The organism is Chitinophagales bacterium (assembly GCA_017303415.1).
Classification (GTDB): domain Bacteria; phylum Bacteroidota; class Bacteroidia; order Chitinophagales; family Chitinophagaceae; genus SpSt-398.
On record JAFLBJ010000003.1, the window covers coordinates 115,343 to 173,013 of the forward strand.

Below are 57,671 nucleotides of genomic sequence, written 5' to 3' on the forward strand. Positions count from 1 at the left end.
GTATCAATTTCTCGCAGCGTGCGCTAAGAGGCAAAGAACGCAACGGCTATCTGAAAGTTGACAATCCAATTAATAGATGTCCGCAGCGATCGCTGCCTCCTGGCGCCCGCTGCGAGAAATAATAACCACCACCTTTAAAAAAACTGCCATGAATAATCATTTTAAAAAAAGCTGGGCCGAGCCATTTAAGATAAAAATGGTGGAGCTCCTTAAAATGACAACCCCTGCTCAACGTCGTAAAGCACTTCAGCAGGCGGGCTACAATACTTTCCTGTTACGCAGCGAGGATGTTTATATTGATCTGCTGACCGATAGTGGCACTTCCGCCATGAGCGATCAACAATGGGCAGGAATGATGCTCGGCGATGAAGCCTATGCCGGTAGCCGCAATTTCTATCACCTGGAAGAGGTGGTTAAAAATGTGTATGGCTATAAATACCTGGTGCCAACCCATCAGGGCCGCGGCGCAGAGAATATCCTGTCTAAAGTAATGATCCGGAAAGGTGATATCATTCCCGGTAATATGTACTTCACCACCACCCGGCTTCACCAGGAACTGGCCGGGGGAAAATTTGAAGACATCATCATTGATGAGGCGCATGATCCGGAGAATGAACATCCTTTCAAAGGAAATGTAGACCTTGAAAAACTGGATAAGCTGGTCAAAAAGTATGGCGCCAAGCGCATCCCCTATGTCAGCATTGCCACCAGTGTAAACATGGCCGGTGGTCAGCCCATCAGTATGAAAAACCTGAAAGAGCTAAGGGCTTATACCCGGAAACACGGTATCAAGGTCATCCACGACATGACCCGTGTGGCCGAAAATGCTCATTTCATCCAGCAAAGGGAAAAGGGTTATGAAAACAAATCCATTGCCCAGATCGTCCGAATGATCTGTGACCTGACCGATGGCGCCACAATGAGTGCCAAGAAAGATGCATTGGTCAATATCGGTGGCTTTCTTGCCGTAAATGACTGGGATGTATTTGAAGAAGCCCGCAACCTCGTGGTGGTTTATGAAGGATTGCACACCTATGGCGGACTTGCCGGACGGGATATGGAAGCCATGGCCATCGGGATCATGGAAAGTGTATCTGATGCTCATATCCATGCACGGGTGGGGCAAGTGATCTATCTCGGTGAAAAAATGATCAGCTATGGCGTGCCGATCGTCAAACCCATTGGTGGGCACGGGATCTTTGTCGATGCGAAAAAATTCCTGCCTCATATTCCTCAAGCCCAGTATCCCGCACAAACGCTGGCTGCAGCCATCTATCTCGATTCAGGGGTAAGGACCATGGAAAGAGGAGTGGTATCGGCCGGCCGCAAACCCAATGGTGAAAATTATTATCCCAAACTTGAACTGGTACGCTTTACCATTCCACGCCGCGTATACACACAGGCACATATGGATGTGATCGCGGAATCAACAGCCCGGGTATTTGATCAAAGAAATAAAATACATGGGCTGAAGATGGTGTATGAACCGAAGTACCTTCGGTTTTTCCAGGCCCGCTTCGAATCCTTATAACCCTTTGTGTCTCCTTTGTGTTCTTCGTGCCTCCTTTGTGTTCTTCGTGCCCTCCTACGCCAGTCTTGCGTAGGAGGACACGAAGAACACAAAGGAGGCACGAAGAACACGAAGAAATTCAATAAATAAGAGAGGCCCCTGGAAAGGGGCCCCACTATTCTTATACTTGTCTTGACTCTTGCCTTGATTATAACTGCTTCAATGCCTCAATGCGCTCCCAATGCAGTTTGATTCCTTCATTGGCCTGGTTCAGGAACTGACCCGCCATATCCGGATTGCTGCTCTTGATCGTCGCAAAGCGGTTCTCATGATAGAGGAACTCATCCAGCGGTACTGTTGGATTTTTGCAATCGAGTGAGAAGCGTTTTCCTTTTTCATTCAGCGGATTGTACCGGAATAGCGGCCAGTAACCCGAGTTCACGGCCAGTTTCTGCTGATCCAATCCATGGCACATATCATAACCATGCGCGATGCAATGGCTGTAAGCAATGATGATGGAAGAACCGGGGAAGGCTTCGGCCTCCAGGATGGTTTTGAGTGCATGAACATCATTGGCCCCCATAGCGATCTGGGCTACATAGGCATTGCCGTGGGCAATGGCCTGCATGGCCAGGTCTTTTTTACCAGTGGTCTTACCTTTTACGGCAAACTTGGCACTGGCCCCGATCGGGGAAGCTTTTGATTTCTGCCCACCGGTATTGCTGTACACTTCCGTATCCATCACAAGGATATTGATGTTCTCGCCGGTGCTCAGCACGTGGTCGAGACCTCCGAAACCAATATCATAGGCCCATCCATCTCCTCCAACGATCCATACTGATTTCTTTTCCAGGAATTCAGCGATCTGGTAGAGCCGGTATGACTCTTCTGTATTGATCGTGCGGAGGCGTTTCTTTAATTCATTGACATATTTGCGTTGTTCTATCAGTTCACCTTCGCTATTCTCCTCATTCTTCAGAATGGCATCTGCCAATTCGCTGCCTACTTCTTCCCGCATATGTTTCAGGATATGGAAGGCCATCTCGCGTTTTTTGTCAGTAGCCAGTTTGATACCTAAACCAAATTCGGCATTGTCTTCAAAGAGGGAGTTGGCCCAGGCTGGTCCATGTCCTTCATGATCGGTACTCCAGGGCGTGGTGGGCAGGTTACCTCCAAAGATGGACGAACATCCGGTGGCATTGGCCACGAGCATCCGGTCACCAAATAACTGTGTCAACAGTTTGAGGTAGGGTGTTTCACCACAACCACTACAAGCTCCGGAGAATTCAAACAGGGGTTCCAGCAGTTGCGAACCTTTTACCGTACCCTTGTTTACACGGGTGCGGTCAATATCCGGCAGGGAAAGGAAATAATCCCAGTTATTCTTTTCATGTTCTTTCAGCGGCTCTACATCCATCATATCAATGGCTTTGTGGCCAGGCTCTGTCTTGCTTTCAATCGGACAAACTTCGGTGCAGAGTTTACAACCGGTACAATCTTCCACGGCTACCTGAAGGGTATAGGCTTCCTTGTCTTTATAAAATTCCTTTCCAATGGGATCGGTATGTTTAAAGAATGCAGGGGCATCGGCCAGCCAGTCGCGATCATACACTTTAACACGAATGGCGGCATGGGGGCATACAAAATAGCACTTACCACATTGTGAGCAGAGGCTCGGATCCCAAACGGGAACCTGGTCGGCGATATTTCGTTTTTCCCATTTGGTGGTACCCGAAGGATAGGTACCATCGACGGGGAAGGCGCTGACCGGAAGATCGTCTCCCTCCCCGGCAATGATCTTACCCAGGACTTGCTGTACAAAATCAGGTGCCTCGACTGAGACCGGCGCTTCAATGGGGACCTCCCCGGTAATGTAGGCGCTGTAATCGATCCGATGCAGATTGTCGAGTGTCATATCAACAGCCTGGTAATTCTTCTCCACCACGGCCTCGCCTTTGCGGCTATAGGTCTTTTTAATGGCGGATTTGATGTATTGGATGGCCAGATCCCTGGTCATCACATTGGAAATGGCAAAGAAGCAGGTTTGAAGAACGGAGTTGATCCTCGACCCCATCCCCGCTTCACGGGCAACCTTAGAGGCATTTATCGAATAAAACTTGAGCTGCTTGTGGATGATCTCTTCCTGAATTTTCTTGGGAAGATGTTGCCATACCTCTGTGGCTTCATACGGCGCATTGAGCAGGAAGGTAGCTTCCTTCTCCGCATACTTCAGCACATCATATTTCTTGAGGTAATTGAAATGGTGACAGGCCACAAAATTGGCCGAATTGATCAGGTAAGTGGATTGGATGGGATGCTCACTAAAACGCAGGTGCGATACGGTCAATGATCCCGATTTTTTGGAATCATATACAAAGTACCCCTGTACATAGTCATCGGTTACTTCCCCTACGATCTTGATGGTATTCTTATTGGCACCTACGGTTCCGTCTGCACCCAGTCCATAGAATAAACCGCGGAAAAGGTGTTGGTCCTCCAGCGAGAATTCTTTATTCCAGGACAGGCTGGTATGTGTCACATCGTCTTCAATACCGATGGTAAACCCGTTCTTGGGTTGTTCTTTTTTCAATTCATCATAAACAGCAAGCACCATACCCGGATTGAATTCTTTGGAGGCAAGTCCATAACGGCCACCAACCACTTTAGGCATCGGGCCGTTCCAACCGGCATGGAATGCATTGATTACATCCATGAAAAGTGGCTCGCCAATGGCACCGGGTTCTTTACAACGATCCAGCACCGCGATCTTTTTCACACTGGTTGGCAGGGTTTGGATAAAATCAGCTACAGAGAATGGGCGGAAAAGATGAATATTCAGATAACCCACTTTTTCTCCCTTGGCATTCAGGTAATCGGTCACCTCATGCACAGGGCCTGTACCCGAACCCATGATGATGATCACGCGTTCCGCTTCGGGGTGTCCGTAATAATCAAACAGGTGATAGGTACGTCCGGTCAGTTGGGCAAATTCCTCCATGGCCTTTTTTACAAAACCAGGGGTTTCATTATAATATATATTGGAGGCCTCGCGGCTTTGAAAGAATACATCAGGGTTTTGGGCAGTACCGCGTACAATGGGATGTTCGGGGTTGAGCGCGCGTTTCCGGTGTTTGCTTACCGCTTCTTCATCGATCATTTGCCGGATCACATCATCGGGGATCACTTCCACCTGGTTCAGTTCATGTGAAGTGCGGAACCCGTCAAAAATATTCAGGAAAGGTACCCGGGCCTTAAGTGTGGCCGAGGTAGAAATCATGGCCATATCCATGGCCTGTTGTGGGTTGTTGCCAAAAAGCATGGCAAAGCCGGTGGCGCGGGTGGCCATCACATCACTGTGATCACCAAAAATGGATAGGGCATGCGTAGCCACCGTACGGGCGGCTATATGAAAAACAGCCGGGGTCAGTTCACCGGCGATCTTGTACATATTGGGGATCATCAGCAGCAATCCCTGCGAAGAGGTAAACGTGGAGGCAAGCGCACCGCCTTGCAAAGCCCCGTGAATGGCACCGGCGGCACCTGCTTCGCTTTGCATTTCAATGACTTTGGGTACCTCCCCATAGATATTGGTTTGGCCATTACTGCTCCATTCATCCGCCCATTCGCCCATCGAGGAGGATGGGGTAATGGGGTAAATAGCGCATACTTCGCTGGTTTTGTAGGCAATATAAGAGGCGGCCTCATTGCCATCCATGATGGCCTTGACTACTTCCTTTTGCCCTGGTTCTTGTTCCTGGTGGATCGGTTTGGTTATCGTTTCCATAACAAAGAAGATTTTGATGTGAAGAGGAGGCTAAAGTAGAAATATGCCGGGGGGGAGGGGGTGAGGAAGGTCAGTCAAATTGCTGATTTTTGGAGGAAACCGGGGAATAATAAGAAATAAGGAACAGAGAAATAAGAAATAAGGAAGTATGGAGGGTCCACTTCCTTATCTCTTATTTCTCTGTTCCTTATTTCTGATTTCCTCAGGAAATCGCCTGTAAAACAATCTGCTTTACCTGGTCCATGGCCACCCGTTCCTGCACCATGGTATCCCGGTGGCGGATGGTGACCGTTCCGTCTTCCTTGGTCTGTTGGTCAATGGTGACACAGAAAGGAGTGCCAAGCGCATCCATCCGACGGTAACGTTTACCGATCGTATCTTTTTCTTCGTAGAAAGTATAGAAGGAGGTCTTACATTCATCCATCAACTGCCGGGCGATCTCGGGCAATCCATCCTTTTTTACCAGGGGCAGGATCGCCAGTTTGATCGGGGCCAGTTTGGGGGGAAATTTCAGTACTACCCTTTCGTCTTTTTTCTCCTCTGTGCTCAGGTCTTCTTCGGTATAGGCCTGGCTCATTACGGCAAGGAACATCCGGTCAAGTCCGATGGAGGTCTCGATCACATAGGGAATATAATTACCAAATGGCTTTCCGGTGGCCGGATCCAGGTCATTATCAAAATACTGCATCTTCTTCTTGCTGTATTCCTGGTGTTGACGAAGGTCGAAATCGGTCCGGCTATGAATTCCCTCGAGTTCCTTGAAACCGATCGGAAATTCAAACTCAATATCACAGGCGGCATCCGCGTAGTGGGCCAGTTTTACATGGTCGTGAAAACGGTACTTATCTGCAGGAAACCCTAAGGAAAGATGCCAGTCAAGACGCGTCTGTTTCCATTTCTCGTACCATTCTTTCTGTGTGCCGGGACGGATAAAGAACTGCATCTCCATCTGCTCAAATTCACGCATCCGGAAAATGAACTGACGGGCTACGATCTCATTCCGGAAAGCCTTACCGATCTGAGCGATCCCGAATGGGATCTTCATCCGGCCTGATTTCTGGACATTCAGAAAATTCACAAAAATACCCTGGGCGGTTTCCGGGCGGAGGTAGACCTTATTGTCTTCTCCATCGGAGGAAACGGTTGACCCGAATTCGGTACTGAACATCAGGTTAAACTGACGGATATCGGTCCAGTTACAGGTGCCGCTCACCGCGCATTTGATCTTGTTAGTTTCGATCAGGGTCTTGAGTCCGGGAAAATCATCTTTCGCGATCAGGGCTTCCATCTCGGCGATCAGGCTATCACTCTTTGCCTCATCCCCGGCAGCCTTGAGTTCGGCGGCATAGCCTTCGATCAGGTGATCCACACGATAGCGTTTCTTGCTATCCTTGTTATCGATCATCGGGTCGTTGAAATTGTCAACGTGCCCGCTGGCCTTCCAGGTGGTGGGATGCATAAAGATGGCGGCATCGATACCTACAATATTATCATGCAGGCGGGTCATGCTGTTCCACCAATAGTCGCGGATATTCCGCTTCAATTCACTCCCCCACTGGCCATAGTCATACACGGCCTGAAGGCCATCATAGATCTCACTGCTGGGGAAGATGAACCCGTATTCTTTACAATGCGAGATGATCGCCTGAAAACGGCCATCCGGCTGGTTTTGTTTGTTCGCTTCGTTTGCCATAATAATAGTGCGCAAAAGTAAGAAATGCTCAGTGAAGCTTGGGGTTATTTTGATGACGGTCGGCGTCCCGTTGGTTCTTTTTGTCCAGGTTTTTTTGCATGGCCAGCTCCAGGTCGACCCCGGTCTGATTGGCCAGGCAAAGCAGCACCCAAAGCACATCAGCCATTTCCTCCGCCATCGGACTCTCATTTCCTTTCAGATGGGCGGGTTCCTTTCCCGGGCGATAGGATTGCTCCCCATATACCCTTGACATGTGTCGCGCCAGCTCGCCTACCTCTTCGGTGAGGATGGCCATATTGGTAAGCTCACTGAAATATTTTACCCCAACGGTTTGGATCCATTGGTCAACCTGTTTTTGTGCCTCCGACAAGGTCATAACAAAACTTTTTGATAAGACATGCAATTTAGCATGATTCTTGCCGTTTTGAGACTCCCTTACCCTTTGAGAACCAGTAATAACCAATTTCCAAACACCGATCTTATTATCCCATGATCCGCCTCTTGTTGACCTTTTTCGTGTTCACCACCTTTACGATGGCCGGTTTTTCACAAAAACCCAGTCCAAAAACCATTGCCGAAAACAGTGTTTCCCGGGCCAAAAAGCCATTTAAAATACTAACAAGTGGTCGGACCATCACGATCAAATCCACCAACAACCTCAAGAATATCATGATCTGGACCTCGCAAGGTAACCGCGTGGTGGAGCAAAAAGATATTCGCCAAACCCAGTTCACCTACAATGCCACCATCCGCGAGAATGTGTTTTTTATTCTGGTGGAGATGGAAAGTGGGGAGAGGTTTACTGAACGGGTGGGGATTTAGATGTCACGAATTTGAACGAATTGGCACGAATTTATAATTTATAAATTCGTGTTTATCTCTTTTTCTCCAGTTAAATACCCCGCAATAAACTGCCTGTCTGGTTTTACTCTTAGATAGAATTTGCCTTTCAATCCATTCTAAAAAATCCTATTCACTCAATCGACTAAATTTATCATTGACGCCTTTATTTGTCAAACCCTTAATTATGTAAAGGCATCCAATAACCGTTTGGGAATTGTAGTTAATTTTGGCGAAGCATCATTAACATACAAAAGGGTGGTAAATTAATGTTTGTAAAAGAACAAGTATAAAAGAGTTAAGATATGCGTGCGGTTATTCAACGAGTTAGGCCTGCCCAGGTTATGATTGAAGGAGAGGTATGTGGAAGGGTTGAAAATGGGCTGTTGGTTCTTTTAGGTATTGAGGACAATGATTCACAGGAGGATGTTACCTGGCTTAGCAGTAAAATTGTAAACCTTCGGGTATTTGATGATGCGCAGGGGGTAATGAACTTGTCTGTTAAAGAAACGGAGGGTGGAATCCTATTGGTCAGTCAGTTTACCTTACATGCTTCCACAAAAAAAGGAAATAGACCCTCATATATCCGGGCAAGCAAACCGGAAAAAGCTATCCCTCTCTACGAATCCATGATCCAGCAATTAAGTATTGATCTTGGTAAAAAAGTAGAAACGGGTAGCTTTGGAGCAGATATGAAGGTGGATCTGGTAAATGATGGCCCAGTTACCATCATTATCGACACCAAATTGAAAGAATAAAAATTCGTGAAATTTCGTGTCCATTCGTTCCAATTCGTGCTTATAACACCAAAAAATAAACCTCACACCCGAAATATCATTTCAGACCACCCGCTCGGGCGGTAAGGGCGGCCAAAATGTAAATAAGGTCGAAACAGCCGTCATTGGCAGCTTTTCCATTAGCGACTCGCAGGTCCTCAATGAAGATCAAAAAATAAAACTGCTGGAACGTTTAAGCCATCGCCTCACCAAGGATGGTTTGCTTCAGGTACGTTCACAAACCTATCGTACCCAGTTAGAAAACAAAGAAGAAGTGGTCCGCAAAATGCAGGTATTGATCGGCAACGCCTTGATAGAAAAGAAAAAGCGGAAAGCCACCAAACCCTCCAAGGCGGCAAAGGAAAAAAGACTGGAAGGAAAAAAGAAGGAAGCCCGGATCAAAGAAGGCCGGAAAAAATGGAAGCCCGGGGAATTTTGATTAATTTCAATTCAACTTTCCCCTTGCCAGACACATTTCCCATACGACGCATTATATTGGCAGCCGTACTCGTCATGCTCTCTTTTTCTTTCATTAAAAAAGAAGCCGGTCAGGCTGATACGGCAACGGTTAGTATTCAATTGACACATTCGTTTGGAGCTGAGGAATTAGGTTTTGAAAAAAAATATACGAACACAGCCGGCGAAGAGTTCACCCTTTCAAAGTTCAAATATTACCTCTCCAATTTTATCCTTATCGGCAGCCCGAATAAACCCGCAACAGGTGAAACATATTTTTTGATCGATGAAGAGAACCCGGAATCAAAAAAGTTGATTGCCCCTTTCGAACCCGGAACCTATAGCGGATTACGCTTTCTTTTGGGTGTAGACAGCCTCCGCAATGTAAGCGGGGCGCAGACCGGCGCACTTGATCCCCTGCATGGAATGTTCTGGACCTGGAACACCGGATATATCATGGCCAAAATAGAAGGCCATTCCCCGGTTTCCCGTATGCCTGGAAATTTCTTTGAATACCATATCGGCGGATTTAAAGGAGAAACAAATACACTCAAACAGATCGATCTGAAATTTCCACAAGCCATATCATTGAAAAAAAATCAGCAGCTGAAGATTCAGATACAAGCAGACCTGTCGAAATGGTTTAGCGGACCGGTTGACCTTTCCATAGCCGCCAAGCCCTCCATCACTTCTCCGGGGGCCAATGCCAAAAAAGTCGCGGATAATTATGCCGACATGTTCACTCTGGTAGATGTCAAAACGAATGAACCATGAAAAAGACAAAAAGCACGATCTCCATATTACTCCTGATCACTTTCGCCTTTGGCCTGATGGCCGATAGTTGCAAGAAAAAGGATGCATCAGCCTATAACCCAACACTGGAAACACTAAGTGTTCCGGAAGGATTCCCGGCAATGGCCTATGACTTTTCCCAAAACCCATTGACCAAAGAGGGTTTTGAACTGGGTAGAAAATTGTTTTACGATGGTCGTCTCTCCCGCGATGGGAATTTCCCTTGCGCCTCCTGTCACCAGCAGTTTGCCGCGTTTTCATCATTCGACCATTCCTTTAGTCATGGCTTTGATGACGGGTTTACCACCCGCAATGCGCCGGGTTTGTTCAACCTCGCCTGGCAAAAGGAATTTCACCTCGATGGAGGGATCAACCACCTCGATGTTCAGCCCCTTGCGCCTTTGACGGCTCCCAATGAAATGGCGGAAACCATTGAAAATATCATCCGGAAATTAAAAGCAGATCCCGACTATCCCCGTATGTTCAGGTCCGCCTTTGGCAATGATGAGATCAACAGCCAGCGTCTGTTGCGGGCCTTGTCCCAATTCATGGTATCGGTCGTCTCCTCCCAATCCAAATATGATCTGGTTAAAAAAGGCGAAACGAGTTTTACCCCCTATGAGGAAAGAGGGTACACCCTGTTCAAAGCAAACTGTGCTTCCTGCCATACCGAACCTTTGTTTACCGACCTGAGCTATAGAAATATCGGTTTACCAGGTATCCCCAACCTGTTGGATGCAGGAAGAATGCGGATCACCAACGACCCGGCCGATTCCATGAAATTTAAAGTTCCTTCCCTGAGAAATGTCGTGCTTACTCAACCGTATATGCACGATGGTCGCTTCGCGAGTATCGAAGCCTGTCTTCAACATTATACTTCGGGTGTGGTAAATGGACCAACTGTAGATCCATTGGTAAGTAACCGGCTCGCCCTAAACCGCGCAGAGATCGTTGATCTCGTCGCATTCCTGCGCACGTTGACGGATACTGTTATGACAAAGAATCCGCGATTCGCGGATCCTGAGAGTAAGCCTATTTTTAGCCCCGACCCGGAGCAACACAACTAAGGATCAGTTCTTGCGCTTTCCGCGCATTGCCTCAAGCACCTGCTTCTGGTTCTCAATATCCTTGGCCTGGCTTTCCTGATCTTTCTTATTCTCTTCAATATCGTTCTCGAGCTTCTTCAATTTCTTTTGAAGGTCATCTCCGTCAGACTCGAGTTTGCGAAGTTTCTTTTCGGCCTTCTCTACCTCTTCTTCCTGCGCTTTGATCTCTACTTCCAAATTGTACGCTTCCATATAGGGCGCCATATCATTAAGAAAGAGTTTAGCCTGGGTCTTGACATCACTGTCCAACAGCGACATCATGTTGGCATCGGCCTTATTGATCATCATAAATACCACAGTCTCATCTTTCTCCCGGCGGCTTTTGCGTTCCACCCGGAAAACATAATCCATACTCTCTCCACTGATACTGCTGATGATAGCGCCTTTGTACACCCGAAAACCTTTGGATTCTTTGGTCTTATATCCCATTTTCTCCAATTTCTCCACCAAAGCTGCTTCTACAACGGAGGGGGGGTAAGGGAAATCAATGGCAAAGGTCTCCTGTTGCTTTTTCAGGTATTCTACCTTGGATTCATACGCTTGCTGGGAAAATGTGATCGTCGCAATTCCCAACCCAAGAAGGAGTAAGGTCAATTTTCTCATTTGTAAAAGTTTGTTGTCTGGTTTTATATTTGAAACTGTGTATTAAGGGTTCCTCGCTGCGCTCGCCAAGCCATAAACGGCCGCTGCGGCTTTACAATTTTCGATTTTTCTACTGACGTTGCAAGCGTAAAATACGTTGCGTACGCTGCGAGAAACTTTAAAACAAAGACCCTTTGTGGTTTTCTATAGCGAAGGTAAATCGTTTTCCCACTTTAAAATCTAAATTTGTCCAAACTTAGCCGTTGAGCAGCATAAAGAAACTGGCCGGACAAACACTATGGTATGGATTGCCCACGATCGTGAGCCGATTCCTGGGTTATCTGATGAACCTGTCCCTACCCTTTCTTTTTGCCCGTGCCGCTACCACCGCCGATCTGGCCCAGGTTTATGCCATCATCCCTTTTCTGAACGTCCTTTTTACCTACGGTCTGGAGACAGCCTATTTCCGTTTTGCCCAGGAGGAGGACCGGGGAAAATTATACAGTACACTGAGTATTTCTCTGATTGGCTCCACCTTATTATTTACTGCCCTGCTTTTTCTCTTCAGACCGGCGATCACCGCGGCTGCCGGCCTGGAGAGACACCCTGAATATGTGACCTGGATGTGCTGGATCCTGTTCTTTGACACTCTGGCCACCCTCGCCTTTGCCCGGTTAAGGCTGGAGAACCGTCCCCGCAAATATGCTTTTGTCCGGGTAGCGGGTATTCTCGTCAATATCCTGGTGGTCATCCTTTTCCTGGGTATCATCCCCCGGATGGTACAGGAGAACCCGGATGGTTTTCTCTCTGTTATCTATAATGACAAAGACCCGATCCGGTATTACCTGCTGGGCAATCTCTGTGGCAGTGTCTTTGTTTTTTTATTACTGGCAAAGGAATTCCGGGATATTCAATTCCGGTTCAATACCGCTCTCTGGAAAAGAGTGATGGAATACAGTTACCCGCTTATCATTGTCGGCATGGGGGGTATGATCAATGATATGCTCAGCCGGCTGGTCTATCGCCATGTGGTGGACCTGTCCACCGCCGAGGCAGACAAAGAACTGGGGATCTTTGCCAACCTTTACCGGTTGGCTGTACTCGTTACCATCATGATCCAGGCTTTTCGCATGGCTGCCGAACCCTTTTTCTTCAATAGCTCAAAGGAAGACAATGTACAGAAGAAATATGCCCGGGTAATGAAGTTCTTCGTTATTGCCTGCTGTTTTATGTTCCTTGGTATCGGGCTGTACCGGGATGTTTTACAGGAAATCATCACCCTGAAATCGGACGAATGGGGCGAGGGAATCTATATTGTTCCCATACTGGCCATGGGAAATATCTTCCTGGGTATTTATTATAATCTCAGTATCTGGTATAAACTCACCAACCGCAATCTGTATGGCGCCTGGATCACCCTGGGTGGGGCCATCATTACTGTAGGGCTTAACCTTTTGCTTATCCCCTGGCTTCATTATCTGGGAGCAGCCCTGGCCACCTTTTGCTGTTATTTGTTCATGATGATCCTGAGCTACCAGATGGGACAGAAATATTATCCGGTACCCTATGCCAAAAAGAAATTACTGGCCTATCTCGTTCTGGTGACTTTGATCTATTTGATCCATCGCGGAATATTGCAAGTATGGAACCCGCTCTGGTTTAGCATCGCTTCCGGGACCGTTCTTCTGCTGGCTTTTGGCTGGTTTATCTCGAAAGTGGAACGAAAGGAAGTGCGGAAGGTGTTTTTTCGTGAGACGTGAGACGCCTAAAACAACTTCACATACGGATTATTCATTTTCTCAAAACCGATCGTGGTCAAAGGCCCATGTCCTGAATAAACCTTTGTATCATCCGGCAGGACGAATAGTTTTGTCTGGATACTTTGAAACAGGGTGGTAAAACTTCCTCCCGGCAGGTCGGTCCGGCCCACACTCCCATTAAAAAGCACATCACCGCCGATCACAAACCCCTCTTTTTCGGCATAAAAGGAGATACTGCCCGGCGAATGACCCGGGGTAAACAAGACCGAAAGCCGGTCCTCCCCGACCTCAATCATGTCCCCCTCCTGGAGAAAAACCAGGTCTCCGGTATAATTATCTACAGGCAATTGCCACATTTCCCCGCTGGAGGGAGCAAAGGCAAGCACTTTTTCCTCATCGGGGTGGATATGTAGCTTGAGCCCCCAGGTTTCGGCAACAAATTTGTTCCCAAAAACATGGTCCAGATGGCAGTGGGTATTGAGCAACCAGACGGGCTCCAAACCCGTTTGGTGAATGAAATCCTTCAATTCCTGTCTTTCCTCGGGAAAATAACACCCGGGGTCTATTATGACACACTTATGCTGTTCGTTATAAAGGACATAGCTGTTTTCCTGGACGGGATTGAAAGTAAAAGCTTTAACATGCCACATGGTCGTTTTTTCGTATTTTAGTTATTCTAAGTTCGCCTTTCCGAAGGCAAAATTACAGAACACAGGGATTCAGCTCTAATCCAAAAGAAACAGTAACGTTTTCTATGAAACAAATTATCCTTCGCCAAACCTTTTTAGCCGGGTTGTTCCTGACAATGGGTGCGGTTCAAGTTAATGCTCAGGTAAGCACGGTCGAGTTTGGAAAGAACAGGGTGCAATACCAGAAGTTCAAGTGGAAATATTACCAAACCGATAATTTCAACACCTACTTCAGCCAGGATGGATTACAACTGGGAAAATATGTAGCCCAGATTGCCGAGGAGGAACTCCCCAAACTGGAAGAATTTATGGAATACGGCCTTCAGCGCCGGGTCAATATTGTGGTGTACAACAATTTTGACGAGATGCAGCAATCCAATATCGGATTGGGAATAGACTGGCAATACCCCGGTGGTATCACCAAACTGGTGAATAATAAGATGCTGGTGTATTTTGATGGCAACCACAACAACCTCAAACGCCAGATCCGTCAGGGTATCGCAAAAGTGATCCTGCAAAATGAACTTTTCGGAGATGACCTGGGTGAATTTGCTGCCAATCAGGCCCTGCTCGATTTACCCGAATGGCTTACCGACGGATATGTGCAATATGTAGCCGAAGAATGGAGCACCGAACTGGATGGAGAATTGAAATCCGCCATACTTTCCGGACGCTACAAGAATTTTTATCAACTGGCCTTTGACAAACCATTATTGGCCGGTCATGCCTTCTGGCGTTATATCGGTGATAAATTTGGCAAGCCCAAGACCACTTACATGCTCTATCTCGCCCGCATTTACCGGAGCCTGAATACAGCCAGTTTCAAAGTGACGGGGACCAAGAAATTCAAAGATCTCCTGAAAGACTTTATGCGGGAAGAAGGTGAAACCTATTTCAAAGATATCCGTGGCCGTCGCCCGGTACCGAAAGGCCAGCTCGCCGTTACAGAAGAGATCCGCAAAAAAGACTATATCCGTTTCAATGCCAACCCGGCCCCCCGGAGTTTCTCCTATGCAGTGGTAGAATTTCATCTGGGACGATACTATGTTTCCTTCTATGAAAATTATGGCAATCGGCGTGTCTTGCTAAAGCTGGGTACCCGTAGCCGCGAAAAAGAGATCAACCCCAATTACCCGATCCTGGCCTGGGATGGTAAAGGAACACGACTGGCTTGTATCTATAGTGAAGAAGGTAAATTGAAATTGTTTGTTTATGATGTGGTCAATCGGTTCAAAGTGGTCAAAAACCGCGAATTGAAAGATTTCGATCAGGTACAAGACATGAAATACATGCTGGATGCCAATACGCTTTTGCTGAGTGCGGTAAAAAGTGGACAGACGGATATCTTCACCTACAAGATCGACAAAGAGCGGGTGGAACAGATCACCAATGATGTGTATGATGACCTTGATGCGTCATTTGTTTCTTTTCCCAACAAGACCGGTATCCTTTATTCCAGCAACCGGCCATCAGCCATGGCTGCCTCCTCCGATGACAGCCTTGTGGGCGGGCCCTACAATGTATTTCTGGTAGACAACTGGAATAAATCGGAGTTCAAACAGATCTCTCAGCTTACCAGTCTGAAACACGGACATGCCCGTTATCCCTCGCAATACAACACCTATCACTTCACGTTTGTGAGTGATGAAAACGGGATCAGTAACCGCTATGCCGGTTTCTTCTCCACGGAAAGGGCCGGATTGGATTCACTGGTTTATATAGGCGATGAAGTATTACGCAACCCCGATCCCAAAGAAGTGGATTCGATCTTAAAAGAATGGGGCAAGACCGATATTGATTCGGTGGGATTTGTGTCCGTGACCAATGACTCCTCTTATGTATTCCCCATTTCAAACTATCAAAACAACCTGTTGGAAACCCGAACAGCCGGAGACAACAGTCAGGTGAGTGAAGTGATCCAGCAAGGAGAATATAAATTCCTCTATCGTTTGCGCGTGGATGAGAATGCCCTCCGTCGCCGGAATGTAACTGCCAAACCCACGGAATTCAGGCGCAGGCAATTTGATAATGAACGGGCACAGGCTGGCCGGTTGAATGCCGATGATGCCGAAAGGACCGATACCGCGGCGAAAACAAATGATTTTTTCCAGAATGAATTCATGAATGAGGAAACGGATTCTACCTCTCGCCAAGGCAATATCATTGAGGCCGTTACCTTGCCAGGAAAGGAATCAGTATTAAGCAAAGCCAAAGTATTTGAATACCGTCCACCGAAATTCTTCAACGACTATCTTGTAAGCGGATTTAACAATAACGTGCTCGTAACCCGATATCAACCCTATGCAGGTGGATCAGGACCGATTCAATTGAGCAATGGCAATGCGTTGAATGGAATGCTGCGGGTGGGTATCTCTGACCTGATGGAGGACTGGAAATTTGCCGGTGGATTCCAGATCGGAACCGATCTCCGCGATGCACAGTATATTCTTTCGACCCAATACCTGAAAAAGCGCTTTGACTACGGATTAACCTATTTCCGTTCAACCGAACGGGCGATCCTGGCCGATAACACCTCAGGTTTTGCTGCCACCGGAAAGATCTTTACCAATCTTTACCAGGCTTCGGTATCCTATCCCTTTGACCGGGTCAGAAGCCTGCGATTGAATGCGGCCTTCCGCAGTGATAAATATGTGGTATTGGCCGATGATTTCAACAATCCTCCCATTACCCTGCTTCTTGAAGACCAAAGACGGACCTATATACTCGCCCATCTGGAATATGTACATGATGATGCGATCAATCCGGCACAAAATATCTGGAAGGGCATGCGCTACAAAGCATATATCGATGCCAATGCCCAGGCCAATGATAAAGGGAATGGGAACAAACCTTTCTTCTTTAATATCGGAGGTGATTTTCGTTACTATGTACCCATTTACCGGAACTTTATCTGGGCCTTCCGTGGCGCTCTGGATGTTTCCTGGGGTACACAAAAAATGATCTACTATCTGGGTGGAGTTGATAACTGGTTATTCCCCAAGTTCAATGATGCCAATACCCCTGATCCCGATGGTAACTATGCTTTCCAGACTCTGGCCGTGAATATGCGCGGGTTCCCACAGAATGTGGCCAACGGAAACAATGCCGTGGTCATGAACAGTGAATTCCGTTTACCTGTATTCACTACCCTTTTCAGTAAACCGATCAATAATGCCTTCCTGCGCAATTTCCAATTGGTACAATTTGTTGACCTGGGTACCGCCTGGAATGGCCAGTTTGATAAGATACAGCGTCCCTTTACCCTTTACACCGATCCTTCCAGTCCTGATGTAGTGGTAAGGATCAAAACAGGTGGTATCGGACCCTTTGTTGGTGGATATGGTTTTGGGGTACGTAGTGTACTGCTCGGATATTTCCTGCGCTTCGACGCCGCCTGGGAAATGAACGGACTCTTCCGCGGCAAGCCATATGTGCATTTTGCCATGGGGCTTGATTTTTAGGAATAAGAAATAAGAAATAGATAATAATAAATAAGGAAGGGTTTGCCCTTCCTTATTTATTATTATCTATTTCTCATTCGTTATTTCTCCACCACTGCTGCTTTCGCCGCTTTTTTCATTCCTTCATAGATCAGTACCAGTAAAATGGTAAAGGAAAGGATCATTCCCCAATCTCTGTTTTGTCGCAATGGGTGTATCATCAATTGAATGATATCCGAAGCCAGCGATAATGGATCGGTCAGTACGTCCCAACTATTAAACCGGAGATACCTTCCAATATAGATACCCAGTGCATTCAATCCCATGATCGGGATAACAAACCAAAGTCCGTTCAGGAATGGATATCGGGCACACAGGATTCTTTCCATCCGTCTGACGGATAATGCGCCAAGCACCAACCCGTTCCAGGCAAAGGAAAAGATGAGTGCCAGATCATACCAGCGAGGCACATCTCCCCCTTTTCCAAGATGGAAAAGGTCAGTAATGATATAAAATGAATTGGGAACGAACAGAAGCCATAAAAACAGAGTGGCAAAAAAAGGTACTTTCTTTTCAATGATATCAATCCTTGATCCGAGCCATTGGCTGATGGCATAGGGAATAAAGGCCAGAAACAGGTTCCAGGGAAGGAAAAAGAAAAAAAGATCACGGGTCACCAGTGCCCGGAAGAACAAGAGCCCGATACTAAATAAGGCGGATAAGATTAGCCATTGCTCCATTTCCTGTCGGTTGAAGAATACCAACCGCAAAAACTTGTTTTGCTGCAATACTTTTATCATGGTTAAACGATTTTTGGTAAAAAGATCAGGAGACCGGTGATAAGGGCGGCAACGGCAGTAACAAGCACGGCTGCCGCTGAAACATCCTTGATAAACCTCACTTCGGGTTTCCGTTCCGGTGAAACAAGATCCATTACTTTTTCAATGGCTGTATTAAATAACTCCGCCATCCAAACTAGTGTGATCATCCCCAGCAACAGTACCGCTTCCACCCGGTTAACATGAGTTAACCAGGCCAGTACACCACAACCGATAGTCGCCATCAGGTGGACCCAGGTATTGTGCTCCCGGGAAAAGAATTGTACAATCCCTTGCCACGCATAGCGAATACTTTGCGCCCGTTTTGAAATAGAAAATGTTTTTTGCGTGCTCATTTGTTGAGTTTTAGATGACGGAGGACAGATGACGGAGGGTAGCTGTGCGAGACCTCTGGTCTCGCACGGTTCTCTCGTCGCCTCCGGCGACAGAAAATAAACTATTTGATAAATGATCAGGTTGATACTCGAGTCGCCAGAAGCGACAAGAGATAAGTGCGAGACCAGAGGTCTCGCACAGCCGCTCTCCGTCATCTGTCATCCGCCCTCCATCATCTGTCATCTGTCATCCGTCATCTGTCATCTAACATCCTACCACTGTATCTTCCTCGAGAAATACATGATCACGGCCAATGCCAGGAACAATCCCACACTACCCATCAGCAAGGCAAAATCCTGCATCTGAATGATGGTGAAAATATAACTGTACACCACCGCCAGTACCATGGCAATAAAAAGGCCCAGCCGTCCCGACTTCATGACCCCCCCTACAAACCAGGTCACCAAACCGATCGTTGAAAAGGCCGCAATACCATAGGCCAGATTGAAGCCCAGGTATTCCGAAAGACTTAACAACAAGGTGTAGAAGAGAACCAGGGCCAGACCGGCCAGGGCATATTGGACAAGGTGTAATGGCTTCTTATAAATGCTTTCAATCAGGAAAAAGGCGGCAAAGGTGAGTACGATACAGAGCAGCGCATATTTGATCGAACGTTCTGTTTTATCGTAACCGTCCACGGAAACAATCAACTCGGTCCCCAGGGCCGAAGGGGAAAGGTCATAGGTCTTGTCTTTCCACACCAGGGGAACCGTACGGTTCATGTGTTTCCAATTGGCTGTAAAACCACTGTCTGACACTTTACGTTCATCGGGCAATTTTACGCCGGTGAATTTTGGACTTGTCCAACCAGATCGCATGTCAATGCTGTTCTCGCGACCTCCGGCAGAAACCAACAAGGAGCCTGAACCATTCAGGTTAAACTGCATATCAAACTCCAGCGGTTCATTCAATGAATCGGCCGTTAAGGTGACAGGTGCTGACAAGGCATCTTTAAGTTCACCCAACTGCGCCTGAGGGCCAAAGGGTATCTTTTTACCGGCCCAGTTCAGGAACAAATCTTCATTCACCCCGCGCAATACATCCGATACATGAAATACTACCTGTGCATCTGCCCACAGGATATTTTCGGCAGGTACACCCAGTTCTTTCCACCGTATCTCCTTGAAATTTCCCGTTGCCCTTATCTTGCTTCGGTAAACCACTACCTCATAAATTCCCCGCTTCCTAACCTCCGGATCGATCTCTGCTTTGATGTCCAGCTTGTCGGGCATAAAATAGGCCGTCCTTTTTACTATCAGGGGTACCCCACGCTCATCGCGGGTATTCTCCTGATAAGGTACCTTCAGGATGGGCCCGGTCAATACCTGCGAACTCCCCCATTTTCCACTGATATCATTGATCGCCTCCATTTGGCGTTCCTTCCGTTCACGTACCAGTTCACGGGTAAACTGGGTAGGAATGAACAGCCCAAGGGCCATGATAAAAATAAATACCGATTTCAAAAAGAGCTTTCCCTTATCAAAGAGCCCGCTCACCGTGTTGATTTGATTTTCCATTTTATTATTAATATTAAAAAAGCACTTTGTATTTCAAAGTAAACAGCCAAAAAAAAACTACTTCAACCCGCGAATCATTCCCTCCAGGGCGGCGATATGGTCAGTAAAAGCCTTTTCACCCGCTTTGGTAATGGAATAGGTGGTATTGGTCTTTCGCCCAATGAATCCCTTGTGCACTTTCACAAACCCATTCTCCTCAAGGTGCACCAGGTGGGTTGCCAGATTCCCATCGGTTACTTCCAGCATCGCTTTAAGGTCATTGAAGCTTATCTCCTGATTGACAACCAACACGCTCATAACACCCAGCCTTACCCGGTTATCAAATACCTTATTTAGTCCATTGATCGGATTCTTCATAATTAGGCTCCCTTTCTTTCATACCGGATCCACATAAATACACCGTACAGGATATGCAACCAGCCAAATCCCAGGGCCCAAAAATAAAGGCCATAGCCAACAAAATAGGGCTGAGCACAGATCAATCCCAGCAATATCTGCAACAATCCCAGGTACCTTACCTCGCCAAGCGTGTACTTACTCCCGTTCACAAGTGCGATTCCATAAAATATGAGACAGGCCGGTGCAACAAAACGCCATTCATCATACTGCAACATCGTAAGCACAAATACCCCACCCGCAAATAACGGAATCATCATGTTAATGATCAGCCGTCGACTGGTAGGATTCCACAAGGTCTGGCGGTCTGCCTTGGCCTTGCGCCAGGTAAAATAGTAAGAAGATAAAAGCGCAGCTACCAACACACTGATGGCGATCAAAAGCAATTGCCCTTTCAGCGCCTGAAACTCAGCTCCCTGATATCCATATACCGCAAATTTCTGCTCATAATACTGATTCAATGTCCGGCCTCCCAAAAAAGCCCCGGCCAGGGCAAAAACCCCTGCCGATATCCCACTTAACCCGCTCAATGAGATAAATCGGGAAGAGCGGTCCATCATCCGTCGTATGTCCTGTATCGCCTCCAGGGAAGGGTCTTTTTCTTGCATATAAAAGCACTTTGTAATGCAAAGTAAATAGTAAATTGGTAAATAACCAAGAAAATCGGGATTATTAATTAATGATTACTGATGGTGGGTTTAACTAAATCCATAGAAATTAATGACTAATAATCAATAATTTTACCCTTGCATGTTCCGACTCCTGAAAATAAACTTACTGCTTTCACTGGCCTTGATTTCCAACGACTTCCTGTTTGCCCAGACCAAAATCATAACCGGGACCATACGCGACAAACACAGCGAGGAACCCCTCCCCTTTATCTCTGTTTATTTTGTCAACACCACGATAGGTAAGCTGACCGATTCTGCCGGGTATTTCAGCCTGCGTTTGAGCAACTGGCCTGCCGATACGCTGGAGGTGACCAGTGTGGGTTATCAGACCTATCAATATGTCGTCAACCATTCTCTTGATAGCATCCACCTGGATATTTTACTGGAACGGGGAACCTTCAGTAGTAATGTACAGGTTAAGGCCAAGGTCAATCCGGGGCTATACCTCTGGCGTCGGATCGTGCAAAATAAAGACCGTAACGACCGCTACCGGTTTGATAATTTCTCCTACGAACTGTACAATAAGCTTGAGGTCGACATGAAGAATATCAATTTCGACCGGTTTTCCAAATTCAAACCACTTAAACCCATTAGTGACCTGATCCGGAGCAGCGTGGATAGTTCAGAAGGGTTGCCCTACCTGCCCTCCTATCTGACCGAGGCCTTATCGCAATACTATTACCAGAAAAAACCGCTAAAACGCCGCGAGATCATTGAAGCGGTCAATACGAACGGGGTGAAGAACGAGAGCATGAAACAGTTTCTGGGAGGAATGGATCAAAATGTAAACATCTATAACAACTACATTCCCGTTTTCAATAAACAATTTGTAAGCCCGGTAAGTGATAACGGGGATGGATACTACCAATACCGGGTCATTGACACCCAGGTAGTGAACCAGCAACGTTATTTTCACCTGATCTTCGTCCCCCGGCGACGAGGGGAAAACACTTTTGAAGGAGATGCCTGGGTACATGCCGGAACCTTTGCCATTCAAAAAATGAACCTGCGACTGGGCAAGGAAGCGAATGTAAATTTTGTAGAGAACCTGAGCCTGATCCAGGAATATCAATTGCTGGATGACTCTACCACCTGGTTTTTATCCAAGGATAAATTTGTAGTGGACATCACTCCGATCGGGGGAAAGAACCTGGGTTTGATTGGCCGAAAAACCACCACCTACCGAAATGTGGTGGTCAATGATAGTTCGGTGGTCAATGAATTAAAGAAGAATAAGATCTTTGAGGAGGTTCACCTGCTACCCGGTGCCGGGGATAAGGAAAGAAGTTATTGGGCCGGTGTTCGACATGAACCCCTTTCCAGAAATGAAGCTTCCATCATCAAAATGATGGATACCCTGATGAAGGCTCCTGCTTTCAAGAAATTTACCAATACCATTTATTTTCTTACTGTTGGATATGTCAATAAAGGAAACCTTGAATTCGGGCCCTGGTTCAATGTCATGACCGCAAATGCCTGGGAGGGTTACCGCTTACGATTTGATCTGGGAACCAATACAGGCTTTAATAAAAAACTCTGGCTACATGGGTATCTGGCCTATGGTTTTACGGATAAACGGTTCAAATGGAAGACCGAGGCCTTTTACCTGTTCAACAAACATCCGCGCACATCCCTACGAGCCTCCTTATCGGATGACCTTGATTTTGGCCAGCAGTATTTTGGGGAGGTGACTGCGGACAATATCTTCGCCCTGGCGATCCGAAAAAATAATATCCCGATCAAGTTCATCCGGATCAATGAAAAACTGCTGAGTTTTTATCACCAGACCAAATCGGGTTTCTCAGTCAACCTTCAGACCACACATCGTGGATACAATCCCTTGCAAAATATACCAACCAAGGATCTGTTTCCCGTTACCAATGGTGGCAGCCCGCTCACCAGCTTCGAGGCCAGTCTGAAACTCCGCTTTGCTTACCTGGAACGTTTTCTGGAAACCAATTTCAACCGCCTGAGTATTGGCAGCCCCTACCCGATTCCGGAGGTGGTGCTGACCAGAGGTATTTCCGGGATCGGTAAGAGTGCTTATGATTATACCAAACTGTCGGGTAGCATCTCTGATTTTATCAAGATACCGCCCTTTGGCAGTCTTGAATTCAACCTCTATGCTGGAAAGACCTTTGGCTCCCTTCCTTATGTGTTGCTTGATATTGCCCCCGGAAACGAACTCTACTATTATAATAAGTATTCCTTCAATCTCATGAACCGGTACGAGTTCATCCATGACAAGTACGCCGGGATAAATTTCGAGCACAATGTCGGAAATGGACTCTTCCGCTTTATACCCAAACTTAAGTTCAGACAGTTCTGGAATATAAAGATGCTGTGGGGGTCTTTATCTACCGCTAATAAGGCCATCAATTTCGTACCTGATCATCCCTTTCAATCATTGGATGGCAAAACATATATGGAAATTGGTACAGGTGTTGACAACATATTAAAGGTATTGCGACTGGATCTTGTCTGGCGCGTACTTCCTACTCCCCTTCCCAAACAATTCAGCCGTCGCTTCGGCGTATTTGGAAGTTTTCGTTTAAGCTTCTAAGGATCATACGATTACCACAAACCCGATAAGGGCATCCTGTTCTACGTCACCCTTAGATGGTGAGGCCACTCATTAGTGCTGGTGACATTTATCACCAATATGTAATCCCATTGTCATTTTCACACACCCACCTCCCGTATAGCTTTGTCCCAGCTAATTGAAAGTTTGCTCATCATAAAACAATAACAATGAGAAATATCATTTTGATCCTGTTGCTGAGTGTCGCATCCCTTACGAATCTCTCTGCCCAGGTACAAGCCCACGGAGTCGCCAGCATTGAAATCGAAGGAACTTCAAATATCCACGACTGGGAGATGAAGTCCGATAAAGGTGAATGTAACGCGTCCTATACCCTGAATTCCGCCGGTGTACTTACATCGCTCAATTCTCTTTTATTTAATATCAAGGCCGAAACCCTGAAAAGTGGTAAATCAGCCATGGATAAGAATACCTACAAAGCCATCGGGACAGATAAGTATCCTTATATCTCTTTTACCAATACCAGTGCAACTGTGAAACACAATGGTGGAAACAGTTACACTATCACTTCCAACGGGAAGCTGACCATTGCCAGTGTAACCCGGCAGGTAACCCTGGTAGCCAATTGCACGCTTACCGCCGACAAATCACTGCGCGCAACCGGTTCATATAAGATCAAGATGACCGATTATAATGTTACTCCTCCCAGCATCATGTTTGGTGCTATTAAAACCGGGAATGAAGTGACCATTAAATATGACCTGACCCTGAAAGGCCGATAATAATTAAAATTCTTAATGCTTTTAAAACATACAGTTATGAGACATCTTAAATCAATAAGTCAATTGTTAGTGATCGGTTTACTGGCCCTGCCTTTTGCATCCTTTGCCCAGTTTTCCGACAGTATTGCCAACTTCCGTCATTACGACCAACGCGGCATCAATGTATTTGAAACTCCCAAACAAAACAATTTTGTGTATTCTGGTTTGAAAGTAAAATTAGGAGCCGGATTTACACAGCAGTTCCAAAGCCTGAAACACGAAAACACAACGGCTACTAACAACACAGGAACTGGTTCCAACAGACTTTATCCGTTGACACCTGGTTTTATGACCGCCCAGGCCAACCTGTACCTGGATGTACAACTCGCCGACGGTATCACCCTGAACGTGAGCAACTACATGTCCTCCCGTCACCACAATGAATTTTGGGTAAAAGGTGGATATATCCAATTTGATAAACTTCCCTTTAAAGGACAGTTTGCCGAAAACCTGATGAAGATCGCTACTATTAAAGTAGGTCACATGGAGATCAACTATGGTGATGCCCATTTCCGTCGTTCTGATGGTGGACATACCTTCTACAACCCCTTCATGGAAAGCTATATCATGGATGCCTTTGCAACCGAGATCGGTGGTGAAGTTTACCTGAAAGCAAATGGACTGTTTGGTATGATCGGTCTGACCAACGGTATGATCAAAGGAAACGTTGACTCTGCCTACAAAACAGTGGCTGATGATGTAACCAAAAAATCACCTTCCCTGTATGGTAAATTAGGTATTGACAAAATGCTGCAAGACAATATCCGCGTACGGTTTGCCGCCAGCTACTATCATAATGGAAGCAATGCCGGTAGTGGTTTGACCCTCTATGGTGGCGACCGCACTGGTTCCAACTATCAGAATGTAATGGAAAAAGGTGTACCAGGTGCATTGCCTGCATCTACTGCCGTTGCCTTCTCTGGTCGTTTCAACCCCGGATTCAGCAAAAAAGTGGATGCCTTTATGTTGAATGGTTTCCTGAAAGCTGGTGGATTTGAACTCTTTGGTACTTATGAAGCTGCCAAAGGCCGCACTAAAAATGAAACTGCCACCCGTAAAGCTTCTCAGTTTGCTGTTGATGGTTTGTATCGCATAGGCAAAACCGAGAACCTCTTTATCGGTGCCCGTTACAATGTAGCCAAAGCCCGTCTGGCCAATACAACTGCCATCACTTATACCGGAGATGTAAATGTAAACAGGTTTGCCATTGCTGCCGGATGGTATGTAAGCAAAAACATCCTGCTGAAAGGTGAGATCGTTAACCAAAAATATGAAGACTTCCCATCTGCTGACTATCGCAGTGGTGGTAAATTCAAAGGATTTGTGATCGAAGCCAGTGTTGGTTTCTAATAATGAATCATGAGACAATTGCTGCTTATAATCACCGCCCTTGTGGCGATGTCCAGCACCTACCGAACCGGTTCAGGCAAAGCCCTGAACCGGTGGGTAGTGGAAAGCAGCAGCTCTTTGAATATCGAAGGAAGTTCCAATATCAATGACTTTAAGTGTGACATCACAGAGTACATCATGCATGACACCCTCTGTTACAATAAAGAAGACCGGACAAGCCGGCTTGCCTTTATCAACAGTTGTGTAACCCTTGATGTGAAACGATTTGATTGCCACCATAAATACATTACCAATGACCTTCGAAAAACTCTGAAAGCTGACCAATATCCTTTGCTCAAGATCCACTTTCTGTTCATGGACAATTTTTCAGCGGATGCCGACAATGCAAAAGTGATAGGCACCATTGATATTGCCCTGGCAGGAGTGGTGAAAAGAACCCAGGTCCAATTCCTGGTCAAAAAAGGTGAGGGCCGGATTCATCTCACCGGGGAAAAACACTTAAAGTTCTCTGATTTCGGGTTGGTACCGCCAAAGAAACTGGCCGGTCTGATCCGGATCAATGAAGAGATCACCGTGAATTTCCTGTTGAAACTGCGTCCGATCTGATCAGGTAGCAAAAAGCATCTTTAACCAAACAAATTACGAATATGAAAAAAGTTCTGATCGCTGGGTTTACAGCCGGAGTCGTCGTACTACTGGTAAGCCTTGGGCTGCTGTACCTGTCCATCCTACTGTTCCCGGTCGTTGCTGAAGAGTATTTCAGTCCGGTATTTCGCGGGTCCTCCGGAAAAACCGACTGGCTCTTTTATGCCCATCCTTTTATCCTGAGTTTTTCCCTGAAATGGTTCTGGGAACGGTACAAAGAGATCTTTGAAGGAAACCTTATCGTAAGGGCCATTGAAGTAGCTCTTGTGTATGGGATCGTGGCCATGGTACCAGTGCTCTGGCTTACCTATAGCGCCATTGATGTTTCCATAACTGTAGTTCTCACCTGGCTGGCTTATGGTATCGTTCAGGCATTTGTAGCCGGGCTGATATTTGCCAAGTTGAATCCCTAACAATATAAGACAGGTCGTACAGGACCTTCTCCGTATTCGTACAGCCGAGCCACCCCTGGTGGCTCGGCTCATTTATTACTACTCCTCCTGGGCCGATTTCAACAGGGATCGGAACCATTCATCCACTTTCTTTTTATCAAACATCTCTTCCCAATATATCATCGACAAAGCATCTTTGGAATGCCATTCTTTCTCATTCAATGAAAATGGACCAACCATTCCCAGGTACGATTCTGAATTTTCCTCCCCTTCTTCCCCAAAGGCGACCTTGAATAAGTAGAACTTTGCCAACGAACCTTTATAAGTAGCTTTCCGCTCGCCCAACAGAATCATTTTGGTGGGCGAGTAGTCGTCGCTGGCATAATTAAATAAATAGGATTCTGCAAAATAAGCCTGGGTTCTGTACTTAGCCGGGAAGAGCGCCTCCTTGTCCATCTTTTCCAATTCCTCATATAATTCTATGCGATAATCATTGCTCGCCGCCAGTTCCTCCCAAATGGCCGCATCCACTGCCTGTCCGTTTCTTGCCAGGGCAAGAGAAGCATCATATTTTGTTTGTATCTCATCTATGGTAAGAAACGCACGCAACCGGTCCTGGCATTCGGCATCATTCATATAGGCCAATAATTGAATGAGGTCGGTGCTCATGTACCCACTGTACTCATCCGACTCTTCCTCCAGTTTGATCCGAATGGATTCAAGGCTGGTGTCTGCATGATGCAGAATCGCTGGTTTGTAGGGTTCCAGTAATTTAACGTCCAACCGGCCAGAATCCAATAGCCGTACACTCAGGTCAACCATTACACCTATCCATGCCGGATGCTTATAAAGAGGCAGGATATCAGGAAAAAGAGATACACCCAGGTCCAGGGAGTCCATCATACGGTAGGGCATGTAGATTCCTGTTGTGGATGAAGGAGGGTCCTTAACCAAAAGTTCACGCATCAGTGTATAGGACTCCTGTGTATGGATTCCCGAGAGGGCCGCGATCATACCCAATCTCACCTTAGCCGATGAGGCGGGAATTTTCTTATATCGTTCTTTTATGAATTGAATGGTGGAAGGGTCGTTCAGCTTACTCACCTGGTCTATGATCCGGTCCTGCATGGTATAATACATCGTGCTGTCATCCCGATAGATCCTGGTCAAACCATCATGCAGGAATGGAAGGTCCTTTTTGGAAAAGGTCATTTCCGTAAAAGCCTCCACGGCCATGGCAAAGGTGGCCGAATCGGAGGAAGCCAACCCCTGCTTTAATTTCCCCGACCGATCGGAGAAAATGGTCTGTGATGAAACTTCCCGGGTGACCTTGAAGTCATCGAAAAAAGTATTGTAGCGCTTTTCATCCAGGGATGAGCCGGGAATAAAAGTGAACAACGTAAAGAGCGTATCGCCATTCAACACCAGCCGAACATGTTTGATATTGTGGTTATCACTCATTCTCACCACATAATCCCGGGCGGGAAGTTTTCCATTCTGTTTTTCCTGAAAACGGATCACGGAATCACCCCAACTTTGATAGGGCTCGAATTTTTTGGCAAAGAATGTTGAATCATCCGGATACCAGGCATAGGGGGAGATCCCTTCTTTGGTAACCACAAAGGAAACCGCATCCGCAGGATCATAGGCCACATACCGTACTGCAGGGTTTTCCGTAGTCTTCTCATCTTCTTCCTCTTCCAATGGTTTGAATCGGAAGGGTACGGGCCCGGAGGAGCTGAATGTCCTGTCCGGAGCAAGTTGAACCTGTATGGGTTTAGTGGCGAATTCTGTCAACCGGAAACTGCCAAAGAGTTCATCCCGCACTTTTAAAGCGGTTTCCTTATCTGCTCCGGCCGTCATGAGGGAATAAACACGGCTGCCGCGCAATACCACCATGGCTTGTAAATACACTTTTTGCTCCCCCGCATATCCACCTACCTGAAGACGGGGGAATCCCTCCCATACATCAATGCTATCGATCTCAAAACCATCCGGCACATTAAAGTTCTCCTTGAAATTACTGAACCAGGATGTATCTCCGTTCAGATGATATCCGGCATCCAGGTCACGCGTCTGCACCAGGTAATACAATCCATTCTCAGCATCCATCAGGTCATATACCGAAGATACCCATCCACCCTGGCTGGCCCCTTTTTCCAATCCCTTGTTTTGCCTTGGTGTACCGGGCAGGGAAACCGAGAAGGCCTTCCCGGGAATGGTAAAAGTTTGCCAGGTAGTTTTGCCGATCGACTCTTTGCGTTTGATAATGGCAAATGACTGAAAGAACTTATTCACGTCTGGCGACATCAACCGGATCATTTTCTCAGAACCGGCAATAACCAAATAAAGTATATTCTGCTGGATATAAAGTTGCACCCGAAAAAAACCATCAGAGGTGTTAAAATAGGCTTCCAATCCTTTTGCCCCATTTTTAACCACGGTCTTTGGATCCCTTGGTTTCCCAATGGCATTCATGTTTCGGGCATACTCTTCCATTAATTTTGGCAGGTAGTCCTCTTTTACCTGCGAAAGGGCGTGACCGGTCATATACAAGGTCAGGGTGTTGAGGTCATAATGCATCTTCATTTTGACCAGGTCACCATACGCCGTTATATCGGATGCAGGGCCCGGGATTTCCACCACGTAGGCGCTGTCATGGTTCTCCACCATTTTGATCCAGGGGAGTGCAGATAAGCGGGAAGCGTACACTTCCGCCGGTGTTTCTTTCTTGGAAAATACAGGCGTAACGGTATATCCTTTTTTCCGCAGCAGGTTGATCACCCCTTGAGACCCCGGCAGATGGGCGGCTCCTACAGCAAAGAACATGCTCCGCACCGCAGACAAACTATCCATGCTCGAGGCCATCTTATGGTTCCTTTTCACCATCAGGGTATCCTTCAATTCGGCTGTAAGATTGGGCATATACAGATTTGCAATACCCTGCAGGTCACGAGCAAGATAGATCCCGATCATTTTTTCCAGGGTAAACTTTAGTTCTTTGTCCGAGGCTTGCAATTCCTTTTCTTTCAACCCGCCACCCAACTCATCCAGCATACCCAACTGGTCGGTTACATCTTCCACAGCGCCCAGCCATTTCTGTGATCGCTGAGCAATTCCATATAAATAAGCATCCATGATGGTGGGCATTTCCCCATACTTCAGTTGATTGACCAATTTCTGCCGGCGCGCCTTGATCGACTCCCTGGTTCTTGCCTGAAGCGCCTTTTCTTCCTCGTCCGTTAAGGGCGATTCTTCTTTATCTGATTCTTCCTCTTCCTCATCTTCTTTTACGATCATCCGGTAGATCATGCTATCCAGAAACTCCTGCAAATTGATCTCTATCGCTAACCCTTCCGCTCGTTCGATGGCATGATAGAGTGAATCCCCAAAATTGAACAATCGCTTATCCTGTAAATGAATGGTGCCGTAGAGCCAGGAATCCTTTTTTAATCCATTGCCGGATATCTTCCATAAAAAGGTGGAAGGCCATTTTTCCTGTTGGGCATTAGCCTGAATGGAGGTGCTTGTGAGCCAAAATAAGGTTATAATGGTGAAAATAAACCACCGGGTACCGGTTCTCATGTAAGTGTATTTTTCGAAAATTAATTAAAATTCGGGAAGGGGAATAATCTCCACAACAAGAGATATGACTGAAGCCGCCTTTTTCCTATCTTCCAATCTCAAAGCAGCCATATGACATCCCGCTATATTCTTTCCCTTGATCAGGGAACGACCAGCAGCCGAAGTATTCTATTCAACGAAAAAGGTGATAGTGTTGGTGTTGCACAAAAAGAATTTCGCCAGATCTTCCCTCAACCCGGATGGGTGGAGCATGATCCGGAAGAAATTTGGAGTACCCAATACGGTACCATGGCCGAGGCCCTGGCAAAGGCCAATATAACCATGAAGCAGATTGCGGGTATCGGAATCACCAACCAACGCGAAACCACCGTTGTATGGGATAGAAAAACGGGTAAACCCTTATATAACGCTATTGTGTGGCAAGATCGGCGAACCGCCGCTTATTGTGATGAGCTTAAAGCTGCCGGACATGAGATCATGATCAGGAACAAAACCGGATTGGTGATCGATGCCTATTTCTCCGGCACCAAACTTCGCTGGATACTGGATAATGTGGCAGGCGCCAGGGAAAAAGCAGAAAAGGGCGAACTTGCCTTTGGTACTATAGATAGTTGGCTGGTATGGAAACTCACCCAGGGTGAGGTACATATCACTGATGTGTCGAATGCCTCGCGTACCATGATGCTGAATATCCACACCGGTCAGTGGGATACGGAACTTCTCCAATTATTCAATATCCCTCCTTCCCTGCTTCCCGAAGTAAAACCTTCCAGTCATATTTATGGGGTAACGGGAAGTCTGATCCCCGAATCACGCATCCCCATCGCGGGAATTGCGGGCGATCAGCAAGCCGCTTTATTTGGCCAAATGTGTACCCAACCCGGTATGGTGAAGAACACCTATGGCACGGGATGTTTCATGCTGATGAATACAGGGGAAAAAGCCATTCTTTCACAAAATAATCTGCTTACCACTATTGCCTGGCAGATCAATGGAAAAATGGAGTATGCACTCGAAGGGAGTGTTTTCATTGCAGGTGCGGTGGTGCAGTGGTTACGGGATGGACTTAAGATCATCCGTCATTCTTCGGAAGTGGAAGCGCTGGCGGCTACTGTAGCAGATACGGATGGGGTTTACCTCGTACCTGCATTTGCCGGATTGGGCGCCCCCTATTGGAATGCCTACGCACGGGGAAGTATATTTGGCATGACCCGTGGCACTTCTGATGCGCATATTGCCCGGGCAGCTTTGGATAGTATCGCCTATCAAACAGCCGATGTATTAAAATCCATGGAAGCCGATGCGGGTATTCGTATCGCGGAATTACGGGTGGATGGCGGCGCCACAGTAAACAATACCCTCATGCAATTTCAAAGTGATATTCTCCATACCTCCGTTGCCCGGCCCAAAGTAACGGAAACCACGGCCCTGGGAGCCGCCTACCTCGCCGGACTCGCTGTTGGTTATTGGAAGAATATTGAAGAGATTCAAAAACAATGGCAGCTCGACCGGGCATTTCAACCTGGAATGACAGATGAAAAAAGAGAAAAACTATTGAAAGGCTGGCATAGGGCAGTGAAAGCGAGTGTGGCTTGGGCAGAGAGTTAAAATTTTTTTCAGACAAATTTTCCAATTAAAATACCTATTTCAAGTCGCAGAAACCGGGTTGTATTGAATATGGTCAATGGATAGTTTTGCCAAATGAATTTAGATGCCTATCCTTTGAAAACTGACTCACTAATGTTAACATGGGAAGAGTACTCGAAAAATAGAGGCTATGATTCAATCTAAATTAAATGAATATAAAAAGTAAATTCACTTAAGATGAAAAAAACCTCAATTATAAGGAAGGAACTAAAGTCCTTAACTGTTGACCCTAATCTCGACAAATACAAAGACAATCAACTTTTTAAAGACAAACTAAAAAAGGCAAATGAGTTCCTTAGTGCCAATGGCCTTCCTGAAAGTGAATTGCTTAAACCAAAAAATCGAAAATAACAATTCTACCATCAGTGAAATCTGTGACATCCAAGTAATCTGCGATATCAAAAAATGAACCGTAGTTCCTCCTTAAAACAACTGAAATCCGTGCCTGGCTTTGACCTCTGCATCATTGGTGGGGGTGCCACGGGTTTGGGTATTGCCGTAGATGCGGCGTCGAGGGGAATGAAAACAATTCTCTTAGAAAAGGATGATTTTGCCAAGGGCACTTCTTCCCGCAGTACGAAACTGGTTCACGGCGGGGTAAGGTATCTACAGCAGGGAAATATCAAACTGGTCATGGAGGCCCTTCGGGAAAGAGGCCTGTTACGCAAAAATGCACCTCACCTTGTAAAAAATCAATCCTTTGTCATCCCCAATTACAAATGGTGGGAAAACCCTTTTTACGGGGTAGGCCTGAAAATGTACGACTGGATGGCCGGTAGTCTGGGATTAGGTCCTTCCGAATTTCTTTCTGTGGAAGAAACATTAGCACGCGCCCCTACGCTTGACCCGGAAGGTTTGCGCGGTGGTGTTCTGTATCATGATGGTCAATTTGATGATGCGCGGCTGGCCATCCACCTGGCCATGACCGCTGATGAACTGGGGGCCATATTGATCAACCATATGGCCGTGACGAAATTGATCCATGAAAATAAAAAGGTCATTGGCGTGATTGTACGGGATGAGTTTTCACCCGCGAAAGAGGAAATGGAGATAAGGGCAAAATGCGTGGTAAATGCAACGGGTGTCTTTACCGACTCCATTTTAAATATGGATGAACCAGGTGCTGAACCCATTATCAGTCCAAGTCAGGGGATACACCTGGTATTTGACCGGGAATTCCTGGCCTCGGATACCGCCATCATGATTCCACGTACCGACGATGGGCGTGTATTGTTTGCAGTGCCCTGGCACAACAAGATCATTGTTGGCACTACCGATACCCCGGTTGAAAAGGTCAGTGATGAACCCATTGCCCTGCCGGAGGAAGTGGATTTTGTATTGGAGCATATTCGCCGCTATCTCAGCAAAGACCCTTTACGGGAAGATATCCGAAGTGTATTTGCCGGTTTGAGACCCCTGATCAAAGGCAATGCAAAATCAACAGCAGCACTTTCGCGTGACCACCATATCTCCATTTCCGATTCAGAACTGATCACCATAGCTGGTGGTAAATGGACCACCTATCGCAAAATGGCTGAAGATGTGGTTGACATAGCCATGCATAAGGCTGGGGTAACTGAAAAAGAATGTGTAACCCGACAGCTCCGGATACATGGGTACCAGGAAGATATTGACCTGCATGTTCACGGTTATTATTATGGGACCGATGCAGAAAAAATTGCTACAATAATTAAGGAAGACGTCACATTGGGTGAAACGATTCATCCCTCCCTGCCCTATACCTTTGCCGAGATCGTTTGGGCCGTACGGGAGGAAATGTGCATGACCCTGGAAGATGCCCTGAGCCGGCGAACACGGGCACTGTTGCTGGATGCCAAAGCCGCGATTGAAGCCGCTCCCAAAGTTGTGAGGGTAATGAGTAAAGAATTGTCCCTTGATAAAACATGGGAAACGGAGCAATTGGCAGCTTTTAAGGATATTTCAAGAAATTACTCAGTTGATACATTATAATATTTCTAAAATACAGTTTCCCGCTGCGCTCGCAAAGAAGCGCGGCGGACGCTGCGAGAAACAATAAAAACTAAAATATGATTGGTGAATTCTTTGGCACTCTGTTGCTCATCCTCTTAGGAAATGGCGTAAACGCCAACGTTGTTCTTACCCGCTCAAAAGGCAACAATAGCGGTTGGATCGTCATTGCGTTTGGTTGGGCTATGGCCGTATTTATCGGAGTCTATACGTCTATCAAACTCGGGGGCAGTGGGCATATCAACCCGGCTATAACAATTGCGTTGGGATTATTTCAGGATTTCGACATCAATCAGGTACTGCCTTATATTGGTGCCCAATTTGGCGGCGCTATGATTGGGTCATCCATGGCCTGGCTCGCCTATAAACAACATTTTGATATTACGGATGACAAGGACCTTCAACTCGCCGTATTCAGCAATTCTCCTGCCATCCCCAATACGTTTTATAACCTTATTACCGAGATCATTGGCACTTTTGCCCTGGTATTTGGCGCCTTGAGTTTTTCACCAGCATCCTCTACCCTGGGTTCGCTGGATGCCTTGCCAGCGGGATTACTGGTGCTGGCAATCGGCCTCTCCCTCGGAGGCCCAACCGGCTATGCCATCAATCCCGCGCGTGACCTTGGTCCGCGCATCATGCATTTTATTTTACCCATAAAAAATAAAAGAGACAGCAATTGGGGGTATAGTTGGATACCTGTTGTGGGACCAGTGATTGGGGCATTGCTGGCTGCCTATATATATAGCCAGTTGGGTGGATAGAAGATAAGGAACAAGAAACAGAAAATGAGAAATGAGGAACCTGCCTCAAGCAAACAAATTGAACTTACTAAAACGCGCAAGATTCAACTATTTGTTTGGCAGCCTGGTTGATTTCATCCGTTGTTATTGTCAAAGGCGGAGAAATGCGTAAACACTGCGGAGCAAATAGAAACCAGTCCGTTAATACACCCCGTTCAATACATTTATCAATTACGGCCTTATTTGTTTCGAAGGAATCAAATTCAACCGCCATCCATAGGCCAAATGACCGGACGGCTTTTATTTTCGGGTGAACAAGCAGGCTACGAAACAAGGATTCTTTTTCTGATACCTTTTTTATCCAATCCTCACTGAGCAATAATTGAAAGGCAGAAAGCCCGGCAGCACAACTAAGCGGGTGACCACCAAAGGTGGTTATATGTCCCAATACCGGATTCCCGGTGAATTGATCCATCAGGGTTTTATCGGCTATAAAAGCACCCAGGGGCAAACCTCCACCCAGTGCCTTCCCCAGTAACAGGATATCGGGGTGAATACCAAAATGCTCAAAACCCCATGTCTTTCCGGTACGACCAAACCCGGCTTGTATTTCATCCAGTACCAGCAATGCTCCGGTTTCATTACATTTTTCCCGAAGTGCTTTCATCCAGGCAATATCAGGAGCTTTGATTCCCGCTTCCGCCTGCACGGTTTCGGCAAATACCGCGGCCGTATCGGCGGTTATCCTTTCAAGTGAAGCAGGATCATTGTAGACAAGGTGATCAATCCCGGAGAGCAAGGGCCGAAAGGCATTTCGCCAGTATTCATCACCCATTATACTCAAGGCGCCCTGGCTGGAACCATGATAGGAATGATTGAACGCGGCGATCCGTGTGCGCCCGGTCACACGCTTGGCAAGTTTCATCGCCCCTTCAGTGGCCTCTGTTCCTGAATTGGTAAAATAAACCGAATTGAGCGAGGCTGGAAGTTGGGAAACAAGTCGCTCCGCATACTGTACCTGTGGTGATTCAACAAACTCGCCATATACCATGATATGCAGATAGGCATCCAACTGAGTTTTTATAGCCTCAACAACCTTTGGATGCCGGTGTCCGGTATTCGCCACACTGATCCCACCAATCAAGTCGATATATTCCTTTCCATTCTTATCAAACAACTTACACCCCTCCGCCCGTACGATCTCCATGGCCAATGGCGTCGGAGAGGTTTGAGCGATGTGTCGAAGGAATAGTTCGCGCTGAGACATGGGGGTTGGGTGTTGGTTGTTGGATGATGGATGTTGGATGTTGGATGACGGTTGTAGGCAAAAAGGTTTTCCTTTACAAAAATCATTCAAAGTTAAGCCTAAATTAATTTACTTTGCAACACCCGTTATCCAACATCCAACATCCAACATCCAACATCCAACATCCAACATCCAACATCCAACATCCAACATCCAACACCTAACACTCAACCCCCATGGCCCTCATTCTCCCCGTTCAAGGTAAGTCACCCAAGTTTGGTCACAATTGTCATATTGCTCCCAACGCAACCATAGTTGGAGATGTGGTCACTGGTGACCAGTGTAGTTTTTGGTTCAATGCCGTTATACGGGGTGATGTGAATTTTATTAAAATGGGGGATAAAGTAAATGTACAGGATGGAGCCTGTATCCATTGCACCTACCAGAAATGTGGTACCACGATAGGTAATAATGTGAGCATCGGTCACAATGCCATAGTACATGGATGTACCCTTCATGATAATGTGCTGATAGGTATGGGTGCGATTGTAATGGACAATGCGGTTGTACATAGCAATACGATCATCGCTGCCGGAGCGGTGGTATTGGAAAATACCATCTGTGAAAGCGGGAGCATTTATGCCGGCGTACCGGCAAAGAAAGTAAAGGATATCTCCCAGGAACTGATCCACGGCGAGATTGAACGGATCGCGAATAATTATGTGAAATACGCTTCCTGGTTTAAATAGGTGATTACACGAATTTTAACGAATAGGCACGAATGACACGGATATTTGGCCTAAATAATTGATTCTCTATGTAATTCGTGCAATTCATGGTAATTCGGTATAAATCGTGTCATCTGCCTCACCGTAATTCTACCTTTCTCAAACAAGATTTCCTTTGTAAATTCGTTATACCTAAAAGGAAAACCCATGAAGACCATTCGTATTTTTACTTTCAGTGCTATCCTGTTATTTAGCCTTTCATCCTGCAAGGTTTGGAGCAGCATTTTCCCCCCAAAGTATGGATGTCCGACGAATGGTAAGAATGTAGGCGCGGAGAAATTGGCATCGGGTGATCCTGCCGCAGAAAAGGCGGCCCGAAAAGCGAAGAAGTTCCGATCATAAAAGGCCTTTTGCCTTTAAACTTTGGTCCTCTATCCTGTTCAAAGCCATAAAACGTACAACTATGAATTCAAATCTACGCGTTGCCCTTGGCTGCACTGAAGCCATTATTGATGATGATGGAGGATTGAAGAGGTTTTACCAGATCACCGACATCCTCAGTCGCAGTTTCCACATTCGTTTTACCCGCAAGGAAGATGATTTTGATACCATTGACTGGGAATTCAGTTTTAATGGACATCGCCTCACCCTGCACTATAACATTTATACAGGTATCTCACTCTACCCCTCCCGTACAAAAGATGCTGATAAAGCGGAAAACAATGCGGTGGTGGAGTTGGCCAATGGATTGACCCAACGGTTGGAAGTGGCCTGCTAATAGAGGTCGATAGACGGGAGACCGAAGTCAACTCCGGTCTCTGGACCCCGGACTCTGGACTCCCGACTCCGGACCACTCACAAAAAAACTTAGCTCGCCAGAGAATTCAGAATATTGAAATACGAGGCATATCGCTCCTCATAGATTTGCCCCTGTTCTACCGCTTCCTTGATCGCGCATCCAGGTTCATTTATATGAAGGCAGTTGTTAAAACGACAATGACCCAATCGTTCGCGCATTTCAGGATAATAATGTGACAACTCCTGCCGAGGCAAATCCACGATCCCCAATTCACGCAATCCAGGCGTATCAATGACCGCACCTCCAAAAGGCAGATCGAACATTTCAGCAAAGGTCGTCGTATGTAAACCTTTCCCACTCCACCCACTAACTTCCTTTGTCCTTAAACCCATATCGGGCAGCAATCCATTGATCAGCGATGATTTCCCCACTCCGCTATGTCCGCTGAATAAACTCACCTTATTTTTTAGCAATTCACACAAACCCTCGATCCCCATTTTTTCTTTTACACTGATCAAAAACAGGCGATAGCCGATCGACTCATACATTTTTTTCCATTGTTCAAACTGTTCCTGCTCTTTCTTTTTATACAAATCAGCTTTGTTAAAAACAATGACCGATGGCACATGATACATCTCCCCTACCACCAGAAAACGATCGATAAACCCCTGTGAGGTGCGTGGCTCCTTCAGGGTGGCAAATAAAATGGATTGATCCAGGTTTGCAGCAATGATATGATGCTGGTTCTTGAACCGGGGCGATTGCCGGTTAATGTAATTTCGGCGGGGAAGGATCGTATTGATCACCGAAGTATTCTCAATGTCGCTTTCCCGTTCCATTTCCACCCAGTCCCCTACAGCCAATGGATTGGTAGACGTAATATCATCTATCTTGAAAACGCCTTTTATCCGCGCCTGGTGAAAATGGCCGGAAGCATCTTTAACCGTGTACCAGCTTCCCGTAGAGCGATAAACAACGCCTTTGATCATAGATCGAAAGTAGGCATTATTGAGTATTTATTTGTATAGCGGTTTCGCGCAGCGCCCCTATTCTCTCAGGGAAACTTTCGGAAAATAGTATACCGCAACAAGATCTCGAGAAAAAGGAATCCCAATGCAAATAATATAAAAATTGGAAAATGTTCCCGGATACGTTTAAAAGATACCGCTTCGATCTTTACTTTCTCCATTCGATCGATCTCATCGTAGATCTTGCTTAACCCGGCTTTATCGCGGGCCCTGAAATAGTCCCCACCTGTCTCCCGGCCTATTTTCCGCAATAATTCTTCATCCAATAGCGGACTATTGCTGCGTTTGATCGCCCCCTGGATGGTCTTTTCCTCCACGGCGGCATACCCTTCAAGGGCCATCCCGATCGTGTACACTTTGATCTGCTGTGAGCGGGCAATATCAAGAGCTGTCAGGGGATCAATAAGCCGGTCCTCGGTGGGCTGTTCTTTTCCATCCGTGAGCAGAATTACAACTTTACTTTTTGCTTTGCTCTCCAGCAAGCGGGCGGAAGCGGTCGCCAGTCCTTCACCGATCAGGGTTCCATCCTGAAGCATTCCGCTTCGCAGCGAAGCCACCTGGGTGAGCAGGGTGTTCTTATCAGTTGTGAGAGGAGAAAGGGTAAAACTTTCTCCTGAAAAAATTACCAGTCCGATCTGGTCGATAGGTCTTTGCCGTATAAAGTCAGCCGCCACTTCTTTGGCTACCTCAAGCCGGTTGGGTTGAAAGTCGCGCGAGAGCATACTCCCGCTTACATCTATACAAAGCACAATATCGATTCCCTGTCCACCTTTAAGTTGTTCATCATTTCTTTCCCGAGGTCTTGCCAGAGCAAGAATGAGCGCCGCCATAGCCAATAACCGAAGCAGAAACAAAATATGCCGCCAGGTAGCTTTTCCCTCGGTTCTGCCAAAAGAAGCCACGGAAGTAACCGGCAACGAGGATGCACTTCGTCCACTCCGCTTTACATACCAGAAAATAAACAGGGGGAATAGCAGAAACAGCCCAAAGACCCAGGGGTATTCCCAATTGATATTATTTAGCCAGGTTGGCATGGGCCTCCATTTTTAGGGTGATCTCCTCCACTGTCCTTATTACATCACGGGTAATGCCCGCCATCTGTTCACGGTCCTCCTGTGTAACTTCTCCTTTGGCAAATTTTACCAATTCCCCCTTCTCCCATTGTTCCTTCCAGGCTGTTAGCTGGGTGGGAGGAACCGATAAGGCTTTCAGCCATTGCTCCAATTGAACACCGGTTTTCTCTCCGGCTTCCATACCAATGCGCCGGTGAAGATAATTTCGGAATAAGGCAGTGAGCTGAACATAATAGGCCTTGTCTGCCAGTTTTGCCTTTTCAATCTGCTCCATTTCCCGAAGGGTTTCAGCTAATATATCCACCCTGGGTGCCGGACGGGCTACTGGTTTTTTTCTTCGAAAGAAATAAAGCACCACGAAAACAAAGAGGGCTACAAAGGCGAGGATACCGGTAATGATAATCTTCCAATCCCATACTTTCTTTTCCACCACCTCTTCGTTCATCACATCCCGGACATCGTGATAGGGCTGACTGGTATCCATGGGTGAGAAAACGACTTCGACCGGTATGGAATCTGTAAAAGGGCCTTCTCCTTCCACCAAAGGGAAAGCCGGTATCACCCATTGGCCAGAATCAAAACTGGTGAGCGTGAGGCGTTGGCGAAGAATGGTTCCATCGGTTGTATTCAGGGTATCCGGTGAAGGTTTGTCAATGAATTCAAAATGAGGAATGGTGTCAATGGAAAAAAAACGGATCGCCGCTGTTTCAGGGATAGACACTTCCAGCTCAAGCTGAAGCCGCTCTCCGATCAGGATCGTTGATCTGTCCACCCTTGCTTTGACCGATACAGCCTGCCCTTGTGAATACCCCGAAAGCCACATCAGGGTCAGGAGCAGGATCCCTGCCCTTCGGAAAAAATGCTGTTCGGTCATTCGATTCGGTTGGTCATTCATTCGGTGGTCATTCATCGGTTGCGGCTTAAAAAGAACCGCTGTAATACGCGAACATAATCCTGGTCCGTCCGTACATGCAGCAGGTCACATCCGGCTTTGGAAAAAACCTGTTTACTATACTCGGTCACGCGGAAGAATTCCTTTTCAAAGTTCTGCCGTACCCGTTTGCTGTCGCTGTCTACCCATTGCTGTTCACCGGTCTCCAGGTCTTTTATCTCCAGCAATCCTGCCTTGGGTAATTGCATATCCATTTTATCATATACTTTGATCCCGATGATATCGTGCCGGCTGCCGGCTACACGTAGTCCATCCTCATACCCGGAATCAATAAAATCACTCAACACAAAGGCTATGCTTTTTTGCCTTGTAGCGTTGTTGAAACGACGCAAGGCCGTTGATAATCCGGTGGATTTTTTCTCGGAATTCATCGTCAGCAATTCCCGTACAATAAACAAAGCATGTTCCCTTCCTTTCTTGGGTGGAATGGAACGTTCCACTTTATCACTGTAAAAGATCACTCCCACTTTGTCGTTGTTGTTAATCGCAGAAAAAGTAAGTACAGCGGCCAATTCCGTTATAATGTCCTTTTTTCGGGCATGTACCGTACCAAATAAAGTACTCGCACTGATATCGATCATTAACATGACCGTCAATTCCCGTTCTTCTTCAAACAATTTGCTGTAAGGATGTCCAAACCGCGCGGAAACATTCCAATCAATAAACCGGATATCATCTCCCGCAGCATATTCGCGTACCTCTTTAAAGGACATGCCCTTCCCCTTGAAAGCACTATGGTACTCTCCAGTAAAAAGGCTGCTCGCGAGTTTTTTACTTTTTATCTCGAGCTGCCGGACTTTTTTTAGTATCTCAGTGGTAGTCAGCATTATTCTTGGATGTCGGATGTTGGATGTTGGATGTTGGATGTTGGAAATTCTATTTTAGAGATGCCGTATTATAATGCCTAATAAGGCCATTTAAAAGTCTTTTTATCATTTCAATCTTATTTAAAATTTTACACTCCTCTGGTTTATTAATATACCCTATGAAACCACTAAGTCTAATCTGAGTATCTAACTCATAAAGCGACCCTCGAGCAATACTCAAAAAATGAATTGTTTCGTTTTTATATTGCCGACCTATGCCCTCAGCTATATTTGAAGGTATAGATACGGCGGATCTTTTTATTTGTGAAACAAGGATAAACAATTCATCTTTCGGATATTTTTTCAGGATCGTGTATACCTCTTTGGCCAATGCCATTGACTCATTCCAGACTTCCAAATTTTGAAATCCAAGCATTCTTTCTTTCATAATCAAGGATAGACAATCCTCTAATACATTTCAAATCTCCGTCACGCTATTTTCCTCAATAAAATAAGGTTTTTCCCCATCCAACATCCATCATCCATCATCCAACATCCGTCATCCAACATCCGTCATCTGTCATCCGTCATCCGTCATCCAACATCCGCCACCCGTCATCCACCCCCCCTACGGCACCTTCACCTTCCCAACAATCTCCTTAACCACTTTCTCCACATCAACGCCTTCCGCTTCTGCTTCATAGGTCAATCCTATTCTGTGACGCAGTACATCCAAACAGATCGATTGAACATCTTCCGGGGTTACAAATCCGCGTTTATGCAAAAAGGCCTGCGCTTTGGAGGCTAATGCAAGATTGATGCTACCCCGGGGAGAAGAACCATAGGCGATGAGTGGTTTTAAATGAGCCAGACTATATTGATCCGGGAATCGCGAGGCAAATACGATCTCCAGGATATAACGCTCTACTTTTTCATCCAGGTAAATTTGTCGCACAAGATCACGCGCCTGTGCTACTTCCTGTATAGATACAACCTGTCGGATCGATGGTACATTTAATCCCTGCACATTCTGCCGCATGATCAACTGCTCTTCCTGCATGGAGGGATAGCCAACAATTACTTTCATGATGAACCGGTCTACCTGTGCTTCGGGAAGTGGATAGGTTCCTTCTTGTTCAAGCGGGTTTTGCGTCGCCAGCACCAGGAAAGGCTCATCCAGCTTGTAGGTGGTATCGCCGATGGTTACCTGTCTTTCCTGCATGGCTTCCAATAAGGCGCTTTGCACTTTTGCCGGTGCGCGGTTGATCTCATCGGCCAATATAAAGTTGGCAAAAATGGGACCCTTCCGTACCACAAATTCATTCCGTTGCTGGTTATAGATCAGGGTACCCAATACATCCGCCGGCAATAGATCAGGGGTGAATTGAATCCGACTGAATTTTGCATGAATGGCCTGGGAAAGTGATTTGATCGTAAGCGTTTTTGCCAGACCCGGAACCCCCTCCAATAATACGTGCCCATTGCTGAGCAACCCGATCAGGAGACGGTCAAGCATATACTGCTGTCCAACGATGATTTGCCCTACCTCTTCTCTCAACCGGTCGGTGAATTGGGCTGATTGGGCAATGCGCTGACTTAGTTGTTTGATCTCTTCGGCGGATTTATACATGAAAATTAGTTGTTTATGATAAATTTCCACATGAACTGCAAATACTTTGCCGAGTTGTGGTCAAATTTTCTATTTTTATCGATCAATTAAATACCATGCGAAAACTCCCGATCCTCCAATTTTTGCCGACCCTTTTTCTATTGATCCTTCTTGTTGGTTGTAAAAAAAATTCCGAACCCAAAACCCCAGAAGATATGTTGAAAAATGGGGCTTGGATCCTGGTAAGTGCTTCAGCCAATGGTACAGACGTGACTTCAGTTATCCCAGATTGCGTAAAGGATAATGAAACCACCTTTCAGGGTGCCGGTATCGGATTTACGCTTGAAAAAGCAAACGTCTGTTCCCCAAGCTATGAAACTAATTTCACCTGGACATTACAAAACTCCAATACCACGCTATCAATGAGCGCCACTTTAATTCCTGGTGGTTCAGGGGTCTTTACCGTTGTAACCCTCAACGAAACAAATCTGGTACTTTCTCAGGAATCCTCATTGATTCCATCCCCAACACCTGTGACGGTGGTCGCCACTTTCAGGCATCTTTGAATAAATTAAGAAAGATACTTCCCAACGATCGGCACCCTTCTTCCCACGCCAAAGGCTTTGGCACTGACACGGATGATGGGGCAAAACTGATTGCGTTTATACTCATTTGTATTGACCAGTTTCAATACCCGGTTCACCAACACCGGATCATATCCTTCGGAAATGATCTCCCTGGGTCCTTTGCGTAATTCAATGTAGTTGTATAACACCCGGTCGAGTATATCGTACTCAGGTAAACTGTCACTGTCCTTTTGATTGGGCCGCAACTCCGCCGAAGGGGCCTTGGTCAGAATGGATTCGGGAATCAACGCGCGATCGCGGTTGATCCTCTTCGCCAGGGCATAGACCTGCACTTTGTACAGATCGCCCAATACTCCAAGTCCTCCTGCCATATCTCCATACAAGGTACCATATCCAGTAGCCAGTTCACTTTTATTGGAAGTATTCAGTAAGATATAACCAAACTTATTGGCCAGCCCCATAAGCAGGTTGCCCCGGGTACGACTTTGAATATTCTCTTCCGCTACACTAAATGGCCGGTCTTCAAATACAGGTTTCAGTGTACTGAGAAAGGATTCATAGATATCCCGTATCGGGAGTATATGATACGGATTATCGAGGTTGCGACTAAGGGTTTCGGCATCGCTTACCGAATGGCCCGTGGAATAAGGTGAAGGCATCAATACCGCCGTAACATTCTCTTTGCCCAGGGCTTCAACCGCCAGGGCCAGGGTCACCGCGCTGTCTATACCCCCCGAAGAACCCAATATGGCTTTTTTGAAACCCATTTTGAAAAAATAATCCCGGATACCCAATACCAGTGCCTGATGGATCTCTTCGATATTTTTTTCATTGGTCAGATAAGCGAGTATATCCTCACCTTTGCCTACTTCGGCTGCCGAATAATAATAGGGTTCTTCTTTTATTGCCGTTTTCTTCCCTTCTACACGACTGAGTTCATCCAGGTCGAATACGGCAAAGTCCTCTTCAAAATATTTCATCTCCTTTACCTGCCTTCCCTGGATATCATAAACAAGACTACCTCCGTCAAATACGATCTCTGTTTGAGACCCCACGGTATTACAATACAACATGGGTAACTGATACCTGATCGTATGTGCCTTCACAATACTGTTCCGTACAATATCCTGAGCATAATTGTAGGGGGAGGCGGAAAGGTTGATCATGACATCGGGACCAAAAGCAGCGAGTTTTTCCATCGGGGTGATCCGGTACAAAGGATTATCCCCCATGTTCCAGATATCCTCACAGATGGTAACCGCGAGTTTTTTGCCTTTGAACGCTACCACCTGCCAGTCATAGGCCGGTTCAAAATACCGGTATTCATCAAACACATCGTAGTTGGGCAGGAGCGTTTTATGGATCTCTGCTTTGATCTCTTTTTCATACAAAAGAAAAGCGGCATTAAAAAGGTCTTTGCCTTCCTTGCGGGGATTGCGTGCGGGAGAGCCCACCAGTACACCGATCGTATCGGCCTCTTCCCGGATCTGATCGAGGCTCCGATAACAGGCTTCAATGAAATCATGAAACTCCAGAAAATCACGGGGTGGATACCCGCAAATGCATAATTCGGAGAAAACCACAAGATCGGCTCCGGCCGCCTTGGCCTCACGTATTCCGGCGATGATCTTATCCCGATTGCTGTCGAAATTGCCAATATGATAATTTTGCTGGGCCAGGGCGATCTTCATGTAACAAATTTACAGCAATGGCAGACAACAATATTCGAATCACCATCGTTTACGAACCATGCAAAAACTGACCCTTTTTCTCCTTAGCTCCCTCCTGTTCCTGGCCTGTAATGATCGGGATAAAGACCCTGACCTCAAAGGCATTAAAGTGAATATGCCGGTGGAACGGTTTGAGCAAAGCTTTTTTGCCATTGACAGCAACCAACTGATAGATGGTTTAAAGGGGGTCATGGCCAAATACCCCGATTTCTATCCGGTTTTCATGCGGAATATCCTGGGGGTTTCGGGCAATCCCGAAGAAGAGGCCACCCAGCAGGTATCCCTCATGTTTTTAAGGGGGTATGCCTCCGTGGAGGATTCACTTGGGCAAAAATTTGGTGATTTTAAAAAGAACCAGGCCGAGATTGAGACGGGCTTCAGTTACCTGAAATTCTATTTTCCCGAATACCAGCCCGGGAAGCTGATCACCTTTGTCGGACCCTTTGATGCACCGGGTGTAGCCCTGGTTGATAAAGGACTCGCGATTGGATTGCAGCAATATGCCGGTAAGGATTTTTCGGTGTACCAGGTACTCGACGAACAACAATTGTTTCCTAAATACATTTCTCGTCGTTTCGAACCTCAATACATTCCGGTTAGCTGTCTCAATGCAGCGTTGGGCGAATTGATTCCCGACAGCACCGTCGGCCGCCCCCTGATCGAACAGGTGGTGGAAAAAGGGAAACGTTGGTACCTGCTTGATAAATTACTTCCCAAGACCGAGGATTCAATTATTACTGGGTATACCCTGAAACAACTGGCCTGGTGCGAGCAAAATGAAGGGAATATATGGAGCTACCTCACCCAAAACGAAAACCTCAATTCCATTGATCCGATAGTGATACAAACCTATATCGGCGAATCGCCCTTTACCCAGGGTATGCCTGAAGCCTCCCCGGGAAATATCGGACAATGGATCGGGTGGCAGATCGTGAAGAAATATGCCGCAGACCACAAAACAGATTTGCGTGATATCTTAAAGATGGATGCAAGGAAGTTGCTGGAAGAGGCGAAGTATAAGCCGAAGTAAGGGGGGGTGGAGGATAGATGACGGATGACATCCCTCAAACACTTCAATTCCCCTTAAACGGAACAATCATTTCAAAAGCCGGGATATTCACGTCAAAAAACTGTCCGGTATTGACATTCTCCATTTGGTAGGTTCCACTCATGCGGCCCATTTCAGTGCGAAGATTGCACCCACTCACATACGAGTATTTTTCACCTGGCTGAAGTTGAGGTTGTACACCCACTACACCCTCTCCTTCCACCTCGCGGTAGCTGCCATTACTATCGAAGATATGCCAGTGGCGACGGTGTAGTTTAACGGGGAAAGTGTTGTGATTCTCCATGGAAATGCGGTAAGCAAACATGAACTCCGATTGGATCGGGTTGCTGTAATCTGCCTGATAAAAAGTCTCCACACAAATCTCCACCCCTTCTGATATTTTGCTTACCATAAGTATGGCTTTGTGTAAAAATATAAAAAATAATAGGGTTTTCACCCTTCTGTCTATTATACTCGGAATTTTATCGACAACCCCTAATTTTGACCCCGGATTTGCCCTTTATAATCAAAATTGTTAATAAGTATTGTATGAAAATAGCCGTAGCCAAGGGAGATGGGATCGGACCGGAGATCATGGACGCCGTACTCCGCATTTTTGACGCCAATAAAGTACCCCTGGAATATGAATTCGTAGATATGGGGAAATGGGTATTTGACAAGGGATTTTCGAACGGTATGACCGAGGAAGCCCGCGATACGATCGAGAAACTGGGGATGTTGTTCAAAGGACCCATGGAAACGCCAAAAGGTAAGGGTGTAAAAAGTATCAATGTTACTGCCCGCAAGACCTGGAACACCTATGCCAATAAAAGGGTTTTTCAAACCCTGCATGGCGTGGATACAGTTTTCTCCAAGGCCGGAATCCCGATTGACATCACAGTGGTCAGGGAGAATATTGAAGATACGTATGGTGGGATCGAACATATGCTTACGCATGATGTGGCCCTGAGCCGTCGCTTTATCACCCGACCCGGATCGGAACAAGTGATCAAATATGCCTTTGAAATGGCCCGGAAAAAGAATGCGCGCCGGATCACCTGCGGACATAAGGCCAATATCATGAAGATCACCGATGGACTTTTTCTGGAAATATTTTACGAAGTGGCCAAAGATTACCCGGGCATCAAGGCAGATGATGTGATCGTGGATGACCTCTGTATGAAACTGGTTACAAGACCCGACAATTTTGATGTCGTCGTGCTGACCAATCTGCAGGGTGATATCGTATCTGATCTTTGCGCAGGATTAGTGGGTGGACTTGGCTTTGCCCCCTCCGCAAATATCGGCGACCATATCTGCATCTTTGAGGCCGTACACGGAACTGCCCCGGATATCGCCGGAAAGAATATCGCCAACCCCACTGCTTTGCTGTTGAGTGGTATCGCTATGTTGCACCATGTTGGCCTGACCGAAAATGCTGCCGTCATCGAGAATGCCTTGCTTTATACCCTGGAAAGCGGGGTGCATACGGGAGATTTTGGAGACAAAAGCATACCGCCTGTCAATACCACCCAATTTGCAGACGCCATCATTGGTAACCTGGGCAAGAAACCAAAAGTTATGCCCCGGGAGGTGATCGCCAATATGCCGGGTACCCCTACCCCGTTGAAACTGGATAAAAATTCCATGATGGTTTCAAAAGAAAAAACACCCGAACATATTGTTGGAGTTGACCTGTTTATTGAAAGTGACGAACAACCCGAGGTCATTGCCGCCAAATGCCTGCGGCATGCCGGTGTTAAATTCAAATTGATCAGCATTAGCAACCGGGGCACACAGGTTTGGCCCACAGGTTCACTCTATACCAACCTCGTTAACCAATACAATGCGCGCTTTGAAAGCATTGACGGGGAACCCCTGTTTCAACAAGATGTCATCGGATTGTATGTAAGCATGAGCGGGAACTTCAAGATCTGCTCATTTGAATTGCTCAATCAGTGGGATGGCAAGAAAGCATATAGCCTGGCACAGGGTCAGTAAATTTTTTACTTGTGTTTGATCAAGAATACATCGACTTTTTCCCCAAAAACAGGGATTGGCATATTATTGGCTAAGAAATAACAAACACAGCCGGCGCTAACCCCGTTTTCTAAAAGCCGTTGATTTCCTTTGAAGAACACCATATAGTAAAGGTCTGATAACGATCTGAGAACCAATAGGGTAACGCTCGAATGAGATTTCCCCTATGCAATATCCTAAAGAAGTCCCGCCTCAGCGGGATTTTTTTTTGCGGGTATCTGATCTACCTGCTTTGGGTATATCCATTCTTCTGCAACCACTGAATAACCTTTGGACGCTGATCGCCCTGAATAATAATTTCACCGTCTTTAGCAGAACCACCGGTGCCACAATGGTTCTTTAATTTCTTTCCCAGTTCTTCCAGGTCATCCGCCTTTCCCACAAACCCGGTGATGACGGTGACCGCTTTGCCGGCGCGGTGCTTGGTTTCAAGGCGAATACGCAATTTTTGCTGTGCAGGCACAAGGGTTTCCAAATCCGGTTTTTCTTCTTCAAAAGAAAAACCTGGATCCGTGCTATACACAAAGCCCCTGGCATCTGGTTTATTTTTCTTCCCCATGCATTTTTCATTTTCCGTGAATGCTGTGTATTCCGTGAGCCAATTTTCTCACGGAAAACAGGAAATACACAGATGGTTATACGACAATTGCTTTTAAACTCAGGTCCAGACTTTTGGCCTGATGGATCAATGCCCCCACACTCACATAATCAACCCCGGTGGCGGCATAGGTTGTAATATTCTCCAGATTGATCCCGCCGCTGGCCTCTGTTTCAAAATCTCCCTGGATAACCCCAAGCGCCTCGCGGATCTTCTCGGGAGTGAAATTATCCAGCATGATCCGAAATACCTTGCCCTTCCCTACGGCCACAACTTTTTTTACATCCTCCAGAGAGCGTGTTTCCACCTCGATCTTCAGGTCTTTACCCGAATTATGTACATAGGCATGCGCCTTCTCAATGGCCGCTTCAATTCCCCCGGCATAATCAATGTGATTATCCTTCAGCATGATCATATCATAAAGCCCAAAGCGGTGGTTTACACCCCCTCCGATCCGGACGGCTTCTTTTTCCAATAACCTGAAATTCGGAGTGGTTTTACGGGTATCGAGTACCCTGGTGTGGTAACCCTCCAGTTTCTGTACGTATTCCCGGGTGAGCGTCGCGATCCCACTCATTCGTTGCATGCAATTCAATACCAGTCGCTCACAGGAAAGAATGCTGTGTACAGAAGCTTCCACCTCAAAGGCTTTTTCCCCGGGCTGCATCGCCTCCCCGTCCTTTTTATACGGGTGAAAAACCGATTGGGGATCATGATACTGAAATATCTTTTCGGCTACTGCCATACCGGCCAGGATGCCTTCCTGCTTGATCTTGAGCACCGCCTTTCCCCGGGCTAAAGGGGAAATACAACTCAGGGTGGAGTGATCCCCTTCCCCAACATCTTCCGCGAGGGCGGAGACCACCAAATGGATCAAGGATGAATCAAAGGAACTCATGGCGCAAAGCTATCAAAAAAGGATCGCCCCGCGCGATTGGCACGGGGCGATTAAAAAATTACTCTTCTGTTTATTACTGTTGCTGTATCCTTAATTCCTGGATCAGCATCTTGTCATTCTTATTCTTCATGAACACATTCACCCGGTAATTTCCGCTCTTTGTTTGGAGCGTACCGATGCAATACTGACTGTTGTTTCCATCACTCTCCCCTTTGTGCTTTACCTCAAAGGTTTTGACCCCGGTTGTGGCAAAGAAATCTTTCAGGATCAATTCTGCCTGACTTTTGCTGTAACTGTTGCTTTTGTCGGGCATGGTGATATCCACATAGGCATCAAAATACCGGGCCAGGTTGGAACTGTTTCCAGATTTCAACGCGCCGATCACACTCTCTATTCCACTTTGAAGGGTAAAAGAGCTGAGCGTAAAGAGCAGCACTACACCAACTAAAGGTATTTTTTTCATGTTCTGATGGTTTTCATAAGGATTTAATCGAAAAACATGCCATACTAAAAAAGGGGCGTATGGGGAAACTAAAATACTAAATATCAAGCTGTTTTCATAGCATAAACCCAAAATGAATTAGCTTTGCACTGAATTTTCTATTGATAATGAGCGCATTTCGCATAACTTACCATTAGATATGAATAACGGTAAAAAAGTTGCATTGATCATCATGGATGGATGGGGACTTGGAAAGGTCAAATCGGCCGATGCCATCCAGCACGCAAAGACCCCTTTTGTCAGTTCCCTGTATAGTAAATACCCCAACACCACCCTGACCACCTGTGGAGAATTGGTGGGTTTGCCCGATGGGCAAATGGGTAATTCAGAAGTGGGGCACCTCAATCTTGGCGCCGGCCGGATCGTTTACCAGGAATTACAACGGATCAATGTGGCCATCCGCGAAGGTGAATTTGCCAGAAATAATACCATGCTTGCCGCCATTCATTATGCGCGTGACAATAAGAAAGCACTTCACCTGATCGGCCTGGTGAGCGATGGTGGTGTCCACTCGCATATCAACCACCTCAAGGCCCTCATCGATGTGTGCAAAGCGGAAGGGTTGACCGAGGTCTATATACACGCTTTTACGGATGGCCGGGACTGTGATCCCAAGAGCGGTCTGGGTTTTATCAAAGAATTACAGCTTCACCTCAACCAATCCGTGGGAAAGATCGCCACCGTGAGCGGACGGTATTATGCCATGGACCGGGATAAACGTTGGGAAAGAGTAAAACTGGCTTATGACGCACTGGTAAACGGAATTGGAGTAAAAGATACAGATGCCATCGCCGCGGTGGAACACGCTTATGCGCAGGACATCACCGATGAATTCATCAAACCAACCGTCATCATTGCCGAGGATCAAAAACCGTTGGCTACCATCCAATCGGGTGATGCCGTGATCTGTTTCAATTTCCGTACAGACCGTTGCCGCGAGATCACACAGGTTTTGAGCCAAACAGATTTCCCCGATCACCAGATGCACAAACTGGATCTGCATTATACCACGATGACCGAATATGACAAGACATTCAAAAATGTCCATGTGGTATTTGAAAACGATAATCTTAATAATACGATCGGAGCCGTATTGGAGAAAAATGGGAAAAAGCAGATCCGTATCGCGGAAACAGAGAAGTATCCCCATGTCACCTTTTTCTTTAGCGGTGGCCGCGAAGTACCCTTTGAAGGGGAAAAAAGAATCATGGCCCCCTCTCCAAAAGTGGCCACCTACGACCTTAAACCGGAAATGAGTGCCTTTGAATTGACCGAGGCTCTGCTCCCGGAGATCAATGGACAAACGGCTGACTTTATTTGCCTGAATTATGCCAATGCCGACATGGTTGGTCATACCGGTATTTGGGAAGCAGCGATCAAAGCCGTGGAAACAGTAGACCAATGTGTAGACAAGGTGGTCACCGCCTGTCTGAACAATGGCTACATGGTTTTTCTCACGGCCGACCATGGCAATTCCGATTACATGATCAATGAAGATGGTTCGCCCAATACGGCGCATACACTCAACCCCGTTCCGCTTTTCCTGATCGATAAAGAATGGAGAGGTCCGGTTAAAGCCGGAAAGTTGGGCGATATCGCACCGACCATCCTGGGGTTCATGGGACTGCCCGTACCTCCGGAAATGACCGGCGACATACTCGCCCACCCATAACTTAGTGTCCTTAGTGCCCTATGTGTCTTCTTTGTGTTCTTCGTGTCCTCCTACGCCAGTCTTGCGTAGAAGGACACGAAGAACACAAAGAAGACACGAAGAACACAATGAAGGAAATAACTCGTATCTTGATATCCGATAAATTAAGTATATGTTTAAGAAAATTCTCGTGTTTCTTCTGATCGCGCTGGTCGTGATCCAGTTCTTCCGTCCGAAAAAGAATCAACAAGAAGGCATCCCCACCTCACACATTGCCACCAAGTATGCCATTCCAGAGGATGTAGCCACTATCCTCAATAAAGCCTGTAACGATTGTCATACCAACAATACCAGGTATCCCTGGTATTCAAATGTGCAGCCGGTGGCCTGGTGGTTGGACAATCATGTAAAAGACGGCAAGAAACACCTGAACTTCTCTGAATATACCAATAAGCGCCCCCGCTACATGTACCACAAAATGGAGGAAGTAATCGAGCAGGTTAAAGAAGGTGAGATGCCTTTACCTTCCTATACATGGACACACAAGGATGCGATACTCACCGAAGCCGAAAAAAACAAGCTCATTGATTGGGCCAATGCGGTGATGGATACGCTGAAGACACAGTATCCCATTGACAGCCTCATTCGAAAAGGCTAATTTCGTTCCTATTATTTTACCAGATACCCTTGACCCTGCCAAAACGATCTGTCGCCTTTCTTTTCCTGCTGGTTGTACTGGCACCCCTCTCCTACGCCATTACCGTAGTAGTAAAGGAACAGATGATTCACTGGAAAATGAGGGACAAACTGGGCAGGGACCAATTACTTACCATTACGCTGAAAGCGGATGATGTCGTTTGGATGGACAAACACGAGATCCTGGTGGATGGTTATATGTTTGATATCAGCACCAGGAAATTAGAGAATGGAGTCTATACTTTCACCGGACTCTTTGATAAGGAGGAGACCAGTTTGGTCAAGAACCACCAGGGCCATCATGACCGGAGCAAGGATAGCCAGACTCAGTTGCTGCAATCCATTTTTTCCCTGACCGCTATTACACCGGAAGCATCGGCTGCAGAAACGCACTTTATTAACCATTCCTGTATATACCCGGCATATCTCACTTTACGGATCCAATCACCCGTTTTGGATCAGCTTACCCCTCCCCCTCAGACCGTTGCGGATTTTTCCTAAGCAACCCATTTTATTTCAAACTAACGCAACGCAGTATATGCATAAAAAAATATTGCCTGTACTGGCATGTACATTCAGTTTGTCTGTATATGCCCAACAGGATACTCTTGATCAAAAAACGCTCTCTGAGGTAGTGATCTCAGCCAATAAATTTGAAGAGAAAAAAAAGAATGTCAATCAACGGATCGATGTCATCACGGCGCAACAGATCACCAAGGCCAATGCCCAGAACACGGGTGATTTACTGAGTGGTACCGGACAGGTATTTGTACAAAAAAGTCAACAGGGCGGCAGCAGTCCTGTACTCCGGGGTTTTGAGGCCAGCAGGGTGCTGTTGGTGATCGATGGCATACGGATGAATAATGCCATTTACCGGGCGGGGCATTTACAAAATGTGATCACTGTAGACCCGAATATGCTGGAGCGGGTAGAGGTATTATATGGCCCTGGTTCAACATTATACGGAAGTGATGCGCTGGGAGGTGTTGTCCACCTTCGCACCAAATCACCCAGGTTATCCTTGAATGGAAAGGTTATCAGTACCGGAACGGTGTTTGCCCGAGGCAGTTCGGTCAATAATGAAAAAACCGTGCATGGTGATGTAAGTATCGGTGGTGGCAGGTTCGCCTGGTTACAGTCCTATACCTATAGCTATTTTGGCGATATGCGGATGGGGGATCACTATACAGATAAGTACCCCGATTTTGGCCGCCGTTCAAAGTACATCACTTCTGTCAATGGCATTGACTCTGTCGTTACCAGCAAAGACGACCGGATCCAGAAATTCTCCGGGTACCAGCAATGGGATATCACACAGAAATTTCTTTTTAAACAAAATGAACGGATCACCCATTCGCTCAACCTGCAGCATTCCAATTCAACCAATATTCCCCGGTACGACCGGCTTCAGGACCTCCGTAATTTTGGCGGAAGCATTGGTACTACCCTGCGCTTTGCGGAGTGGTTCTATGGTCCACAAACACGTTACCTGGGTGCTTATGAATTGAATTGGAAACCGGCCTCCGCCTTTGATATCGTCCGGTTGAATATTCATTATCAGGATATCGAAGAAAGCCGGCAACAGAGGGAATATCGCCGATATGATAGGTTTGACAGCCGTCGAGAAAAACTCAGAATCTGGGGCTTCACCCTTGATAGCCGAAAAAAATGGAAAACAGACGAACTCACGGTGGGCTTCGATGGCCAGTTCAATGACCTGAAATCAGTGGCCGATCGTACGAATTTAACTACCGGTGTGAAAACCAAACTTGACACGCGTTATCCGAACGGGGAGAATAACATGAATTATCTTGGTGTTTTTGGTCAACACCTGAAAAAAATGAAAGATGGCAAGCTGGTGCTCAATGATGGATTGCGTCTGCAAATGGTAAACCTTCATTCTACCATAGTTGATAATTCTTTTTTCAACCTTCCTGTTACAGATATCCAACAAAACACACTGTCCGTTACCGGTAACCTGGGTCTGGTCTATCTTCCTTCGAATACTTTCCGGGTGGCTGGTGGAATTTCCTCTGGTTTTCGCAACCCGAACATTGATGATCTCGCCCGAGTATTCGAATCGAGTTCCTCTCTTCAACGGGTGATTGTACCCAATGCGGACATCAAGGCCGAATACAGTTATACCGCCGACCTGAGTATTTCACAGGTGGTAGCGGAAAAGGTCCGTATAGAAGTGAATGGCTTTTACACCTGGTTTCGAAACGCGATCGGACTCGCCCCTTATCAATTGAACGGTCAGGATTCCATACTTTACAATGGTATCATGAGTGCCGTGTATGCAAACCGGAATGTAAAAAAAGCCAACTCATACGGTTACAATATCCAGTTGGGTGTAGATATTACGCCACACCTGAGCTGGGCAGGTACCATCACCTATACCTATGGCAGATTTAAAAATGAGCAGGGAGACAAGATACCTCAGGATCATATCCCGCCTGTATATGGGCGAACCAATTTAACCTATAACCAGGGCCGGGTTTCGACCGAGTTCTTTGTGCTCTTCAACGGCTGGAAAAAAGCACAGGATTATAATCCCGATGGAGAAGATAACCAACAGTATGCTACTCCCGAAGGAATGCCTTCCTGGGTGACACTGAACTGGCGTGGACTAGTAAATATCACACGTCATTTTCTGGTGCAATTGGCTGTAGAAAATCTGACGGACCGGAATTACCGGTACTTTGCTTCAGGCTTTTCTGCACCGGGACGAAACTTTGTACTGGCAGTAAGGTATAATTGGTAAATTTTATTTTAATAAAGCGATCCATGTCAACTCAACAACAAGCCCGGTTACTCCGGAGATTCAGATGGCTACACCGAAAAGTGGCGATCGTCCTTTTTGTATTCTTCCTGATCATTTCTGTAACCGGGCTTTTGTTGGGTATAAAAAAGAACACCGGGTTATTAGCACCTACCCAAAAAGGTAGTTCCAGACAACTGTCAGACTGGTTGCCCATTGACAGCCTGCATAAAAATGCCGTGCAATACCTGGCTGCTATTTCTCCGGATTTATCACCCGATATAGATCGAATTGATATCCGTCCCGAAAAGGGGGTGGCAAAATTCACCTTTAAGAACCACTATCATGGTCTTCAACTCGATGGTTCGACCGGCAAGCTTCTTTTACATGAGATCCGGCGAAGCGACTGGATCGAGGACCTCCATGACGGCTCCCTGGTGGACAGCCTGATCGGGACCCGGGACGAGCCCTTCAAGATTGGGTATACGCTCATGATGGGACTAAGCCTTTTCTTGTTGGTTATCACGGGTGTATGGCTTTGGTGGGGGCCGAAAAGACTGCGTAAAAGCAGGGGAAACCATTGAAAAATAAGGAATAAGGAAGGCTGCCACCCCTTCTTTATTCCTTATTTTATCTTTCTTATTCCTTATTTTTTATTTCTCATTCCTTATTCCCGATGCAGCATTCGTATCTCAAAAATGTCTAAATTACAGGCAACCAAACGGGATCTATGACCGAGGAAGCCATTTTAAGAGGCTGTTTGAAAAATGAGGCATCTGCGCAACGGGAACTGTACAATCGGTACAGCGCCCGTATGTTGGCTGTCTGCTATCGGTTCGCTCATAACAGAGAGGACGCCGAGGATATGCTCCAGGAGGGGTTTATCAAGGTATTCTCCCAGATTCATACGTTTGAGAACCGGGGCTCTTTTGAAGGATGGATCAGGCGGATCATTGTCCACACCTGTATCAATATCCTGAAGAAGAACAAGAAGTTCAATGAAAGCGTGGATATAATCCATGCCACCGGGGTCCAGATCAGGGAAGAATCTATCCCATCCATCATACAGGCCAAACAAGTTGTGGAATGTATCAGGATGTTACCGATCGGGTACAGAACCGTTCTTAACCTGTACGCCATCGAAGGTTATTCCCACCGGGAGATCGCCCAGATGCTCGATATTGAAGAAAGCACCAGCCGTTCACAGTACACCAGGGCAAAAGCCATGCTGGAAGATGTACTGGTTCGGAAAAAGATCTTGTCAAAATCAAAACCAACTGTATCCTGGATCGCTGCGGGAAATTCCCGTTGAAGATCCAATCCTACCCTTAATAGCGACTGGTTATGGAGAGAAATTCTTATAACGGCGACTTCGAACGGTTCTTGCGGGATAACGCCAACGGTTACCGGATGTACCCTTCGGAAAAAGTATGGAAAGGTGTTCACCGTTCCTTACATGTGCGGTCCAAATGGTACCGCCTTTCGGCTTTGCTCCTCCTGTTCTCCTTTCTTACTACCTGCATGATCCTGATTTTCTCCCTGAAAAAAGCAGATAATAATTCCCTGGCCTCGGCCCCTGCTGCTAATGGAAAATCGGTGACCAACGGACAAGCTGCCGGAACCCCTGCAGGTGAAATGACCAACCAACCGGTCACTACCACCCAGGATATCCTGACCCGCCAACCCGTCTTTGTACAATCAAATAAACATACAACCAGCAAAGAGCAAACGCCTGTAACTACAGGTGCCCTTTCTGCCGGGTTAAATCAACTCATAGCCTCCACACCGGAAAGCTTCGAACCAATTGAAGCAATCGCCAATGGAGTAGCCAACAACTTTGTGCAAGAGGCACAACCGGAGGAATCATTCTTCCTGTTGCCTGGTCAGCAAAATGATCCCGCTTCCGCTTATCGGGGAAGCCTGACCAAACCCAACCCGAATAAACTGGCCTCAGCCAATTCGATAGCTGTTTCCAATCC

Annotated in this window: 54 protein-coding genes (2 of these 54 running past the window's edge); 31 read left to right on the plus strand and 23 right to left on the minus strand. The window is 46.5% G+C overall.

Annotation, left to right across the window (positions count from 1 at the left end; all coding sequences use genetic code 11):
• Together J0M30_15605 and J0M30_15610 are read left to right on the plus strand one after the other, a co-directional pair.
• Positions 1 to 27, plus strand: the 3' portion of a protein-coding gene (locus J0M30_15605; GenBank protein ID MBN8668922.1) for a tryptophanase. Its footprint begins 1,365 nt before the window's first position; the window shows 27 of its 1,392 coding nt (coding positions 1,366–1,392); its start codon lies off the left edge, out of view; its stop codon occupies positions 25 to 27.
• Between the two features lie 121 nt (positions 28 to 148).
• On the plus strand, positions 149 to 1,531 hold the full coding sequence (locus J0M30_15610; protein MBN8668923.1) for a tyrosine phenol-lyase: 1,383 nt from the start codon (positions 149 to 151) through the stop codon (positions 1,529 to 1,531).
• Positions 1,532 to 1,718: 187 nt separating this feature from the next.
• Here J0M30_15610 and nifJ read toward each other — a convergent pair whose 3' ends face one another.
• The 3 genes from nifJ to J0M30_15625 form a co-directional block, all read right to left on the minus strand.
• Positions 1,719 to 5,294 carry a pyruvate:ferredoxin (flavodoxin) oxidoreductase gene (gene nifJ, locus J0M30_15615; protein MBN8668924.1) on the minus strand — a complete coding sequence of 1,192 codons (3,576 nt, stop codon included), beginning with the start codon at positions 5,292 to 5,294 and terminating at the stop codon, positions 1,719 to 1,721.
• Between the two features lie 202 nt (positions 5,295 to 5,496).
• Positions 5,497 to 6,987, minus strand: a complete 1,491-nt coding sequence (locus J0M30_15620; protein MBN8668925.1) for a glycine--tRNA ligase — start codon at positions 6,985 to 6,987, stop codon at positions 5,497 to 5,499.
• A gap of 28 nt (positions 6,988 to 7,015) precedes the next feature.
• On the minus strand, positions 7,016 to 7,363 hold the full coding sequence (locus J0M30_15625) for a nucleotide pyrophosphohydrolase (GenBank protein ID MBN8668926.1): 348 nt from the start codon (positions 7,361 to 7,363) through the stop codon (positions 7,016 to 7,018).
• A gap of 113 nt (positions 7,364 to 7,476) precedes the next feature.
• Between J0M30_15625 and J0M30_15630 the strand changes: the two genes are divergently transcribed.
• From J0M30_15630 to J0M30_15655, 6 genes are all read left to right on the plus strand, one after another.
• The gene (locus tag J0M30_15630; GenBank protein ID MBN8668927.1) at positions 7,477 to 7,809 is read left to right on the plus strand and encodes a hypothetical protein; all 333 of its coding nucleotides are present in this window, start codon (positions 7,477 to 7,479) and stop codon (positions 7,807 to 7,809) included.
• A gap of 144 nt (positions 7,810 to 7,953) precedes the next feature.
• Positions 7,954 to 8,097, plus strand: coding sequence for a hypothetical protein (locus J0M30_15635; GenBank protein ID MBN8668928.1), 144 nt, complete (start codon positions 7,954 to 7,956; stop codon positions 8,095 to 8,097).
• A 35-nt stretch (positions 8,098 to 8,132) separates the two neighbouring features.
• Positions 8,133 to 8,585, plus strand: coding sequence for a D-tyrosyl-tRNA(Tyr) deacylase (locus J0M30_15640; GenBank protein MBN8668929.1), 453 nt, complete (start codon positions 8,133 to 8,135; stop codon positions 8,583 to 8,585).
• A gap of 55 nt (positions 8,586 to 8,640) precedes the next feature.
• Entirely contained in the window at positions 8,641 to 9,042 is a 402-nt protein-coding gene (gene arfB, locus J0M30_15645) for an aminoacyl-tRNA hydrolase (protein MBN8668930.1), read from the plus strand.
• 23 nt (positions 9,043 to 9,065) lie between these two features.
• The gene (locus tag J0M30_15650) at positions 9,066 to 9,833 is read left to right on the plus strand and encodes a hypothetical protein (protein MBN8668931.1); all 768 of its coding nucleotides are present in this window, start codon (positions 9,066 to 9,068) and stop codon (positions 9,831 to 9,833) included.
• On the plus strand, positions 9,830 to 10,918 hold the full coding sequence (locus J0M30_15655) for a c-type cytochrome (protein ID MBN8668932.1): 1,089 nt from the start codon (positions 9,830 to 9,832) through the stop codon (positions 10,916 to 10,918). Before J0M30_15650 ends, J0M30_15655 begins: the two co-directional genes overlap by 4 nt.
• A gap of 3 nt (positions 10,919 to 10,921) precedes the next feature.
• Here the strand turns inward: J0M30_15655 and J0M30_15660 are convergent, their stop codons facing one another.
• Positions 10,922 to 11,560, minus strand: a complete 639-nt coding sequence (locus J0M30_15660; GenBank protein ID MBN8668933.1) for a hypothetical protein — start codon at positions 11,558 to 11,560, stop codon at positions 10,922 to 10,924.
• A gap of 242 nt (positions 11,561 to 11,802) precedes the next feature.
• On the opposite strand from J0M30_15660, the gene J0M30_15665 reads away from it, so the two are divergent.
• On the plus strand, positions 11,803 to 13,299 hold the full coding sequence (locus J0M30_15665; GenBank protein ID MBN8668934.1) for a polysaccharide biosynthesis C-terminal domain-containing protein: 1,497 nt from the start codon (positions 11,803 to 11,805) through the stop codon (positions 13,297 to 13,299).
• Positions 13,300 to 13,304: 5 nt separating this feature from the next.
• On the opposite strand, the gene J0M30_15670 is transcribed toward J0M30_15665, so the two are convergent.
• Entirely contained in the window at positions 13,305 to 13,949 is a 645-nt protein-coding gene (locus J0M30_15670; protein ID MBN8668935.1) for an MBL fold metallo-hydrolase, read from the minus strand.
• 155 nt (positions 13,950 to 14,104) lie between these two features.
• On the opposite strand from J0M30_15670, the gene J0M30_15675 reads away from it, so the two are divergent.
• Positions 14,105 to 17,449 (plus strand): hypothetical protein, encoded by a 3,345-nt coding sequence (locus J0M30_15675; protein MBN8668936.1) that lies wholly within the window; start codon positions 14,105 to 14,107, stop codon positions 17,447 to 17,449.
• An 80-nt stretch (positions 17,450 to 17,529) separates the two neighbouring features.
• Here J0M30_15675 and J0M30_15680 read toward each other — a convergent pair whose 3' ends face one another.
• From J0M30_15680 to J0M30_15700, 5 genes are all read right to left on the minus strand, one after another.
• Positions 17,530 to 18,228 (minus strand): DUF1361 domain-containing protein, encoded by a 699-nt coding sequence (locus tag J0M30_15680; protein ID MBN8668937.1) that lies wholly within the window; start codon positions 18,226 to 18,228, stop codon positions 17,530 to 17,532.
• A gap of 2 nt (positions 18,229 to 18,230) precedes the next feature.
• Entirely contained in the window at positions 18,231 to 18,602 is a 372-nt protein-coding gene (locus J0M30_15685; GenBank protein ID MBN8668938.1) for a diacylglycerol kinase family protein, read from the minus strand.
• A 252-nt stretch (positions 18,603 to 18,854) separates the two neighbouring features.
• On the minus strand, positions 18,855 to 20,159 hold the full coding sequence (gene creD / locus J0M30_15690) for a cell envelope integrity protein CreD (protein MBN8668939.1): 1,305 nt from the start codon (positions 20,157 to 20,159) through the stop codon (positions 18,855 to 18,857).
• Positions 20,160 to 20,216: 57 nt separating this feature from the next.
• On the minus strand, positions 20,217 to 20,516 hold the full coding sequence (locus tag J0M30_15695) for a transcriptional regulator (GenBank protein ID MBN8668940.1): 300 nt from the start codon (positions 20,514 to 20,516) through the stop codon (positions 20,217 to 20,219).
• A gap of 2 nt (positions 20,517 to 20,518) precedes the next feature.
• Positions 20,519 to 21,163, minus strand: coding sequence for a hypothetical protein (locus J0M30_15700; protein MBN8668941.1), 645 nt, complete (start codon positions 21,161 to 21,163; stop codon positions 20,519 to 20,521).
• A 142-nt stretch (positions 21,164 to 21,305) separates the two neighbouring features.
• Between J0M30_15700 and J0M30_15705 the strand changes: the two genes are divergently transcribed.
• From J0M30_15705 to J0M30_15725, 5 genes are all read left to right on the plus strand, one after another.
• Entirely contained in the window at positions 21,306 to 23,789 is a 2,484-nt protein-coding gene (locus J0M30_15705; protein ID MBN8668942.1) for a carboxypeptidase-like regulatory domain-containing protein, read from the plus strand.
• 188 nt (positions 23,790 to 23,977) lie between these two features.
• Positions 23,978 to 24,550 (plus strand): YceI family protein, encoded by a 573-nt coding sequence (locus J0M30_15710; protein MBN8668943.1) that lies wholly within the window; start codon positions 23,978 to 23,980, stop codon positions 24,548 to 24,550.
• Between the two features lie 36 nt (positions 24,551 to 24,586).
• Complete coding sequence (locus tag J0M30_15715) at positions 24,587 to 25,939, plus strand: hypothetical protein (GenBank protein ID MBN8668944.1); 1,353 nt, start codon at positions 24,587 to 24,589, stop codon at positions 25,937 to 25,939.
• 9 nt (positions 25,940 to 25,948) lie between these two features.
• A complete protein-coding gene (locus J0M30_15720) occupies positions 25,949 to 26,545 on the plus strand; it encodes a YceI family protein (protein ID MBN8668945.1) in 597 nt (198 codons plus the stop codon).
• 41 nt (positions 26,546 to 26,586) lie between these two features.
• Positions 26,587 to 26,997 carry a hypothetical protein gene (locus tag J0M30_15725; GenBank protein MBN8668946.1) on the plus strand — a complete coding sequence of 137 codons (411 nt, stop codon included), beginning with the start codon at positions 26,587 to 26,589 and terminating at the stop codon, positions 26,995 to 26,997.
• Positions 26,998 to 27,075: 78 nt separating this feature from the next.
• On the opposite strand, the gene J0M30_15730 is transcribed toward J0M30_15725, so the two are convergent.
• The gene (locus J0M30_15730) at positions 27,076 to 30,561 is read right to left on the minus strand and encodes a TraB/GumN family protein (GenBank protein MBN8668947.1); all 3,486 of its coding nucleotides are present in this window, start codon (positions 30,559 to 30,561) and stop codon (positions 27,076 to 27,078) included.
• Positions 30,562 to 30,672: 111 nt separating this feature from the next.
• Here J0M30_15730 and glpK point away from each other — a divergent pair, with 111 nt between their 5' ends.
• The 3 genes from glpK (at position 30,673) to J0M30_15745 (ending at position 34,961) form a co-directional block, all read left to right on the plus strand.
• Positions 30,673 to 32,169, plus strand: a complete 1,497-nt coding sequence (gene glpK, locus J0M30_15735; protein ID MBN8668948.1) for a glycerol kinase GlpK — start codon at positions 30,673 to 30,675, stop codon at positions 32,167 to 32,169.
• 444 nt (positions 32,170 to 32,613) lie between these two features.
• Positions 32,614 to 34,179: a glycerol-3-phosphate dehydrogenase/oxidase gene (locus tag J0M30_15740; protein MBN8668949.1), complete on the plus strand. Its 1,566-nt coding sequence runs from the start codon at positions 32,614 to 32,616 to the stop codon at positions 34,177 to 34,179.
• 77 nt (positions 34,180 to 34,256) lie between these two features.
• A complete protein-coding gene (locus tag J0M30_15745) occupies positions 34,257 to 34,961 on the plus strand; it encodes an aquaporin family protein (protein ID MBN8668950.1) in 705 nt (234 codons plus the stop codon).
• Positions 34,962 to 35,028: 67 nt separating this feature from the next.
• On the opposite strand, the gene J0M30_15750 is transcribed toward J0M30_15745, so the two are convergent.
• Positions 35,029 to 36,207 carry an aspartate aminotransferase family protein gene (locus J0M30_15750; protein MBN8668951.1) on the minus strand — a complete coding sequence of 393 codons (1,179 nt, stop codon included), beginning with the start codon at positions 36,205 to 36,207 and terminating at the stop codon, positions 35,029 to 35,031.
• A 215-nt stretch (positions 36,208 to 36,422) separates the two neighbouring features.
• Here J0M30_15750 and J0M30_15755 point away from each other — a divergent pair, with 215 nt between their 5' ends.
• From J0M30_15755 to J0M30_15765, 3 genes are all read left to right on the plus strand, one after another.
• Entirely contained in the window at positions 36,423 to 36,935 is a 513-nt protein-coding gene (locus J0M30_15755) for a gamma carbonic anhydrase family protein (GenBank protein ID MBN8668952.1), read from the plus strand.
• A 186-nt stretch (positions 36,936 to 37,121) separates the two neighbouring features.
• The gene (locus J0M30_15760) at positions 37,122 to 37,316 is read left to right on the plus strand and encodes a hypothetical protein (protein MBN8668953.1); all 195 of its coding nucleotides are present in this window, start codon (positions 37,122 to 37,124) and stop codon (positions 37,314 to 37,316) included.
• Between the two features lie 61 nt (positions 37,317 to 37,377).
• Positions 37,378 to 37,692, plus strand: coding sequence for a hypothetical protein (locus J0M30_15765; GenBank protein MBN8668954.1), 315 nt, complete (start codon positions 37,378 to 37,380; stop codon positions 37,690 to 37,692).
• A gap of 89 nt (positions 37,693 to 37,781) precedes the next feature.
• Here the strand turns inward: J0M30_15765 and rsgA are convergent, their stop codons facing one another.
• From rsgA to J0M30_15795, 6 genes are all read right to left on the minus strand, one after another.
• A complete protein-coding gene (rsgA, locus tag J0M30_15770) occupies positions 37,782 to 38,699 on the minus strand; it encodes a ribosome small subunit-dependent GTPase A (GenBank protein MBN8668955.1) in 918 nt (305 codons plus the stop codon).
• A gap of 68 nt (positions 38,700 to 38,767) precedes the next feature.
• Positions 38,768 to 39,775, minus strand: coding sequence for a VWA domain-containing protein (locus J0M30_15775; protein ID MBN8668956.1), 1,008 nt, complete (start codon positions 39,773 to 39,775; stop codon positions 38,768 to 38,770).
• A complete protein-coding gene (locus tag J0M30_15780; GenBank protein MBN8668957.1) occupies positions 39,756 to 40,724 on the minus strand; it encodes a hypothetical protein in 969 nt (322 codons plus the stop codon). The genes J0M30_15775 and J0M30_15780 overlap by 20 nt, the downstream gene beginning before the upstream one ends.
• Positions 40,721 to 41,593, minus strand: coding sequence for a DUF58 domain-containing protein (locus J0M30_15785; protein MBN8668958.1), 873 nt, complete (start codon positions 41,591 to 41,593; stop codon positions 40,721 to 40,723). Before J0M30_15785 ends, J0M30_15780 begins: the two co-directional genes overlap by 4 nt.
• A gap of 49 nt (positions 41,594 to 41,642) precedes the next feature.
• Positions 41,643 to 42,008 (minus strand): four helix bundle protein, encoded by a 366-nt coding sequence (locus J0M30_15790; protein MBN8668959.1) that lies wholly within the window; start codon positions 42,006 to 42,008, stop codon positions 41,643 to 41,645.
• A gap of 192 nt (positions 42,009 to 42,200) precedes the next feature.
• The gene (locus J0M30_15795; GenBank protein MBN8668960.1) at positions 42,201 to 43,202 is read right to left on the minus strand and encodes an AAA family ATPase; all 1,002 of its coding nucleotides are present in this window, start codon (positions 43,200 to 43,202) and stop codon (positions 42,201 to 42,203) included.
• 95 nt (positions 43,203 to 43,297) lie between these two features.
• On the opposite strand from J0M30_15795, the gene J0M30_15800 reads away from it, so the two are divergent.
• Positions 43,298 to 43,747: a lipocalin family protein gene (locus tag J0M30_15800; protein MBN8668961.1), complete on the plus strand. Its 450-nt coding sequence runs from the start codon at positions 43,298 to 43,300 to the stop codon at positions 43,745 to 43,747.
• Positions 43,748 to 43,752: 5 nt separating this feature from the next.
• On the opposite strand, the gene J0M30_15805 is transcribed toward J0M30_15800, so the two are convergent.
• Positions 43,753 to 45,459 (minus strand): NAD+ synthase, encoded by a 1,707-nt coding sequence (locus J0M30_15805; GenBank protein ID MBN8668962.1) that lies wholly within the window; start codon positions 45,457 to 45,459, stop codon positions 43,753 to 43,755.
• A gap of 58 nt (positions 45,460 to 45,517) precedes the next feature.
• Between J0M30_15805 and J0M30_15810 the strand changes: the two genes are divergently transcribed.
• Positions 45,518 to 46,528 carry a hypothetical protein gene (locus tag J0M30_15810; GenBank protein MBN8668963.1) on the plus strand — a complete coding sequence of 337 codons (1,011 nt, stop codon included), beginning with the start codon at positions 45,518 to 45,520 and terminating at the stop codon, positions 46,526 to 46,528.
• 43 nt (positions 46,529 to 46,571) lie between these two features.
• Here J0M30_15810 and apaG read toward each other — a convergent pair whose 3' ends face one another.
• Positions 46,572 to 46,958: a Co2+/Mg2+ efflux protein ApaG gene (gene apaG / locus J0M30_15815; protein ID MBN8668964.1), complete on the minus strand. Its 387-nt coding sequence runs from the start codon at positions 46,956 to 46,958 to the stop codon at positions 46,572 to 46,574.
• 137 nt (positions 46,959 to 47,095) lie between these two features.
• On the opposite strand from apaG, the gene J0M30_15820 reads away from it, so the two are divergent.
• Positions 47,096 to 48,547, plus strand: coding sequence for an NADP-dependent isocitrate dehydrogenase (locus J0M30_15820; protein MBN8668965.1), 1,452 nt, complete (start codon positions 47,096 to 47,098; stop codon positions 48,545 to 48,547).
• 262 nt (positions 48,548 to 48,809) lie between these two features.
• Here the strand turns inward: J0M30_15820 and J0M30_15825 are convergent, their stop codons facing one another.
• The 3 genes from J0M30_15825 to J0M30_15835 form a co-directional block, all read right to left on the minus strand.
• Positions 48,810 to 49,145 (minus strand): translation initiation factor, encoded by a 336-nt coding sequence (locus J0M30_15825; GenBank protein ID MBN8668966.1) that lies wholly within the window; start codon positions 49,143 to 49,145, stop codon positions 48,810 to 48,812.
• Between the two features lie 76 nt (positions 49,146 to 49,221).
• Positions 49,222 to 50,082 carry a carboxylating nicotinate-nucleotide diphosphorylase gene (gene nadC, locus J0M30_15830; protein MBN8668967.1) on the minus strand — a complete coding sequence of 287 codons (861 nt, stop codon included), beginning with the start codon at positions 50,080 to 50,082 and terminating at the stop codon, positions 49,222 to 49,224.
• Between the two features lie 73 nt (positions 50,083 to 50,155).
• Entirely contained in the window at positions 50,156 to 50,545 is a 390-nt protein-coding gene (locus J0M30_15835) for a DUF4783 domain-containing protein (GenBank protein MBN8668968.1), read from the minus strand.
• 178 nt (positions 50,546 to 50,723) lie between these two features.
• Between J0M30_15835 and J0M30_15840 the strand changes: the two genes are divergently transcribed.
• The 7 genes from J0M30_15840 to J0M30_15870 form a co-directional block, all read left to right on the plus strand.
• The gene (locus J0M30_15840) at positions 50,724 to 52,256 is read left to right on the plus strand and encodes a 2,3-bisphosphoglycerate-independent phosphoglycerate mutase (protein ID MBN8668969.1); all 1,533 of its coding nucleotides are present in this window, start codon (positions 50,724 to 50,726) and stop codon (positions 52,254 to 52,256) included.
• Positions 52,257 to 52,407: 151 nt separating this feature from the next.
• Positions 52,408 to 52,893 (plus strand): heme-binding domain-containing protein, encoded by a 486-nt coding sequence (locus tag J0M30_15845; protein ID MBN8668970.1) that lies wholly within the window; start codon positions 52,408 to 52,410, stop codon positions 52,891 to 52,893.
• Between the two features lie 29 nt (positions 52,894 to 52,922).
• On the plus strand, positions 52,923 to 53,432 hold the full coding sequence (locus tag J0M30_15850) for a hypothetical protein (protein MBN8668971.1): 510 nt from the start codon (positions 52,923 to 52,925) through the stop codon (positions 53,430 to 53,432).
• 37 nt (positions 53,433 to 53,469) lie between these two features.
• Entirely contained in the window at positions 53,470 to 55,695 is a 2,226-nt protein-coding gene (locus tag J0M30_15855; protein MBN8668972.1) for a TonB-dependent receptor, read from the plus strand.
• 23 nt (positions 55,696 to 55,718) lie between these two features.
• Complete coding sequence (locus J0M30_15860; protein ID MBN8668973.1) at positions 55,719 to 56,276, plus strand: PepSY domain-containing protein; 558 nt, start codon at positions 55,719 to 55,721, stop codon at positions 56,274 to 56,276.
• A 146-nt stretch (positions 56,277 to 56,422) separates the two neighbouring features.
• Positions 56,423 to 57,004, plus strand: coding sequence for a sigma-70 family RNA polymerase sigma factor (locus J0M30_15865; GenBank protein ID MBN8668974.1), 582 nt, complete (start codon positions 56,423 to 56,425; stop codon positions 57,002 to 57,004).
• 32 nt (positions 57,005 to 57,036) lie between these two features.
• A protein-coding gene (locus J0M30_15870; protein ID MBN8668975.1) for a hypothetical protein crosses the window boundary here: on the plus strand, positions 57,037 to 57,671 show its 5' portion. Its footprint extends 745 nt past the window's final position; only the first 635 of its 1,380 coding nucleotides appear in the window; its start codon is at positions 57,037 to 57,039; its stop codon lies off the right edge, out of view.

Bases quoted from the DNA above. Each gene is read 5' to 3' on its own strand.
- J0M30_15795 (MBN8668960.1), bottom strand. From the start codon at position 43,202: ATGTATAAATCCGCCGAAGAGATCAAACAACTAAGTCAGCGCATTGCC.
- nadC (MBN8668967.1), bottom strand. From the start codon at position 50,082: ATGAGTTCCTTTGATTCATCCTTGATCCATTTGGTGGTCTCCGCCCTC.
- J0M30_15765 (MBN8668954.1), top strand. From the start codon at position 37,378: ATGAATTCAAATCTACGCGTTGCCCTTGGCTGCACTGAAGCCATTATT.
- J0M30_15745 (MBN8668950.1), top strand. From the start codon at position 34,257: ATGATTGGTGAATTCTTTGGCACTCTGTTGCTCATCCTCTTAGGAAAT.
- J0M30_15740 (MBN8668949.1), top strand. From the start codon at position 32,614: ATGAACCGTAGTTCCTCCTTAAAACAACTGAAATCCGTGCCTGGCTTT.
- J0M30_15785 (MBN8668958.1), bottom strand. From the start codon at position 41,593: ATGCTGACTACCACTGAGATACTAAAAAAAGTCCGGCAGCTCGAGATA.
- J0M30_15810 (MBN8668963.1), top strand. From the start codon at position 45,518: ATGCAAAAACTGACCCTTTTTCTCCTTAGCTCCCTCCTGTTCCTGGCC.
- J0M30_15800 (MBN8668961.1), top strand. From the start codon at position 43,298: ATGCGAAAACTCCCGATCCTCCAATTTTTGCCGACCCTTTTTCTATTG.
- J0M30_15715 (MBN8668944.1), top strand. From the start codon at position 24,587: ATGAGACATCTTAAATCAATAAGTCAATTGTTAGTGATCGGTTTACTG.
- J0M30_15730 (MBN8668947.1), bottom strand. From the start codon at position 30,561: ATGAGAACCGGTACCCGGTGGTTTATTTTCACCATTATAACCTTATTT.
- J0M30_15725 (MBN8668946.1), top strand. From the start codon at position 26,587: ATGAAAAAAGTTCTGATCGCTGGGTTTACAGCCGGAGTCGTCGTACTA.
- J0M30_15790 (MBN8668959.1), bottom strand. From the start codon at position 42,008: ATGCTTGGATTTCAAAATTTGGAAGTCTGGAATGAGTCAATGGCATTG.
- J0M30_15835 (MBN8668968.1), bottom strand. From the start codon at position 50,545: ATGAAAAAAATACCTTTAGTTGGTGTAGTGCTGCTCTTTACGCTCAGC.
- J0M30_15855 (MBN8668972.1), top strand. From the start codon at position 53,470: ATGCATAAAAAAATATTGCCTGTACTGGCATGTACATTCAGTTTGTCT.
- J0M30_15760 (MBN8668953.1), top strand. From the start codon at position 37,122: ATGAAGACCATTCGTATTTTTACTTTCAGTGCTATCCTGTTATTTAGC.
- J0M30_15685 (MBN8668938.1), bottom strand. From the start codon at position 18,602: ATGAGCACGCAAAAAACATTTTCTATTTCAAAACGGGCGCAAAGTATT.
- J0M30_15755 (MBN8668952.1), top strand. From the start codon at position 36,423: ATGGCCCTCATTCTCCCCGTTCAAGGTAAGTCACCCAAGTTTGGTCAC.
- J0M30_15680 (MBN8668937.1), bottom strand. From the start codon at position 18,228: ATGATAAAAGTATTGCAGCAAAACAAGTTTTTGCGGTTGGTATTCTTC.
- J0M30_15620 (MBN8668925.1), bottom strand. From the start codon at position 6,987: ATGGCAAACGAAGCGAACAAACAAAACCAGCCGGATGGCCGTTTTCAG.
- J0M30_15805 (MBN8668962.1), bottom strand. From the start codon at position 45,459: ATGAAGATCGCCCTGGCCCAGCAAAATTATCATATTGGCAATTTCGAC.
- J0M30_15825 (MBN8668966.1), bottom strand. From the start codon at position 49,145: ATGGGGAAGAAAAATAAACCAGATGCCAGGGGCTTTGTGTATAGCACG.
- J0M30_15675 (MBN8668936.1), top strand. From the start codon at position 14,105: ATGGGTGCGGTTCAAGTTAATGCTCAGGTAAGCACGGTCGAGTTTGGA.
- J0M30_15670 (MBN8668935.1), bottom strand. From the start codon at position 13,949: ATGTGGCATGTTAAAGCTTTTACTTTCAATCCCGTCCAGGAAAACAGC.
- J0M30_15860 (MBN8668973.1), top strand. From the start codon at position 55,719: ATGTCAACTCAACAACAAGCCCGGTTACTCCGGAGATTCAGATGGCTA.
- J0M30_15840 (MBN8668969.1), top strand. From the start codon at position 50,724: ATGAATAACGGTAAAAAAGTTGCATTGATCATCATGGATGGATGGGGA.
- J0M30_15845 (MBN8668970.1), top strand. From the start codon at position 52,408: ATGTTTAAGAAAATTCTCGTGTTTCTTCTGATCGCGCTGGTCGTGATC.
- nifJ (MBN8668924.1), bottom strand. From the start codon at position 5,294: ATGGAAACGATAACCAAACCGATCCACCAGGAACAAGAACCAGGGCAA.
- J0M30_15695 (MBN8668940.1), bottom strand. From the start codon at position 20,516: ATGAAGAATCCGATCAATGGACTAAATAAGGTATTTGATAACCGGGTA.
- J0M30_15610 (MBN8668923.1), top strand. From the start codon at position 149: ATGAATAATCATTTTAAAAAAAGCTGGGCCGAGCCATTTAAGATAAAA.
- J0M30_15630 (MBN8668927.1), top strand. From the start codon at position 7,477: ATGATCCGCCTCTTGTTGACCTTTTTCGTGTTCACCACCTTTACGATG.
- J0M30_15865 (MBN8668974.1), top strand. From the start codon at position 56,423: ATGACCGAGGAAGCCATTTTAAGAGGCTGTTTGAAAAATGAGGCATCT.
- apaG (MBN8668964.1), bottom strand. From the start codon at position 46,958: ATGGTAAGCAAAATATCAGAAGGGGTGGAGATTTGTGTGGAGACTTTT.
- J0M30_15775 (MBN8668956.1), bottom strand. From the start codon at position 39,775: ATGCCAACCTGGCTAAATAATATCAATTGGGAATACCCCTGGGTCTTT.
- glpK (MBN8668948.1), top strand. From the start codon at position 30,673: ATGACATCCCGCTATATTCTTTCCCTTGATCAGGGAACGACCAGCAGC.
- J0M30_15625 (MBN8668926.1), bottom strand. From the start codon at position 7,363: ATGACCTTGTCGGAGGCACAAAAACAGGTTGACCAATGGATCCAAACC.
- J0M30_15750 (MBN8668951.1), bottom strand. From the start codon at position 36,207: ATGTCTCAGCGCGAACTATTCCTTCGACACATCGCTCAAACCTCTCCG.
- J0M30_15640 (MBN8668929.1), top strand. From the start codon at position 8,133: ATGCGTGCGGTTATTCAACGAGTTAGGCCTGCCCAGGTTATGATTGAA.
- J0M30_15710 (MBN8668943.1), top strand. From the start codon at position 23,978: ATGAGAAATATCATTTTGATCCTGTTGCTGAGTGTCGCATCCCTTACG.
- J0M30_15655 (MBN8668932.1), top strand. From the start codon at position 9,830: ATGAAAAAGACAAAAAGCACGATCTCCATATTACTCCTGATCACTTTC.
- J0M30_15700 (MBN8668941.1), bottom strand. From the start codon at position 21,163: ATGCAAGAAAAAGACCCTTCCCTGGAGGCGATACAGGACATACGACGG.
- J0M30_15660 (MBN8668933.1), bottom strand. From the start codon at position 11,560: ATGAGAAAATTGACCTTACTCCTTCTTGGGTTGGGAATTGCGACGATC.
- J0M30_15705 (MBN8668942.1), top strand. From the start codon at position 21,306: ATGTTCCGACTCCTGAAAATAAACTTACTGCTTTCACTGGCCTTGATT.
- creD (MBN8668939.1), bottom strand. From the start codon at position 20,159: ATGGAAAATCAAATCAACACGGTGAGCGGGCTCTTTGATAAGGGAAAG.
- J0M30_15720 (MBN8668945.1), top strand. From the start codon at position 25,949: ATGAGACAATTGCTGCTTATAATCACCGCCCTTGTGGCGATGTCCAGC.
- J0M30_15780 (MBN8668957.1), bottom strand. From the start codon at position 40,724: ATGAATGACCACCGAATGAATGACCAACCGAATCGAATGACCGAACAG.
- J0M30_15820 (MBN8668965.1), top strand. From the start codon at position 47,096: ATGAAAATAGCCGTAGCCAAGGGAGATGGGATCGGACCGGAGATCATG.